The sequence below is a fragment of the Streptomyces sp. bgisy159 genome (assembly GCF_057707805.1).
This window is the reverse complement of the sequence record NZ_JBYIQX010000027.1, coordinates 57,672-104,768: the sequence shown is the minus strand read 5'-3', so window position 1 is coordinate 104,768 and position 47,097 is coordinate 57,672. Positions and strand designations below refer to the sequence as shown.

Here is a 47,097-nt window from a genome sequence, read left to right as displayed (position 1 = left end):
TGATCGTTGACTGGTTGTCAGTGCAACGCCCGTCCCCACACCGGGAGTTCGGGCACGCGTGCGATGACGGGCCACCCCTCGCCCCCCTTCGGTGGGCCGCGGCCCTCTTCCCCCCAACCCCCTGACCAAGGCGTGACGATGACAGCAGCAGCGGAACTGCCCAGTGGGATGACGTTGAAGGTGTACCGGCTCGGGCCGGACGGGACCCGTACAACGATGCGGGAGAAATCCGCGGTCATCCCGGCGAAGGTGCCCGATCTCACGGGAGCGTGGCCCAACTGCCGGTGCCCCCACCACCGGGGGAGGCCCGCTCGATGAGCACCCGCGCCGCGGTGTTGTACGTGTGCGTCGACCAGGTCCGACCGGCTTCGAAGGTGCCCGAAGAGCGGGCTGTTGAGGAGGGCCGCGCGTTCGCGGAAGGGCGTGGTCTGCGCCTGGTGGATACGGTCACCGACCCGTACGGGGAGCCGGACCCTCAGCGCCGCGAGGGCTGGCGACGTGTGTGCGAGATGGCCGCGCGCGGCGAGATCACCGACGTCATCACCCGTTGGCCTGCTGCCCTCGCCCCCGAGTCCCACCCTGAATTCCGGCTTCGCGAGGCGGAGACCCTGGCCGAGCACGGTGTCACCATCAGCTACTCGTGGGAGCCGCTGGCGGCGCTGCAGGCGGCCCCATGATGCTCGACGGCTTGGACAAGGAGCTGGCTGAGGCCACCCGGCCGACGCGTCGGCGGCGAACCCGGATCGGCTGGCGGCAAGTGACCGTACAACTCCTCTTCGCCGTCTCGGTCACCGCCTTCGTGCTCGCCGTGCTCGCCTATGGCGGCGCCGACTGGTGATCTCCGGCGGCCGGACGGTGCTTCCCCTTCCTGCCCGGCCGCCGGTCTGACTCCGTCCCGCCCCGTGGCCCCACTCCCACGCCAGGCCACGTGGGCGGGACGGCGCAAGGTTCTGTCCCGCTTCCCTCGTCGAGGAGGCTCCACAATGCCGCACGCCGCCCTGCCCGAACCCGGAGCACTGTTCGAACTGGCCGCCGACCGTATATGCCGTGTGGCGGCCGAGGAGTGGCCCAGCGAGTCGGTGACGCTCGGCGCTCACGTGCCGTCTGTCACCGGCTACGTCCGCCGGGTGCACCTCGGCGGCCGTGAGGTGTTCGCGAAGGACTCCGTCCTTGGCCTCTCCCTGGTCTCCGTGCTGCGCGGCGTCGCCGGGGACGGAGACCAGGTCAGGGCCGCGCAGGCTGCCTACGCAACGTCGCCCACATCGCTGCTGGCGCGGGAGGCCGCGCAGCTCCGCGCCCTGGACGCCGCCGGAATCCGGGTGGGTCGCTGCGTCGGCTACCGGCAAGGAGTGCTGTTCACCGAGGCCGTGACCGGGCCGAATCTGCTCGACCTGATCGCCAAGGACCCCGCCCGAACCGCTGCCTTAATGAGCGGTGCCGTGCGCTCTCTCGCTTCGCTTCAGTCCCCGGCGGTGGCGGCTGTGGCCGATGAGGCGGCAATCGCAGAGCGCGGCATCGACACCACGTTCCGCCGGAAGTTCAACGGCATCTCCGGCCGCGCCTACGTGGCACGGCTCGGCGTCGACCTGCTGGAGGAGCGCATCCGCCGGGGTGCGGTGGCCGTGCTAGCAGTAGTGGTGTCCCGTCTGCTGAAACTCCGCCTCACCCCTGCCCCGGGCCCTCGCATGGTCGTGTACGGGGACCTGAAGCCCGAACACGTCCTGTTCCCGGACGGCCCCGACGAGCAGCCGGTGTTCATCGACCCGGGACTGTCGCGCGGGGGCTCTCACCAGGACGCCGCGAAACTCTCCTCCCGCGCGCTCCTTGCCGTGATCGCTGCGCCGCCGGTCGACGGTGCCACCCTGCTGGTGGAGGGCATCGACGCCTTCATCCGCGAGCAGGCCCGGGGCATCGGTCGCACCGAGCGCGGGACGTGGCTGCGCCGGGTGATGGTCACATGGCTGATGGACAGCGTGAACATCCTGTCGACGTACCTCGCCGCTCCGTCCGCGCTGCCGTTGCCGGAGCACGCCCAGGCAGTCGTCGACTCCGCCCCGGCGCTGTGCCAGGTCCTGGACTCCATCAGCACCACACTGACCGCCGGGACCGAGCCCGAGTCGGCCTGGCGCCTGGCCCTGGCCTGCGTGACCCGGGCGGCCACCCGATGAGCGGGGGCTACACGGTCGGCGTCATCGGCGCCGGCGCCATCGGCCAGACGGTCGCGGCCCTCCTGGCTGTCGAGCCGTGGTGTTCCCGGCTGCTGGTCACCTCCCGCACAGCCGAGGCCGCGCACGGCCTGGTGACCGATCTGGAAGACGCCCGGCAGCTCACAGCAGGCGCCCGCGCGTTCACGGCGGCGCACGCCGATATGGGCGACGCGGACGCGCTGGTGATCTGCCCTCGCGCGACGTTCACCAACACCCGCACAGCGGACGTGCGCATGGCCGGACTCGCCGCGAACGCCCCCGTCATCGCAGAGTGGGCCCACACCCTGACCGGCTACCCGGGCACGGTGGTGATGGTCACCAATCCGGTCGACGTGCTGGCCCGCTACTTCGCCGAGCTGTCCCGCGCGCGCCGGGTATTCGGGATCGGCTCCGCCACGGATACCGCCCGCTACCGGCTCGCACTCGCCCAGCACCACGCCGTGCCGGTCGACACCGTGGACGGTTACGTGATCGGCGAACACGGCGACGGCGCCGTGATCTGTGCATCGTCGACCACCATCAACGGACGCTCCGCCACAGTGCCGCTCGACATCGTGACGGCCGAACTCCGCGACCGGCCACGCCGGATCAACACCGGGATCGGACGCGTGCGCAACGGCCCGAGCGCCGCCGTGGTGTCTGCCCTGCGCAAACTCCTGGCCGTCGAGGACGGCACGGATGTGCTGTCCGTCAACCGCGATGGTGTCTGGCTCGGAATCCGGTTGCAGATCACCGCCGGTCAGCCCACCGTCACCCCCCTGAGCCTGAACGAACGGGAAACCGCCCAGTTCACTGCCGCCCGCACCAAGTTGGGCGCCGCCTACCGCACCATCAACCGCGAAGGAGCACCCTCGTGCCGCTGACCGCAACCCACATCGCCACCGACACCGCCACCGTGACGGTCGCCTCCCAGATGGAGGAGATCACCGACTGGTCCCGCCGCTACTTCGGCCCCTGGTGGAATGCCACCCCCGCAAAGCCCCCCACGGGCGCCGGCATCGCCGAAGGCAGCGGCGCCCTGGTCCTCGCCGACACCGGCCCCAACCGGGTGGACGAGGTCGAAACCCTCATCCACGACTACGGGTTCGCAGAGACCGACTACGCCAGCGCCCGCACCCTCGTATCCCGACACGACGGCGTCACGCACGCCGTGCAGCCCGACGAACGCCTCGCCTACCAGGCCGACCGGCACCGCCTCACCATCGTCGGCGAACAGCCCAAACCCGTCGCCGTCGCTGCCGCTCGCCTCGCCCGCGAACTCGTACGCGCCCAGCTCCTCGCCGACGGCTGGACCGTCCTCCACGCCTCCGCCGCCGTCAAGGACGGCCGCGCGGTGCTCACCCTCGGCGACAAGGGCGCCGGGAAGACCACCACGGCTCTTCTTCTGGCCCGCCAGGGGTGGGGGCTGCTCGCCAACGACCGTGTGTTCGCCCGCCCCGAGGCGGACGGAACTGTCAAGGTGCTGCCGTGGCCGTCGGCCGCCGCCATCGGCCTCGGCCTGCTCGATGCGACCGGCCTGTACGACCAGGTACGCGAAAGGGTGCTCGCCGGCGAACAGCTCCACCCCACCCAGCACCCGAGCGTGACCGAAGCCCTGAGCGACGGGCGCCGAGAGCCCGTGTGGCGCGCGGACGGCAAGGAACTCAAGCCCCAGTTCTTCCCCGACCAGCTCGCCACCTGGCTCGGCCTCACCCTGGCCACCGAAGCCACCGCGGCCGGGCTGCTCTTCCCCACGGTGAACCCTGAGGCGTCTCCGGCTGTGCTCGGAGACGACCGCGCCCTCACCGAAAGCGACGTGTTCAGCACGACGACCGAGGACCGCTACCCGGACATCTTCGGCCTCATCCCAGCCACCGCATCGGACAACGCCACAGCTCTCGTTGAGCAGCTTGGTCGGCTGCCTCACCGGTCACTCATGCTCACTCACGACGCCGCTGCGAACAGCGCTCTCCTGGCCAAGACCGCCGACGACATCGCGGTCGTCTAGCCCGACCGGCCATCCGGTACATCGGCCGCCCGCCCACCTCCTGCACTGGGCGGGCGGCCCCACACGCCTCTCGTCGGCGCTTCCCTCCATCCGCCATGAGATTCGTCGACGAAACCGAGCCCCTACCCGACCAACTTCATATAAGTCCTCGATCTCCGTGTACGCCGACGCGGTGATCTGCGTGTTCTTTCAGGGTCTGCCACTGTGTCATCCGTTGGCTGTCCAGATCCGTGGCCGCGTGACCCCTACGTCAGGGATCAGCTGCGTCGGGGACGTGCCGCTGTCGTGCCAAGTTGGTGGGCGAGGCTCGGTGCAAGGTTGGCAGAGGCAGCAGGCTGCCCCGGTCGCCCGATCGCGGCCATGCCGGCTTGGGCGGCACGCGCTTGCTCGCTGGGTGCCGGCCTCGTGCCGAGGCGTTGGATGCGCCAGGTCAGGGTTCTGGCAGGTGAGCGAGCGTCGTCCAGTGAGCGCTGACGGGCGGCGTGCTGGAGGAGCTGTTGGGGGTCGTGGCCTGCTGTCTCGGCTTGGGTGAGAGCGGCGGCCAGTGCTGGCCAGGCGGGGTCTGCGAGGACTTGCTCGGCGTGGTCGGGCAGGACGGCTCGTAGGTGCCGGGCGTGGCGCAGGTGGCCTGCGCTGGGCCAGGGCGGACAGTGGTTGAGCCGCTGCCTGCTCGTAGGCCGCTTGGAGGTGGACCAAGGTCTGCTGGGCAGCGGTGACCTGCTGGTCATGGTGGCGGGCCTGGTGCCAGCGGGTGGCGGCGATCACGACCAGGACGGCGATGTCGAGGAACATCGCCAGCCCGCTCCCGTCACCGGCGGCCGGTGTCGTGCGTAGCGCGCGTACGGCGCCGCGCAGGGCGCGGGCCTGGTCCTGCTGGTCCCGAATGCGGGAGCGGGAGGCACGTTCGAACGCGAAGGCAGCCTGCTGGAGCTGCCGGAACAGGTGGTCGGGGACGAGGAGCGGCAGGACGTCGAGGGCCTCGGCGAAGGCCGCGACGTGTGCCTGGGCGACGGTGTCGTCGCTCTGGTCGAGGTGGTGGGGGATGCGTTCTGCCGCCGCGGTGGCCTGGTGCCAGGGGTTCGTCCTGCGTCGGCTGCCCGGCTCGGTTGCGGGTGGGGGTTCGATGCCGGTGAGGCGCTCGCGGATTTTGGGGAAGGACAGGTCGGGGGCGAGATGGGAGCCGGAGAACCAGACCGGCTCGCCGGCGGCGTTGGTGTCCGACCTTGTAGCCGCGTATGTCCCCGGAGGGGAAGTGCTGGACGTCGACGCGGACCCCGTCGACACCGTCGAGGAGGCGGAGGAACTCTTCCGGGCTGGCGGTGATGGACACCAGCTGGCGGACGGTGGTGCGCAGTTGTTCACGGGAGGTTGTCTTGCGTCCTTGGCGGCGGGCCTTCTCCTGCTCGGCGCGGGTGGGCCGCTTGGCGGCGGTGCGGTCCCCGCGCACGACTTTGTACAGGCCATATTCCTTCTCGATGGTTGCGAGTTCGCGGTCGGCGGTGAGGTAGTCGTTCCAGTGGCGTGCGGTGCGCAGGTCCGCGCGGACCTTGGTGGCGGCGATGTGGATGTGGTCGGGGGCGTGGCGCACGGCGACCCAGCGGCAGCCGTCCGGATCGCCGTCGGGTGCGATGCCGGTGGCAGCCACGACGCGGCGAGCGATGTCGGCCCACTCCTCGTCGCTCAGGTGCCGGTCGCTCTCGGCGGCCCGGATCGAGCAGTGCCACGTGTGCTTGTCGGGTGCGCGGCCGAGCCGCCGGGCCTGCTTGACGTGCAGGTCGAGGTCGGCCACCAGGAGCCTCTTCGTGGTGTCGAAGTCGTCGGCGCGGCCGGGGTCGGGGGCGAAGCCGTCCCAGGAGGCCACCAGGTGCGGGTCGGTGTGGTCCTTGGCCTTCTTGGTGTCGAAGAGGTAGCGGATCAGGCCGGCGGTGTCCTTGCCGCCGCTGATCTTCGCGATCATCGGGCCGCCTTGTGGCTGACGGCCTGGTTCGCAGCTGCCGCGATGTGGCGCACTGCAGCGCCGACGGCGTCCAGAGTGCGGTCGGTCTGGGCGAGGAGGGCGCTGTCGACAGGTTGTGGATGGCCGCCGGAGTTGAGCTTCTTGGCGATCTGGTTGACGTTGCGGCCGATGGTGGCGACCTGCTCGCGCAGGGCGGTCAGCTCGTCGATGTAGTCGTCCAGCTGGGTGCGTTGGCCGGGCACAGTGAGGTCACCTTCAATGTGGGCCAGGGTGACGGCGGCGACGTAGTGAGCGCCGCTCAGGTTCAGCGACGTGGCCTTGGCACGGATTGCGTCCCTCTCCTCAACGCTGTAACGGGCATCGACGCGCTTCTTGCGCCGGCCGCCTGGATCGGGTTTGCGGCGTTGGGCGACTCGATACAGAGCGGCTGCTTCGGCGGCGCGCGGCAGGGGCACGGCAACGGCGACGGGCTCGGCGTCAGAGTGTTTCTTCTCCTCCTCCTCGGACACCCCCTGGTGCCCGAGTGCCTCCGCCACCCCTGGGGCGGAGGCTTCCCCGTGGGACCGGCCTGTGGACGGTCCAGCGGGATACCTTGCTGACGCGGTGGTGGTTGCTGTGGTCGTGGTCATCTCCTTTTGCGTGGTGGACAGTTCGTGCTGTGGCGTGGGCATGGCGACCTACTCGGTGGGATGTGGATCGGGGAGGGCGGTGATGTCGGGTCGACTCGTCGCCGAAGGGAGACTCGTCCCCGCGCTGACGTGCGCGGGGACGAGAGATGCGGGACGCGGTTGGCAGTGGCCGGTGGTCAGGAGGCGATTGCCGCTGGCGCGGTCGCGCTCGGTTTGGCTGCTGCGGCTTCGTCGAGTTCGGCCTGGAGCGCGTCCTTGACGCGTTCCGCCTGGTCCTTGCCGATCGTGCGGCCGGTGCTCCGAACCGCGTCCTCGATGTGGCGGCGTGAGGCTTTGCCTCCGCGTCCACGCGGCGCACGGCGGGCGAGGGCGAGCAGCTCGGTATCGACGGTGTCCGACTCCTCTGTGTCGGACGCAGGGGAAGCGGCGGAGGCATCCGCCACATGGGAAGCGTCTTCCGCCACCTCTGGCGGGGCGCCCGCCACCTTGAGGTGTATGGGCAGCTGAACGTCCGAGGTGGCGCCGCTGGTTACCGGGTCGGTGTCTTCCCGATCGGCAGCCAGCGCGAGGTCACTCTGGATGATCTGGTAGAAGTGCACCGCGCCGGCCAGCGCGAGCGGCGGGAGCGCGGAGAGCACGGCTACGGTCCAGTCGTTGAGCTGCAGACCGCCGCCCAGGGCCTGCTGGTTGAGACGTACGGCGTGGAGCGCGTTGGCCCAGATGCTCAGCGCGGTCGCCAGGCTGACGAGGAGCCACACGTACAGGCGGGCAGCCTTCGACGCGGTGCGTACCAGGAGCAGGGTGCCGATGCCGATGGCGATGAACCCGTCGATGACGAGAGGGAAGCCGATGGCGAAGAGCGGGCGGATATGGGCGGCCACGGCCATCTGGCACAAGGCGTCATAGGACAGGACGAAGCCGATCGTGCCGAGCAGGGCGATGCCGAAGCGGATGGCGCCGGTCTTGGGTACGGCGGACTCGGGTGTGGTGGGTTCGTGCGGGGGCAGGGGAGACCTCCGGTGGGTGGGGGCACCTGCGGGCAGGCCGGCAGGGGGGCAGGGTGCTGTGGCTGCGAGGTGCTGGGACTCGTACCACTCGTCGCGTGCCTGGTCAGCACAGGTACGAGTGGCGTGGTGATGTCGAGACGACTCGTTGCGGGCTGTTCACTCGTCCCCGCGCTGACCTGCGCGGGGACGAGTGATGCGAGTGGTGTCGAGTCAGGCTGCGGTGCCAGGCAGCGGCCCGTCGGCTGACGAGGCGGGCGCGTCCGCCGCCTTCGGTTCGGGGCAGTAGCGCGCCCAGGTGTCGAGGAATTGGTTACGCGCGAAGCCCTTGGCCTGGGTGCCGTCGGGGAAGCGGCGGTTGGCCGAGCCGATGCCGTAGGGCTTCAGGAGCAGCTGCAGTCCGCGCGGGGTCAGCCCGTTGGCGCCGTATTCCGCCCACGGTGCTTCCCTGTCCGCGTTCAGGGACTCCAGCAGGTGCTTCGTGCTGAGCACGGCGGGATCGCCCACAGTGGCGAAGGCGCGGCGGATGCCGACGAGGAGGCGGGTGCGCAGCCCGCCCTCCTCGTCCTGGCCGGCCTCGTAGTCGGTCATGGTGCGGCAGGCGGTGCGTGCGAGCGCGGGCCAGTCGCCCCCGGCGAGGTCGGCGATGATGACCAGCGGTTCCCAGGTGTCCGCCGCGCGGTCCTCGACCGGCATGGGCGGCTCCATCTCCATGGCCCGTGCGTACAGCGGCTGGAGCCAGGCGTGGAGGCGGTCGCGGATCGCGTTCAGGGCGGGGGTGTCCCGGCCTGTGCGGAAGGAGGCCACCTTCTCGCCCGCCGCGCGGCGGCGCATGCGGATGACCACCGCCCGGTCCTGGATCGTGTCGGGCAGGTCGCCGATCCCGGCGAGTGCGGCCATGGCGAAGGTGGGGAACTCCTGCACCTGGTGATCGGGCCCGGATACCCGCAGGGTGGGCCGGCCGCGCTGGTGACCGGCATTGATCAGCCCGCGTACCTCCTCGTTCTTCTCCGCGGCCCTGGGGCTGCTGAAGAGCGTGTCGGCCTCGTCGACCAGGAGGGTGGGCGGGTCGTCCCCGTCGATCGACCGGAAGATCGCCGCCGCGCTGGCGTTGACCGTGATCAGGCGGTTGTGCACCGTCTCCGTCACGATGTCCAGCAGGCGGGACTTACCGCACCGCTTCTCCGGAGCGACGATCGCCAGGCGAGGTGCGTGCTGCCACGCGCGCTGCAGATGCGTCGCAGCGATCCACAGCGCCACGGCCGTGACGGCCTCCTCGCTCGGCATCGCCACGTACCGCCGGAGCTGCGCCCGCAGGGCAGCCAGGATCTGCGCGCCCTCGGGCAGTGGCCCTGCTGAGGCCGCGCCGTCGCGGTCCTGGTCTGCGGGAGGTGTGGCGGGAATGGCCGACTGGCCGGGAATGGCGACGCCGGGCGGCACGTCGGGCGTCGAGGTGGGGGCGGTGGGGGACGTAGGTTCGTCCACAGGCGTTCCTCTCTGGTGCGGCTGGACGGGCAAGGTCCGGCCGCACCGGTTCGATCGTTCTGGCAAGGGCGATGAGGCAGGGACTCCCGCGGCTCCCGGCGGTGGCTCGCCGGGAGCCGCTTCGCTGTCCCGAGACGGGTTTCAGACCGCGAGGTCGTACGTGGCCTGGGCGTTCAGCCAGGCGTCCACCTCGTGCCAGCGGTAGCGCAGGTGACGGCCGACCTTGTGCACGTTGGGGCCGATGCCCCGGTACTTCCACTGGTAGAGCGTCTTCACCGGCACCCCGAGGTACGCGGCGACCTCTGCGGGGGTGGCCAGCGGGCCGCGCCTGGTCGCATCGGCGGTGGCGGCGGGGGTGCGGGTGTGGCGGGCGGAAGGGTTCGGCACAGGGCTCCTTTTCGGTATCGGTCAATCGGGCCTGGACAACAAAGCCACAGCGTCGGCGAAGAAGTCCAGTGTTTACTTTGAAACTCCGTACAGCTTCTCGGCATGGCCCGATGGCAAAACAGTAAGGGCGGATCCCCGGTTGCCGAAATCGCTGTCAACCGGACCCCTGATTTCCGCCCCCCTGCCCTGACGGGGGAAACATAGCTGCTCAGGGCATACGCTGGCCCGACGGACCCAGCGTGAGGGGACACCTTCACCCCAGCCCCGCTTACTCAAGAAAAATGGAATATAGGTAGTCGCAATCACTTTTCTCAGGTAGTTGAGCAAACTATTGCCACGGCGGCCGATTGCAGGCTAAAGCTATCTGTCATGCCAAACCGACCTGTCGAAATAGGCCCCGCCGGCCTCCACACCGCCCGCGCCATCGAGCACCTACGCCTCGTGCGCGGCCTGACCCAGCACCAGCTCGCCGCCCGCTGCACCGCACTGGGCCGCCCGATGACCAACACCGCCCTCAGCCGCACCGAGCGCGCCCGCCGCCGCTGCGACATCGACGACCTCGTCGCCATCGCCACGGCGCTCGGTGTTGCTCCCACGACCCTGCTCCTGCCGCTCCCGTCGGCGTCCCGTGATGACCGGAGGGGGTGCTAGTTGGCGCGGGTCTGGATTGAGGACCGCATAGGGCACGCGGCGTACGTAGAGGCCGTGGCGGGAGCCAAGCGGGCCGGGCGTACGCCACCGGGGCGCTACCGCGTGCGCTGGTACGACCCCGACGGCAAGCCGAAGATGAAGACCTTCGCCCGCAAGGTCGACGCCGAGGCGGAGCGGACAAGGATGGAGTCGCGTCTCAACGACGGCTCCTATCGCGATCCCGCAGCCGCGCGGGTGAAGTTCGCAGAGGTGGCGGAGTCCTGGCTGGCGGCGCAGCTCCACCTCAAGCGCTCAACCCGGGCTCGCTACCGCGGTGTTCTCGACGTCCACGTGATCCCTAAGTGGGGCACCGCCCCGCTGGACCGCATCCACTTCGAGGACATCGCCGAGTGGCTCGCGGATCTGCAGTCCGGCGAGGCGACCGGCGGCAGGAAGCTCAGCCCCCGGTCGGTCCGCAAGGCGTACGTCGTCCTCAGCCGCGTTCTCGGCTACGTGGTCAAGGCCCGTCGTCTGGCGGCCAACCCGGCTGTCGGCGCGCCTCTGCCGAAGGCGATGCCCGCTGATCACGTGTACCTCGACGACATGCAGGTCGACGCGCTGGCTAACGCGTCAGGCGCCTACCGGGTGTTCATCCTGCTGCTGGCCTACACCGGACTGCGCTGGGGCGAGGCATCTGCGCTCAAGGTGGGCCGCGTCGACCTGGACGCCTGTCGGGCCCACATCGTGGAGGCGTACGCCGAGGACAACGGCAAGCTCTACCTCGACACCCCCAAGAACCACGAGCGCCGGTCCGTACCGATCCCGCGGTTCCTGGCCGACGAGCTGAAGCCCCGCGTCAAGGGGAGGGGAGATGACGACTTGCTCTTCACCGCCCCGCAGGGCGGGCCGCTGCGGGCCCGCAACTTCCGTCAGCGGTTCTTCGCGCCGGCGGTCGTGAAGGCCGGACTGGGGCACATCAAGGTCACCCCGCACAAGCTGAGGCACACGGCAGCCTCGCTCGCCATCGCAAGCGGGGCGGATGTCAACGTCGTACAGACGATGCTGGGCCACAAGTCCGCGACGCTGACCCTGGACACCTACGGGCACCTCTTCCCCGACCGCCTGGACGAGGTCTCGAAGAAGATGCACAAGCGCCGCTCCAAGCAACTGGCCAAGGCGAAGGCCAAGCTGGAGAAAGCGGAGAAGAAAGCCCGCATGGCTGCCGAGGCCGTGGCCGTCCTGGAGGATCCCGCGGCGTGATGTGTGCCAAATCCGTGCTGTCTTTGACAGCAGGGGTCGCTTCAGGCGCGGCGGAACGCCCCCTGCTGTCAGGCTGCTAGGGCAGGTCGCGGCGGACCAACGCCTGAGCGAACGGTTCTCCGGTGGCCCGGGCGTAGGCCATCCGCTCGCGCACCTCACTGAGAGTGCAGGGGCGGTAGCCGGGGCCGCCGCAGCAGCTCTTGTGGAAGCGCACACCGGCGTGCAGCAGCACGGAGAGGGTGCGCCAGGCGGCGGTGTCCCGCCTCTTGGGTGCCGCGAAGGCGGAGCCGACGTGGATCAGTGGTTCGGTGCAGCGTGGACAGACCCGGTCGTGGTCGTGGTAGCCGGGGTAGGGCTGCTTGTACGAGGCCCGGCAGGGCAGGCAAACGTACGAGGTCTTGGCATGGGCCATGCGGGAAGGGTAGAGCCACTACAGGGTCGGGCTCGACAGATTTCCGGCAGCCTGCGCAGGCCCTTCAGTAAGAGGTGGGGCGACGATGGCCGACCGTACTCGCTTCTACTCGCCTCTTCGGAGTGCTGCGTCGACGGCGTCAGCAGCATCCCTCGCGGCCAGCTCGCTGATCTCTCTGGGGACCTCGCGGTCGTCGTACACGAAGAGTCTTGCGTCGACGATGTGGGTCTTCGGTTGCCAGCCGAGACGACGGCCCGCCTCGCGTGCAGCACGACGGACGTCCTTGAGTTCGCCCATCTCCTCAAGATCGCCGCTGCTCAGAATCAGCTGCCCGTGGTAGCCCCGGTAGCGAGGCTTCAGTGAAGCCCGCATCAGGCTCTCCAAGCGGTCGACCAGCTTGTCGTGCCGGCGCCGGGCCAACTCGTCCTTCGCGGGCATCTCGCACAGCTCCCCACCTCTGCCCGCAGCCGCATGTGTGCCATATGTGTGCTGCGAGGAAGAAGGCCCTCCCGTCCGACGGACGGAAGGGCCTCTGACCAGGTGTTTCTTTGTGCCCCCGGCAGGATTCGAACCTGCGACACCCGCTTTAGGAGAGCGGTGCTCTATCCCCTGAGCTACGAAGGCGGGGCTTGGTCGGAAACGGGTTCTGGCAAGCCCTGAGCGTCCTGGTGCCGACGGCTGCCGCGTGAGCCGGACGGAGCCGGGCGTCATGCGGCAGCGCCTGCTTGGGCGCTCGATCGACAGGGTACCGGATCGGGGCTGGGCGGAGGGCGGTGTGGGGGTCGGTGCGGGGTCGCGGGAGGGGAAGCAGGCCGGTGGAGTGGCGGTGCAGGGGCGCCCGTTGGCGGGCGGCGGTGGTGTCCTGCGGTCGACGGCCTGGAGTCGTACGGCGATGTTCATGCGGGTGCAGGTCCCCTCGGGGGCCCGGGCCTTCGGCCGGGGACGGGAACCGGACAACGGGAGGAGAGGGGGCACGTCGGGGGTCGTGCCGTCGCTAGGCTTCGGAACGAGGTCCACCGGGCTCGTCGCGGACGGTGAAGGGATCGCATGGCCGGCACACCACTGGCGTTCTGGCGGAAGGCGGGCGTGGTCGGGGCCCTCATGTTGTCGGCCTTCGGCTTCAACACCACCGAGAATCTGCCGATCGGCCTGCTCAGACTGATGGCCGAGGACCTCGACGTCTCCTCGCAGTCCGTGGGATACCTCGTCACCTGGTACGGCCTGACCGTCGCGCTCGCCTCCCTGCCCCTGGCGCACGTGACCCGGCGTACGCCGCGCCGGTTCGTGCTCAGTGGCGTGCTGGCCGTGCTCTTCCTGTCCAGTGTGCTGCCCGCGCTGGTGTCCTCCTACGGGCTGCTCGTCGTCGCCCGGGTCGCCACCGCGCTCGCGCAGGCGTTGTTCTGGGCGGTCATGGGGCCGGTCGCCGTCGGCCTGTTCTCCCCCGGGGTGCGTGGCCGGGTCATCGGGGCGCTGTCGGTCGGTGGCGCGCTGGCCACCGTCGCCGGGGTGCCGGCGGGCAACTGGCTCGGTCGGCGTACCGACTGGCAGGTGCCGTTCGGGATGCTCAGCGTGATGGTGCTGGTGGCCCTGGTGGCGGTTGCCGTGCTCCTTCCGACCACCCGCCCCGAGGAGGGGCACGCCGCCTACGGGGCCGAACCGGACGCCCGCCGCTTCGCCGGCGTCCTCGCCGTCACCGCCCTGTCGGTCACCGGGGTCTTCGCGGGCTTCACCTACCTCGTCGACTTTCTCCAGGACGCCGGGCGGTTCTCCGGAGACGCGGTCAGCGGGCTGCTGGGCGCGTTCGGGCTGGGTGGCTTCGTGGGCGTCACGGTGGTCGGCCCGTTGCTCGACCGCTTTCCGCGGGCCACGCTGGCCGTGCCGGTCGCCGTGCAGGCGGCCGCCCTGCTCGCGCTGTACGCCGACGCCCACGACAAGGTGACGGTGAGCGTCGCCCTCGCCGTGCTCGGCACGGCGGTCGCGCCGGTCTTCATGGCCGCCCAGAGCCGCGTCCTGCGTGTGGCTCCCGGCCGTACGGAGATCGCCCTGGCAGCCAACTCGGCGGCCTTCAACCTGGGGGTGGCCGCGGGTGCTCTGTGCGGTGCGCTCGTGCTGCACGTGCTCGCGGTGCGTGAGACCTTCCTCGTCGGGGGCCTGCTGAGCGTCGCCGCCTTGATGATCCTGGGTGCCGAGACCCTGCTGCCCGACCCCGCCCCGGCTCCGGTAGGGGAGGGCGGTGCGGCCCGGCCCGGTGAGCCGCTGGATGCCGTGCCTTGACCGTGGAGTTCGGACGCGGGCTGTGGCTGGTGTGAGGGGCGGCCGTGTGGTCCGCCGTCCGGTCGTGCAGTCCGCCGCCCGGGCCGCTGCCCGATGGGCCCGGTGAGGCCCGGCGGGGCCCGGCGGGGCCTCGTCAGCCGCGGGTGACCCGTACCCGGTAGCCGCCGTCCAGGCTTCCCTCCGCCACCGAGATGCGCAGGTCGTGGCGGGTGTCCTGGAAGGTCTCGCCGGGGGTGAGGGGGGCGTCGGAGAGTTCGGCGTGGACGTTCGGCATGCGGGTGCAGCCGCCGCTGTCACGCCGGGCGTCGTGGACGGTGACCGGGCCCATGCCGGTGTCGACGGACGCGTTCACCTTGTAGATCAGGATGCCGGGCCGGCACACCGCCTCGTCGTTGCCCTCGGCGGTGCGCAGTTCCACCGCGTAACCGGAGCGCGGGCTCACCGGGACGAACACCAGCTTGGGGCCGCCCGGCCGGGCCAGCGGGGTCAGGGTGTACTCCGTGGTGCCGCGCTCGGCCGCGCAGCCGACCTGGTCGGCGTCCAGCCAGCCCAGCTTCCACTTGTGCCAGCCGAGCAGGTCGTTGTTGGCCCCCCAGTCCTCGCTCATGATGTCCCAGTGGCCGACCGCACCGCCGCCGTCCTGGGTGTAGAGGTCGGGAAGGCCGAAGACATGGCCGTTCTCGTGCGGCAGCACGCGGTAGCCGGTGCGGTCGTAGGAGCCGGAGCCGTCGTCCTGGCGGGAGTAGACGAAGGAGGCGTTGGCGATCGGTACCCCGTCGGCGGTCGGCGCCTCCGTGTTGCCGGCGAACGTCACCGACAGCACCGTGTCCAGGGCGGAGGGGCCCGCGTTGGGGGTGACCAGGACGTTCAGCAGGTCGTAGCGGCGGAAGTCGACCTCATGGTCGGCCGCGGCGACGATGTCCTCGACCAGCTTCCGGTAGCCGGGCTCGAACGGCGCGCCGCGCTCTATGCCGTACGCCCGGAACGGCTTGGGCATGCGCAGCCAGTGCGGGACCGGGGTCTCGGGGACGTAGTCGAGGCGGCCGTACGACGCCGTGCGGAACCACTCCCGGGTCTGCGGGAAGAACTCCTGGAAGCGGCTCATCGCGAGGCCCGCACCCGGCGCGTCCGAGAAGTCGATCATCAGGTTCAGGGCGTGCACCCGGCCGGTGGAGCGGGAGTAGCCGCCAGGGGTGGGGAAGCCCTCGGACATCTGCACGGCCGTACCGCCGCCGATCATGCAGGGGGCTAGGGAGGAGAGGCGGGCCGGGGAGACCGGGCCCGGACCGGCGACCGTGGGATTGGGCGTGGGGAGGCGTCCGGAGCTCGCCGCGCTGCCGACCGCGAGAGTCAGCGCGCTCACCACGGTGAGCGCGGCCGCGCGGCGGGGGCGTATCCGTCGGCTGCCGGGCAGCGGTGGCGGCGACTGCGGCTGCATACGGGGCCTTTCGGTCCGGGCAGCCCAGGTCACCGGCTGCACCCTTGCGATCACCCTGTGCCGGGGGGCGCGCGGGCGCGCGTTGAGTCGGCCGATCGGGGGATACCGGCGAGTATGTGCATAGTGACGCAGGTCACATCAGAAAAATCCCCGCGGCGGAAATTACCGGGGACCCCTTCCCCGTTTAGCTCAGTGTCCGACTGAAACGGGGAAGCGTTCCCCGGATCGGGCGGACGCGCACGACGCGTAGGACACGCAGCAGCACAAGCAGTAAGCAGTACGAGCAGCACAAGCAGTACGAGCAGCACAAGCAGTACGAGCAGTACAGGCAACGCAAGCAGTACGAGACACGAAAAGGCGCGGCTGGCGGCCATTCCGCCCGCCGCCCACCACCCTTCATCAGGAGACCGACGTGCAGACCGTGACGAACCCGGCGCCCGAGGCGCGTAGGGCCACCCGGCCGCGTGCCGACGCCCTGCGCAACCGGGAGCGGATCGTCACCGCCGCCCGGGAGCTCTTCGTCGAGCACGGACCCGACGTCCCGCTCGACGACATCGCCCGCCGGGCCGGTGTCGGCAACGCCACGGTCTACCGCAACTTCCCCGCCCGCGACGCGCTGGTGCGCGAGGTCGTCTGCTCGGTCATGGACCGCACCACGCGGGCCGCCAAGGAGGCGCTCGCGGAGACCGGGGACGCCTTCGACGCGCTGGAGCGCTTCGTGCACACCGCCGCGGAGGAGCGGGTCAGCGCCCTGTGTCCGATGATCTCCAGCACCTTCGACCAGGCCCATCCCGACCTGGAGGCCGCCCGGGAACGCGCCGAGCTGCTGATCCAGGGAGTGATGGACCGCGCCAAGGCGGCCGGACAGCTACGCCCCGATGTCGGTGTCGGTGACGTGATGCTCGCGGTCGCCCAGCTCAGCCGGCCCCCGGCCGGTGCGCAGTGCCTGAGCGTCGACCGGTTCGTCCACCGCCATCTGCAGCTGTTCCTGGACGGGTTGCGGGCCCCGGCCCGCTCCGACCTGCCCGGTGCGGCCATGACCATGGAGGATCTGCGCCGGACCTGACCGATGACTGCCGGACCTGACCGATGACTTCCGGCCCCGAGCGATGACTTCCGGCCCCGGTCGATGAGTTTCGCGCCGCTCGGCCGTCTGTCCCCCGGAGCGCCCGTGGGCGTCCCGGTGACGGACACCAGTCCTGATCTTCCCGTCGTCCTGAGCCTCCGCGACCTCCGTCCTTCTCGTCCTCGACCTCCGTCCTTCTGTTCTTCTCTTCCGTTCCTCTCGTCCGTTCCTCTCCGTCCTCCTGTCCCGATCAATCTTTCCGTCACAGAGCTCCGAAGTGGGTACCCCCATGTCTGCAACAGCCGAAAAGGCTTCCGGCGTGCCTGACCTGGCGCCGGATGCGAACCGATGGAAGGCGCTCGCCTTCATCGCGCTCGCCCAGCTGATGGTCGTCCTCGACGCGACCATCGTGAACATCGCGATGCCGTCCGCCCAGCACGACCTGGGCATATCCGAGGGCAACAAGCAGTGGGTGGTCACCGCCTACGCCCTTGCCTTCGGTGGCCTGCTCCTGTTCGGCGGCCGCATCGCCGACCTGTGGGGCCGCAAGCGCGCCTTCGTCACCGGTCTGGTCGGCTTCGCCGCCGCCTCCGCGCTCGGCGGTGCCGCCACCGAGCAGGCCATGATGTTCGGTGCCCGCGCCCTGCAGGGCGTCTTCGGCGCGCTGCTCGCGCCCGCCGCTCTCTCGCTGCTCGCCGTGATGTTCACCGACGGCAAGGAGCGCGCCAAGGCGTTCGGCATCTACGGTGCCATCGCCGGTGCCGGCGGTGCCGTCGGCCTGATCCTCGGCGGCTTCCTCACCGAGTACCTGAACTGGCGCTGGACGTTCTTCGTGAACATCCCGTTCGCCGTGGTCGCCGCGCTCGGCGCGTACTTCGTCATCCGTGAGCCGGAGGGTGGCCGCAACCGCAACCCGCTGGACATCCCGGGCGTCCTGCTCTCCACGCTCGGCCTGGTCGCGCTGGTCTACGGCTTCACCCGCGCCGAGTCCGAGGGCTGGGGCGATTCCCTGACCGTCGGCATGTTCGTCGCCTCCGCCGTCCTGCTGCTCGCCTTCGTCGTCGTCGAGTCCAAGGTGCGGGCGCCGCTGCTGCCGCTGCGCGTGGTCACCGAACGCAACCGGGGCGGGATCTACCTCTCCCTGGGCCTGGCCATCATCGGCATGTTCGGCCTGTTCCTCTTCCTCACCTACTACCTGCAGATCGTGAAGGGCTACTCGCCGGTCAAGACCGGCTTCGCCTTCCTGCCGATGATCGCGGGCATGATCACGGGCTCCACCCAGATCGGCACCCGGCTGATGACCCGGGTCCCGCCGCGCCTGCTGATGGGACCCGGCTTCCTGGTCGCCGCCGTCGGCATGCTGATCCTGACCCAGCTGCAGGTCGACTCCTCGTACGCGACCCTGCTGCTGCCGGCGCAGCTGCTGCTCGGGCTCGGTATGGGTACGGCGTTCATGCCGGCCATGTCCATGGCCACGCAGGGCGTGGAACCGCGTGACGCGGGTGTCGCCTCGGCGATGGTCAACACCTCGCAGCAGGTGGGCGGCGCCATCGGTACCGCTCTGCTCAACACGATCGCGGCCTCCGCGACCACCTCGTACATCACGGGCCACATCGCGTCCGCCGGTACCCCGGCCCAGCAGAAGCTGGTGCAGCTGGACGGCATGGTGCACGGCTACACCAACGCCATCTGGGTCGCCGTCGGCATCCTGGTCCTGGCCGCCGCGATCGCCCTGACCTTCGTCAACGCCGGCCGGCCCGGAACCGGTGTGGTCGCCGGCGCCGGTGAGGGCGTCGAGGACGAGCTGGCGGTCCCGGTGGTCGCGCACTGAGTGGCCGCGCGCTGAGTGGCCGCGCAATGAGTGGCCGCGCGCTGAGTGATCGAGTACTGAGTGGTCGAGTACTGAGTGGCGGCGCACTGAATGGTCGTACACCCGGTGGTCGTACAGCCAGTGGTCGCGCAGCCGTCGGTTGCACACTGAGGCGCCGCCGACCGTCGTTCCCCTCGGGGCGCTGACGGTCGCGGCCCCGGTACCCCTTCGGATGGACCCGCGTACGTCAGAGGGAAGGGGACGCCCTCGACGTACGCACCCGGGACCTGCCCGGGCTCCGCGGAGGTTCTTCAGCGGAGCCAGGGCAGGTCCGCGCCCGCATCCTCGGGCTGCAGGCCCTCGGCGACGATCTGCATGATGTCGCCGAGGGCCTTCTGCTGGTCCGGGGAGAGCCGGTCGAACAGCGCCTGCCGTACGGCGGCCACATGGCCCGGCGCGGTACGGCGCAGCACCTCCAGTCCTGCGTCCGTCAGCACCGCGAACTGACCCCGCTTGTCGTCGGGGCAGTTCTCGCGACGCACCCAGCCGTTCTTCTCCAGCCGGGCGACGGCGTGCGAGAGCCGGGACCGGGTGATCTTGGACTTCCTGGCCAGCTCGGTCATCCGCAGTCGGCGGTGCGGGGCTTCGGCCAGGCCCACCAGCAGGCCGTAGTAGATGTGCGGCATGCCCGCGTCGCGCTGCAGCTGCCGGTCGAGATGGTCTTCCAGGAGCGTCGTGGCGTGGAGGTAGGCGCGCCAGACCTGCTGCTCCTCGGCGGTGAGCCACAGCGGTCCGTCGCCCTCGGGGGTGGCCGACGTTCCTGACATGCCGGACGCGGTGGACGCGGTGGACGCGGCGGACGCGGCGGGTGCGGCGGGTTCGCCGGTGACGCTGGGCGCGCCGGACATATCGGATGCGCCGGATGTGCCGGACGTGCCGGACGCGCCGGGAGTGTCCGGTGCGTCGGCTGCGTCGGGTCTGTCGGATGCGCCCGGAGCGGATGTGGATGGCCTGTTCATGTATCCACTGTAAGCACAGTCTCCTTGAACTTTAAACAAACCGGGCGTAGGGTATGACTCCGTTAGTGCTTAAGTTTTAAAGCACGCAGCACGTCGTGTGTGAGGGAGTCACCGCCATGCCCGCCGCCGCCCCCGACCGCATGCCCGCCCTGTACCTCAGCCACGGCGCCCCGCCCCTCGCCGACGACCCCGTCTGGCCCGGCGAACTCGCCGCCTGGGCGGCCGGCCTGCCCCGCCCCCGCGCGATCCTGATGGTCTCCGCCCACTGGGAGGAAGCCCCACTCGCCCTCGGCGCCGTCGAGACCGTCCCGCTCGTGCACGACTTCTGGGGCTTCCCCGAGCACTACTACCGGGTGACCTACCCGGCCCCGGGTGCCCCCGCTCTCGCCGAATCCGTACGCAGGCTGCTGCGCACCCCCGGAACGCCCGTGCAGGACATCCCCGACCGCGGCCTCGACCACGGGGCGTACGTGCCCCTCGTCGAGATGTTCCCGGCCGCAGACATCCCCGTCCTTCAGGTGTCCATGCCGACGCTCGACCCGGTGCGGCTGATGGACATCGGCCGCCGCCTCGCTCCCCTGCGTGACGAGGGCGTGCTGATCGTCGGCTCCGGCTTCTTCACCCACAACCTGGCCGCGCTCCGGCAGGGCGGTGTGCCCGCATGGTCGGCGGAGTTCGACGACTGGGGCCGCCTGGCCCTGGAGAACCGGGACTGGGACGCCCTGCTGGACTTCCTCCACGCCTCCCCGGCCGGCCGCTACGCCCACCCGCGCACCGAGCACTTCGCCCCGCTGTTCGTGACCATGGGCGCGGCCGAGGCGGCCGGCGACCTCGCGGAACAGAAGTCGGTGATCGACGGGTTCTGGATGGGGCTGGCCAAGCGGTCGGTGCAGTTCGGGTGAGCGCTGTGACGGGGGGCGCCGGGTGCTGTGGCGGGGTCGCCACGTGCCGAGGCGGGGTCGCCGAGTGTTCCGAGCGGGTTTGCCGACGGCTCCGGTCGGGTTTGCCGACGGCTCCGGACGCGTGCGCTGAGACCCCGGTTGGGTTTGCCGACGGCTCCGGACGCGTGCGCTGAGACCCGGTCGGGTTCGCTGAGGGCTCCGGTCGGATGTGCTGGGGGTTCGGCGCGGTCTTTGATTGCTCGGACGCGGTCCGCCGGGCTCCCCGGTCCTAGAGTTCCTTCGCGTACCAGGCGACGTCCCAGTAGCGACCGAACTTGCGGCCCACCTCGTCGTACGTCCCCACGTGCCGGAAGCCGAACCGCTCGTGGAGGCGTACGGACGCCTCGTTCGGCTGGGTGATGCCGGCGTAGGCGCGGTGCAGGTCCTCGCCCGCCAGGGTCGCGAAGAGTGCCTTGTAGAGCAGGGTGCCGATACCGCGGCCGCCGAGCGTGCCTCCGGTGGGGGAAGTCGGGGCGAGGTAGATCGTCGTCTCGACGGACGTCGCGTAGGCCGGCTTCGCCCGGAACGGGCTGGAGGTGGCGTACCCCAGGATCTCCTGTGAATCGCCCGCGGGGTCCGCGGTCGCGGCAACCATCAGGCGGTACGGCCCGTCTTCAGGGTGGGAGAGCAGCCAGGGGCGGCGCTCCTCCGGAGTGAATTCAGCGGTGTCGAACGTGATGGGCGTCTCACGTACGTAGTGGTTGTAGAGGGCTGTCAGGGCCTCCAGATCCCCCTCGGTCCCCGGCCTGACCAGCACCTCTGTATGTCCCGACGGCATCTGGCCTCCTCGTGTGGCCGGACAGGGTACTGCAAGATCAGAAAAATTGAGGGACGGCTTGGGAATTCTGTCCTGATTCCAGTCGTTGTTTCCATCGGATGCCGGGCACCCGAGGAGAGTCGGAGAGCACCGGAAGGGGCTCGCTGAAAGTTTTCCCCTCGCCCGTGACCGGCTTCCAAGGACCACCGCCGACCTTCCCCACTCTCGGCCCCGTTCGAGCGGGGGGACCTCGAATCGCAAGGGAGCACGCATGGCAACCCGTGCCGTCGCCCGTCGTCAGTCCGCCACCGGCGAGACGGCCGACGCGGCAAGCAGTGTTCGCGCCACTGGCGGCGAGATCGCCGACCGCGATCTGGTCGGCATGTACCTCGACGAGATCGCGCGCACACCGCTGCTGGACGCCGCCAGGGAGGTAGAGCTGTCGCAGATCATCGAGGCGGGCGTGTTCGCGCGGCAGGTCCTCGACGGGTACGAGGAGTCCCAGGCCGACGCCTCGAAGGAGGAACTGCAGGCCCTGGTCGCCGAGGGGGAGCGCGCCAAGGACGTATTCATCCGCTCCAACCTCCGCCTGGTCGTCGCCGTGGCGCGCCGCTACCCGCGCAGTGGCCTGCCCCTGCTCGACCTGATCCAGGAGGGCAACGCCGGCCTGGTGCGCGCGGTGGAGAAGTTCGACTACCGCAAGGGCTTCAAGTTCTCCACGTACGCCACCTGGTGGATCCGCCAGGCCATCACCCGCTCCATCGCCGACCAGTCCCGCACCATCCGCCTCCCCGTCCACCTGGTGGAGGAACTGGGCAGGATCCGGCGTGTGCAGCGCGAGTTCAACCGGGAGCACGGCCGCGACCCGGAGCCCGCGGAGATCGCCGCCGAGCTCGGCTCCAATCCGGAGCGCGTGGTCGACGTCCTGGACTGGGCCCGCGACCCGGTCTCGCTGAACATGTCGGTCGACGACGAGGGCGAGACCCAGTTCGGCGACCTGCTGGAGGACACCAGCGCGGTCTCGCCCGAGCAGTCCGTTCTCACGCTGCTCCGCAGCGAGGAACTCGACGGCCTGATCGACCGCCTGGACCCGCGCACCGCCTCGATCATCAAGATGCGGTACGGCATCGAGGACGGCCGAGAGCGCACGCTCACGGAGGTCGGCAAGGAGCACGGGCTCACCCGTGAGCGCATCCGCCAGATCGAGAAGCACGCGCTGCTGGAACTGAAGAAGCTGGCGCGCGACACCGGCTTCGAGGCGGCGGCCTGATGTGACGCTGCGGCGCGGCGCGACGCGACGCGGTCGCAAGGTGCCACGCCGTTCGCGGCGTGGTGTGACAGCGGATTACGGACTGCGGACCGCGGTGACGTCGCGGCGTGACGTGACGTCACCGCGTGACGGGCTGCCAGGGCTGACGTGACGGTGATCTCGTCGGCCGGCGTACCTGGCCGGTCGGCGGGCGCCTCCGTAGCGCGGCCGGCCCGTGGCTGGCGTACGCCGGGTGGCGAAAGCCCGCGCAAACATGGCGATGTAACGTCGCTTAACCCTCCGGACCGGGGGAACAAGACTCCCAGGCGCGGCAGTTCGACCTCTGTTCGTCGCGCTCCGGACCGATGGGCCGATGGGCCGACGCCGCCCGTGACGACGCGAACGAAGTGACCAGACCACCAGCCAAGTCCCGACGCAATCCCCCCCCGGCGCCGGGACTTTCCCAGAGCCGGGCCTCGGCGCCTGTCCCCCCGGGCGCCGAGGCCCGGCTCCTTTTTTGCGTCGCCTTGAGCGTCGTCGTCTCGTGGCGCGTCTCAGGCCTTGCCGCCTTGCCTTGGGCGTTGCCGGGGCGGGCTTCTTCGGCCTCGCCGCGGCCTGAGACCCGCGGCCTGAGACCCGCGGCCTGAGACCCGCGGTCTGAGACCCGCGGTCTGAGACCCGCGGTCTGAGACCCGCGGCCTGCGACCTCGTCCAGCGGCACCTGCAGGCCCTGGCTTCCAAGCGCCCAGGCCTGACCCCGGCCGGTCGAGTTGGAGGGGCGGGCCACCCCGTACCTGAACTCCGGGGTGGCCCACCCGGATGGCAGATTGTGCCACAAGGGCATAGCCTGCCGATGTGACAAGCTCCACCCCATCCTCAGGCAACCAGACAGGTTCGGCGTTCCTCGCGGGGGAACCGGGGCTTGAGCCGGGAGCGCGGAGGGGCGCGGAGGCGGGGGCGGTGGCTGGGGGAGTGGGTGTCGGCTCGTCCGATCTGGCCGGGCAGGTTTCCGGGTCGGAGCGGCTCTCCCTGACCGAGCGGCGCAAGGCGGAGACCCGCATGGAGATCGCGCGCACGGCGGCTCGGCTGTTCGTCAGCCGGGGCCTGAAGGCGACCCGCGCGGAGGACATCGCACAGGCCGCGGGTGTCGCCCCACGCACCTTCTACCGCTACTTCGCGACCAAGGAGGAGGCGGTAGCGCCGCTCTACGCGGCCGGAGCCCGGCGCTGGGCCGAAGCGGTCCGCGACGCACCCGACGGCCTGCCCCTTCCCCAGGCTCTGGAGCACGCCGTTCACCACACCCTGACTCCTGGCGTCGGCGTCTCGACCGCCTCCTGGGAGTGGCTGCGCCCGCTGGTCCGACTCGCGCTGACGGATCCCGCCCTGCGGAAGGTCTGGGCGGAGGTGTGCCGGGGGTCGGAGGAGGCGCTGGAGGGGGTGCTGGTGGCGCGGTGGGTCGCGGCGAGCGTGGTGGAGGTCTGCGTGGAGGAGAGTCCGGCCGGGGGGTGCGGTGGTGGCCCGCGGGGTGCGGGTGAGGCCGACAACGTTGCCGCGCCAGGGGGTGGTTCGGGCGCGGGGGGTGGTCCCGGTGCGGGGGGCGGCTCGGGTGAGGGGGGTGGCTCCGGTGAGCTTCGTGGTGCTGGGGAGGTTGGTGGCGCCGGTGGACGCGACGGTGCAGGGGACGGTGGTTCGGCGGAAGTCGGTGCGTCTGATCCGTCGGATCCGATGGGTGCGTCGGGTGCCTCCGGTGCGTCGGGTGCGTCGGGTGCGTCGGGTGCAGTCGGTGCCCGGGTGCCTCCAGTGCCGGTGCCGGGGCCGGCGACCCCTGGGTTCGCGCGGTTCGCCGCCGCCGTGGCAAGTGCCGCCGTACGTGTGGCAGTGGAGACCTGGGCCGCGGGCGACGCCCCGCCATCGGGCCCGCACGGCCCGGCGGACCTGGCCGTACGCAACCTGGCAGCCCTGCGCGAATTCCCCTGGGGGGCGGGTCCTGAGCCCGCACTGCCGTCCCGGCCCGGGTGACTGTACGGCGGTGGCAGTTGGCGGGGGCGCCAAGCGGCAGGCGCCATGCGCCAAGTGCCAAGCGGCAGGCGGCAGGCGCCAGGCGCCAGGTGGCAGGCAGGGTCAGTGGGCGGTGCACTCGGCCGCCCTCGCGAGCGGACCGTGTCCCAGACCGGCGGGGCCGCCGGTCTCACCCGACCGACCTCACCCGACCCCGGTCCAGACCCGACCCCGGCCCGGTCCGGCTGCCGCCCCGCCGGTCTTGTTCGGCTCGGTTCGCCCGCCCGCCGTCCGGTTCACCCACCTGTCGCTCGGGTCAGACGGCCGCCCAGTTCCCGTACGGCCGTCACGAGTTCCGTCGGCGCCCGTACGGTGAAGTCGTGGCCCAGCGCGGCCAGTCGGATCGCCAGCCAGGCCGCCGGATCGCTGGTCGCGCCGCGCAGGCGGCAGCGAGCCCCGGCCAGCTGCTCGGGGCGCCCGAGCCACGCCGGCAGCCGGGCCGCGACGGCGTCGACGTCCGCCTCGAACTCGACGTCGAACTGGTACTCGTACCCCTCCTGCCCCCGGATCGAGCGCCGAAGGTACTCCACCGCGCCCCCCTCGGGCAGTTGTCGCGGAGTGAACCGCGCGCCCGTGGCGAAGGGCTCTCGTACCCGGTCCACGCGGAACGTCCGCCAGTCCTCGCGCCCGAGGTCGTACGCCACGAGGTACCAGCGCCGCCCGGTGGACACCAGTCGGTAGGGCTCGGTCAGGCGGCGGGACTCCGCCCCGTCCTTCGCCCGATAGGCGAACCGCAGCCGCTCGTGCCCGGCCACCGTGGACGCCATCACGGTCAGCGTCTCGGGCGCGACGCTCGCGCCGTCACCGCTGGTCAGAGCGGTCGTCGCGGCCTGCAAGGTGGTCACCCGGTGACGCAGCCGCGCCGGCAGTACCTGCTCCAGTTTCGCCAGTGCCCGCACCGCCGCCTCGTCGACGCCCTCGATCGCGTGCCCGGCGCCCGCCCGCAGGCCCACCGCGATCGCCACCGCCTCCTCGTCGTCCAGTACGAGCGGCGGCATCGCCTTCCCGGCGACCAGCCGGTACCCGCCGTCCGACCCGTGGGTCGCCTGCACGGGATAGCCCAGCTCGCGCAGCCGGTCGACGTCCCGCCGCACCGTACGGCGGGACACCCCGAGCCGGTCGGCGAGCTCGCCACCGGGCCACTCGCGCGGGGTCTGGAGGAGGGAGAGCAGTTGCAGAAGCCGAGCCGGAGTATCCGTCGTCATGGGTCGAGCATGCCGCGGATATAGGACACGATCTGACCTACTGCGTGCCTAGCTTGGTGCCATGACCTCGAACGAGCCAACCCTCAAGGGGCGCGGGGAACTGCGCGACACGTCACCCACGACCGGCCCGGACGCTCGGGACACGGCCCTCCCGGTCGGATCCGCCGCACCGTCCGTGCCTACCGGGACGTCTGTTCCTGTTGCGCTGCCCGGCTCCGGCGCGGTGTCAGGCTCCGCCGGCCCGTCGGGCTCCGCCGGCCCGTCCGGCTCCGCCGCACGGGCCGCGAACAGGCGCTGGATAGCGCTGGCCATCGTGATGACCGCGGCCTTCATGGACCTCGTCGACGTCACGATCGTCAACATCGCCATCCCGTCGATCCGCCAGAACTCGGGCGCCAGCTGGAGCCAGATCCAGTGGATCACCGCCGGCTACGCGCTCGCCTTCGCCGCCGGCCTGATCACCGGTGGGCGGCTCGGTGACATCCACGGCCGCAAGCGGTTGTTCCTCCTCGGCATCGGCGGCTTCACCCTCGCCTCCGCGCTGTGCGGCTTCGCCGCCAACCCCGAGATGCTGGTCGCCTCCCGCTTCCTGCAGGGCGCGATGGCCTCGCTGATGGTGCCCCAGGTGCTGTCGATCGTGCACGCCACGTTCCCGGCTCACGAACGCGGCAAGGTCTTCGGTCTGTTCGGCGCGATCGTCGGCCTGGGCGCGGTCTCCGGGCCGCTGCTGGGCGCCCTGCTCACCGAGTGGAACCTCTTCGGACTGGAATGGCGGCCGATCTTCCTGATCAACCTGCCGGTCGGCATCGCCGGACTGTTCCTCGGCCGCCGCTACATCACCGAGTCCAAGGCGCCCCGGGCCCTCAAGCTCGACCTCGTCGGCGTCGCCCTGGTCACGCTCGGCCTGCTGATGCTCCTCTACCCGCTCACCCGCGGCCATGAGCTGGGCTGGCCGCTGTGGGGGTACGTCATGATGGCCGGCGCCCTCGGCGTCCTCGCCGCGCTGATCACCTACGAGCGCCGCAAGGCCGCCCGGGACGGTTCCCCCCTGATCGAGCTGTCCCTCTTCAAGGTCAAGAGCTTCGCCGCCGGTATCGCCGTACAGACGGTGTTCGGTATCGCCCTCGGCATCTTCTTCCTGGTCTGGACGCTGTACATGCAGACCGGGCTGGGCTGGAGCCCCCTGCGGGCCGGCCTGACCGGCGTACCGTTCTCGCTCGCCGTCTCTACGGCGGCCGGCCTGTCCGTCCAGAAGCTCGTTCCGCGCTTCGGCCGCGGGGTGCTGCAGGCGGGGGCCCTGATCATGGTCGTCGGCGTGCTGCTCTACCTGTGGGAGTCCGACCGTTACGGCCTGTCCATCGCCTCCTGGCAGATGGCCCTCCCGCTGGTCGTGATGGGCGCCGGCATGGGGCTGATCGTCGCCCCGCTCACCGACGCGGTGCTCTCCGAAGTGCCGCGGGAACACGCCGGCTCCGCGTCCGGCCTCATCAGCACCGTGCAGCAGATGGGCAATGCGCTCGGCCTCGGCCTGGTGTCCGTTGTCTTCTTCGGGCAGATCGCGGACCGGCTCACTCCGGCCCAGGTGGGCCCCGCCTTCGTGCACGCCTTTGAGCACGCGCTGGTGTGGGTGGCCGTCGTGATGGGCGCCATCTTCCTGATCATGTTCGCCCTGCCGAAGCGGCCCGCGCAGCACCTGGAGGGCGGTGGCGACGGTACGGACGGCCTGGAACGCATGGGCGGCCTGGAACACACGGACGGTGCGGAGCGCATGGATGGCGTACGCACCTCGGGCTCCACCGCCCACCCCGCCGCCCACCCCGCCGCCCGTCCCGACTCCCCGGGGGCGGCCCCCTCCGGGGGACGGGAGACGGAGCTCGTGCCGTGAGTCGGTACCTGAGCTGACACCTGAGGTGACGCTTCCGCCGAAGGGCCCGACACCGGAATGCCGGTGCCGGGCCCTTCGGCTGTCCCGCCGGCCCGCCGACCGCCCCGACGCCACTGCGCCTCCGCCTCTGCTCCACCGCGCCTCTGCCCCGGGTCGGCTTCGGGTCGACCGGGGGGCGTCCGCGCGTCGACCGCGGGCGTTCGTGCGTCGACCGTGAGCCGGACGTGAGCCGGACGCGGGTCGACCGTGGGCTGGACGTGGGTCGACCGCGAGCCGGAAGGGAGCCGAATGCAGGGCGCCCCGGGTGGGTCTCGGTCCGATCTGAGATGGGTCTCGCCCCCGTGCCCGGCCCGGCCCGCATTCCCTCGACCTGTCCGAACGGCACCCAGCGGCAGGCCGGAAGTCCGATCGCGCCCACATGAAGCCCGAACCTGTTTACTTTCCGGAAAACCGGGCGTAGCCTCCGAGCGAAACCACAAGTTCGGGCATCAAGTGGAGGCGAACGGACATGTACGCACCGGAGCGGCAGCAGGAGATCCTGCGGCTCGCCCGCGACGGCGGTCGCGTGGACGTCGTGTCGCTGGCCGAGGAGTTCCAGGTCACCGCGGAGACCATCCGCCGCGACCTGAAGGCCCTCGACCGCGCCGGTCTGGTGCGCAGGGTCCACGGTGGAGCCATACCGGCCGGACGCCTTGACTTCGAGCCGGACCTCGCCGAACGCGAGGGCACCTCCACCGATGAGAAGGACCGCATCGCCAAGGCCGCCCTCGGTGAACTTCCCGCCGACGGCACCATGATCCTCGACGCCGGCACCACGGTCGCCCGCCTGGCCGCCGCCCTCCCGCTGGACGCCGAGCTCACCGTCGTCACGCACTCCCTGCCCATCGCCGCCCGACTCGCGGACCACCCGGGCCTGCAGCTCCACCTCATCGGGGGGCGCGTGCGGCACCGCACGCGCGCCGCCGTGGACGCCTGGGCGCTGCGCGCATACGGCGAGATCCGCGCCGACGTGCTGTTCCTCGCCGCCAACGGCTTCTCCGCCGAGCACGGCCTGACCACCCCCGACCTCGCCGAGGCCGCGGTCAAACGCGCGGCCGTCGCCGCCGCCCGGCGCGTCATCCTCCTCGCCGACTCCACCAAGCACGGCCAGGAGCACTTCGCCCGCTTCGGCGACCTGAGCGACGTGGACCTGCTGATCACCGACAGCGGGCTGAGCAACGACGACGCGGCCGCCATCGAGCGCGGCGGCACGGAAGTAGTACGCGCATGATCCTCACCGTCACACCCAACCCGTCCCTCGACCGCACCTACGAGGTCCCCGCCCTGGAACGCGGCGAGGTCATCCGTGCCACAGGCGAGCGCATGGACCCCGGCGGCAAGGGCGTGAACGTCTCTCGTGCCGTCGCGGCCGCCGGGCGGCGCACGGTCGCGGTCCTTCCCCTGGGGGGTGCGCCGGGGGCGCTCGTTGCGGATCTGCTCGACGCTCAGGGCATCGAGGTCGCGCCGGTCCCGGTCGCCGGCGCCACCCGCTCGAACATCGCGCTCGCGGAGTCCGACGGAGTGCTCACGAAAATCAACGCGCCCGGGCCGGAGCTGTCGGCGCAGGAGCAGGAACTCCTTCTGGAGACGGTGCGCGCGCAGTCGCACGACGCCGACTGGATCGCCTGCTGCGGGAGCCTGCCTCGCGGTCTCGCGCCTTCTTGGTACGCCGATGTGGTCACGCGGGCGCACGCCGGGGGCGCGCGGATCGCGCTCGACACCTCGGGGCGCGCGCTGCAGGAGGCGCTGCGTGCGCGGCCCGATGTGGTGAAGCCGAACGCCGAGGAGCTCGCCGAGGCCGTCGGGCGCCCGCTCATGACGGTGGGCGACGCGGTGAAGGCGGCCGAGGAGTTGCGCGGCATGGGCGCGCGCGCCGTGCTGGCCAGCCTGGGCGCCGACGGGCAGTTGCTCGTGGAGGACACGGGCATCTGGTTCGCCACCGCGCGCGTCGACACCGTACGCAGCAACGTGGGAGCCGGTGACTCCTCCCTCGCCGGCTTCCTCATCGCCGGCGGCAGCGGACCGCGGGCGCTCGCCTCGGCCGTCGCGCACGGCGCCGCCGCCGTCCAACTGCCCGGCAGCGTGATGCCCACGCCGGCCGACCTCGATCCAGCAGCGGTCACGGTCACCGACCAGGTGCCCTTGGACCGCGAACTCGGGGAGCCGGTGTCATGACCACTCGCCCCACCCCTCCGCGACCGGCACCTCCCCGACCGGCCCGGCAGCGGCGAGACCTTGCGTTACTCGCCGCGTCCGACGGGCGGTGCGGCTCCCCCGGCCGTTCCGCCGCCCCGCGGAGGCGGGGTTTCCCCGGCCGCGCCTCCGCCCACTTCACCCCCACCCCCACCCCCGTCCCCACCCCCGCCCACCCCACGATCCGGGCGATACGCGTGCGAAGGAGCCCGCGATGAGTGACATGATCACCGCGGACCTGGTCGACCTCGACCTGTCCGCCGACACCAAGGAAGCGGCGGCGCGGTCGCTCGCCGAACGCATGGTTGCCCAGGGCCGGGTGACCGACCTGGAGGGCTTCCTCGCCGACGTGGCCGCCCGCGAAGCCCAGATGCCCACCGGACTCGACGGCGGCATCGGCATCCCGCACTGCCGCAGTGCCCACGTCACCGAGCCCACCCTCGCGTTCGGCCGCAGCGCCTCCGGCATCGACTTCGGCGCTGCCGACGGGCCCGCCGACCTCGTCTTCCTCATCGCCGCGCCCGTCGGCGCCGACGACGCCCACCTCACCATCCTCTCCTCTCTCGCCCGGCAGCTGATGAACGCCGACTTCACCTCCGCGCTCCGGTCGGCGGCGGACGCGGGAGAGGCGGCGGCGCTGATCCGGGGTGAGGAGGCGCAGGCTGAGGAGACGCCGCGCGAGGTGTCGGGTGCGTCCGCTGAGTCCGCTGAGCTCTCTGTGCCTGGCGGGACTGGCGGGACTGGCGGGACTGACGGGACTGGGACCGGTGCGGCAAGCGTCTCGCGACGGGGTGCGGCTGAGAGCGGCTTCGACGACTCCGCCGTGACGCCGGCGGCGGCCTCCGCCGGCGTCACGGCGGTCAGCGGGGCGGACGCGCCGGACGCGCCCGCGGATGAGCGCCCCTTCCGTATCGTCGCCGTCACCTCCTGCCCCACCGGCATCGCCCACACCTACATGGCCGCCGAGTCCCTGGAGAACGCCGGGCGTGAGGCGGGCGTGGAACTCGTCGTGGAGACGCAGGGCTCGGCCGGCTTCACCCGGCTCGACCCGGCCGTCATCAAGGCGGCCGACGGCGTGATCTTCGCCCATGACGTCCCGGTGCGCGACAAGGACCGTTTCGCCGGCAAGCCCACCGTCGATGTCGGTGTGAAGGCGGGCATCAGCCGTCCCGCCGATCTCATCGCCGAGGTCCGCGAGAGGGCGGCTCGCGGCGAGGTCACCGCGGGGGCGCCCGCGGCAGCGGGCACGCCGGTGGAACGCGCCGGCGACTCCGGCGACGGCTACGGCACCAAGCTCCGCAAGTGGCTGATGTCCGGCGTGAGCTACATGGTTCCGTTCGTCGCCGCCGGCGGTCTGCTCATCGCCCTCGGATTCGCGATCGGCGGCTGGGAGATCGACAAGGCGCCCTCGGTGATGGACCACTTCACGTGGACCCAGATCGACAGCTGGGCCGCGCTGCTGTTCCAGATCGGCGGCGTCTCCTTCAGATTCCTGGTCCCCGTCCTGGCCGGCTACATCGCCTACGGTATGGCCGACCGGCCCGGCCTGGTCCCCGGCTTCGTCGGCGGCTCGATCGCCCTCACCATCAACGCCGGCTTCCTCGGCGGCCTTGCGGCCGGTCTGATCGCCGGTGGTGTGGTGATGGCGATCCAGAAGGTGCACATCCCGGCGCCCCTGCGCGGCATCATGCCGGTGGTCGTGATCCCGTTGATCTCCTCGGCGATCGTCGGATTCCTGATGTTCGTCGTCATCGGCAAGCCCATCGCCGAGGCCCAGCAGGGCATGACCGACTGGCTGAACGGCCTCACCGGCACCAACGCCGTCCTCCTCGGTGCCCTGCTCGGCCTGATGATGTGCTTCGACCTCGGCGGCCCCGTCAACAAGGTCGCGTACACCTTCGCCACCGCCGGCATCGCCGTCGCCGACCCCAGCGACTCCGCGATGAAGATCATGGCCGCCGTCATGGCCGCCGGCATGGTCCCGCCGCTGGCGATGGCCCTGGCCACCACGGTCCGCAGCAAGCTCTTCACCGAGACCGAGCGCGAGAACGGGAAGGCCGCCTGGGTGCTCGGCGCCTCCTTCATCTCCGAGGGCGCCATCCCGTTCGCCGCCGCCGACCCGCTGCGCGTGATCCCCTCCTCGATGGTGGGCGGCGCGATCACCGGCGCGTTGGCCATGGCGTTCGACACCACCCTGCGCGCCCCGCACGGCGGCGTCTTCGTGGTCCCGCTGATCGGCAACCCGATGCTCTACCTGGTCGCCATCGCAGCGGGCGTGGGCGTCACGACGGCCCTGGTCGTCCTCCTCAAGGGCCTGCGCAAGCCGGCGACCGGCACCGCGTCGGCCGACCCGACGGCCTCCACCGAGGCCGGTTCGACGCAGACCGAGCAGCAGCCGGTGGCGGCGTAGCAGAGCGCCGACCCCGAGCGCGGCACCGACGGCCGGCCGCACGCCCCGCACCAGGGAGCGTGCGGCCGGCCGCTACTGTCCGAGATGTGTCTGATCGATGAGGTGTGCGAGATACATCACGGTCCGAAGTGATCCATGCCCACAGTTCCGACTCGTGGTGTCTACTGGGCCCATGCCTGAGCGTGTCTCGCACCTTCGACTGGCGGGCGTGACGGCCCTCGCCGCGGTCGCCGCCGTCTGGCTGACCGGCCTGGTCCGCGCCCAGCGCCCCCGTCCTGTCCGCCCCGGCTCATGGCGTTCAGGGGGCGCTAGTCTCTCGGACCGCACCGTCTCGGTGTCCCTGCCCTCCGTCCCAAGACAACTCGGGCACGGCCCCCACCGCGAGTCCGTCGAACTCACCCCGGCGGAACGGGCCGCCTTCGTCGGCCTAGTGCGCCGGTTGCACAACTGACGCGCTCGGAAGCCGCGCGCACCCCCGGCGTGCACATCACACCAAGCGCTGGGCTTCGCATGCCACGCGGTGGGCTTTCGTAAGCGAGGGGGCGTGCGGTGTAGGGCGTGCGCCCGGCGCTCAGGTCGCACGCCCCCGCGCGACTCACGACACCTGAGCCGCCCGCCGCTCCATCGCCTCGCGGGCCGCCGCCTCCGACGGATAGACCTCGCACATGTGGCGCCCGTCGGGCGTCGCCGTGTGCTCGACCTCCCACAAGGAGATCTCCTGGCCGTCGTGCAGGAGGAAGGCGTGTTCGTAGAGCGCGAAACACAACCCGATGCGCCCCGCGCGGCAAGGCCGTCCGAACGCCTGGGTGATCTGGTGAGCGGAGGCGTTCCTCAGCAGCGCCGCCGTCTCCGCCCCGGGGCGGTCAGGGTTCTCGGCCCGGCGCAGCAGCCGTCGCGCGTGGTCCGCCGAGTCGTCCGGCACGTACACGTGGCGGGGAGCGGGCACCGGCGACAGCGTCACCACCACCGGCAGGTCGAACTCGGGGGTGTCGGGCGGGAACGGCAACCGGGAGGTGGCGGTGCGCACCTCCTCCTCGTCGACGTACACCTCGTGCTGGGGCTCCCCGTCCGGGGCGGTGTTGTGGACGAGCTCCCACAGGGTGAGCGCCGAGCCGTCCGCGAGCAACCACGTGTGCCGGTACGTCTCCCGGTGCAGCCCCGCGCTGTGGTGCGCGGAGTGCAGTGAACTGGCGTGCGCCAGCGCGTGATCGAGGCGCCGTATCGTGTCGTCGGGCAGTTCGAAGGAGTTCAGGGCGCGGCCGAGGAGTCGCGCGAGGTGCTCCTCAGGAGACTCCGGCGACTCGGCTGGTTCGTACGCTGCTGTCTCGTACGGAACGCTCAAGGTCTCTCCCGGCGTTGCTGCATGTCACCTTGTGGGTGCATACCGTAGCCCCTCGGTCGGACATCATGTCCGGGAACCGAGAAAACGTACGCCGGAAAAACGAGGCGGCCGCGCGAGAGGTTCCGCGCGGCCCGACGTTCCGTCAGGAACCGTATCGTCAGACGGCACTCCCCGCGGTCCACTCGTTCCACGACATGTTCCAGCCGTTGAGCCCGTTGTCCGGCGCCACCGTCTTGTCCGGAGAGTTCTTGACGATCACCACATCGCCGATGAGCGAGTTGTCGTAGAACCACTTGGCGGGGGTGTCGCCGCGTGCACCCTGCGTGTCCCGGAGACCGACGCAGCCGTGGCTGCTGCCGAAGCTGCCGAAAGGCGGGTTGGCCGGGTTGTACCAGTAGTTGCCGTGCAGGAAGGTGCCCGATGTCGTCAGCCGCATGGCGTGCGGCACGTCGGGGATGTTGTACGCGTTGGCCATGCCCACGGTCCGGCTGTCCATGCGCGTCTCGATCAGCTTCTCGGAGATCACCATCTGCCCGTTGTAGGTGGTGTGCTCCGCGTCCCCGGACGAGATCGGCACCGACCGGAGCGTCTGGCCGTCCCGCACCACCGTCATGGTCTGGGTGTTGACGTCCACCGTGGAGACCTGCGAGCGCCCGACGGTGAAGCTGACCGTCTTCTTCTGCACCCCGAAGACTCCGTTCGCGCCCTCCACGCCGTCCAGGTCGATCTTCATCGTCACCTTGGAGCCGGCCTTCCAGTACTCCTCGGGCCGGAAGTCGAGCCGCTGCGAGCCGAACCAGTGCCCGACCACCTTCTGCCCGCTGCTGGACGTCACCGTGATGTGCGACTGCACGGCCTTCCTGTCGCTGATCGCCTTGTCGAAGGTGAAGGACACCGGCATCCCGACCCCGACGGTGGTGCCCCCGTCCGGCCGGTACGTCCCAATGAAGCTGTTCGCCGTGGTCACGGTCGTGAAGACCGACTTGGCGGTCACACTCTTCCCGTCGGCCCCCTTCGCGGTCGCCGATATCTCGTACTTCGTGCCCCGCTCCAACTGCTCCTTCGGCTTCCAGCTCACGCCGTCCGCGGACATCGCGCCCGGCACGTCGTGGCCCGTCCCGGCCGCCTTCATCCGCACACCGACCAGCCGCCCGTTCGCCACCTTCACCCCGGTCGTGTTGATCGAGGCGCCTGTCGCCCCGTTCTCGGCCGAAAAGGCGATCCTCGCGGCAGCTGCCTTCACGGCGCTGTCCCCGCTCTTGCTGTCGTTGTCGGCCTGGGCGTCACCGCCGCATCCGGTCAGCGCCAAGGCGCCGACCACCAGGACGGCACAGGCCCCCAGTACGCGCCGCGCTGCTATGTCCGACGTTGTCACGGGCTGCTCCAGCTTCATGTCATGTGCGAGGTCCGCTCCCCTACGTGAAGTCAGAGGGCCTCGACCGCCGCCCAGGTTCCTCCCGGTCCATTCGGGTGCCACCACGTGACAGAACCGCGACAAATCCCAGTCACAGAGCGGAACTTGTGTTCCGGCACCTCCCACTCGTCCTCACACAACGGACCGGCGCCACGGCATCACGACGGGCCCGGCACCCTCGCGCGCCGGCGTCGGCCTCACCCGCCCCGTGACGCGCGAACCGGCGTGAGCCCCACGGTCAACGCTTGCCGTACAACTCCCCGTAGGACGGCCACATCCCACCCGGTCCTGCCACCGACTCCGCCGCACGCACCCCCCGCACGATCGCGCGGGTGACCACGTCCGCTCCCGCCGCCAGGATGTCGTTGAGCGCCAGCGGGTGCTCACTGCCGAGCGGGTGTGTGCCCGTCGCCAGCGCGAAGACGGTGTCCCCGTCGTGGAGCAGGTGCACCGGCCGCACGGCGCGCGCGATCCCGTCGTGCGCCGTGCCCGCGAGCTTCTGCGCCTGCGCCTTCGACAGTTCCGCGTCGGTGGCCACGACCGCGAGCGTGGTGTTCAGCGGCGGTGCCCCGTTCTGCGCGGCGCAGAGCGCGAGGCGCCGGCGCGCGGCCTCGTGAACGCGCCCCTCCGGATAGACGGCCCGCCCCTGCCACAACTCCCCGTACAACGCGCCCGTCTCAGGGTCGAGGACGGCGCCCGCCGCGTTGGCCACAACCAGCGCGGCCACCGTGACCCCGGAGTCGAGCACCGTGCTGGCGGTGCCGATCCCGCCCTTGAGCGCCCCGGCGACGGCGCCCGTCCCCGCACCCACGCACCCCTCGGGCACGCGCGCGCCCGGCTCGCTCGCCGCAGCCGCCTCCACTGCGGTCCGGCCCATGTCCGCGCCGGGACGCGCCCGGAAGTCTCCGCCACGCCCCAGGTCGAAGACGCAGGCGGCCGGCACCACGGGCACGACGTGCGCGGGGTCCGGGCCCACCCGCACGCCCCGTCCTCGTTCCTCCAGCCAGGCCATCACCCCGGAAGCCGCGTCGAGCCCGTAGGCGCTGCCGCCGGTCAGCACGACCGCCTCGGCCTTCTGCACCAGGTTGCGCGGGTCCAGCGCGTCGGTTTCCTTCGTGCCGGGTCCGCCACCTCGCACATCCACCGCGGCGACCGCGCCACCTTCCGGTGCGAGAACCACGGTCGTGCCGGTGAGCCAACCGTCGCCGGTGCGGGTCGCGTGCCCCACCCGCACGCCGGTGACATCTGTCAGAGCGTCCACTGTCATGGGCCCAGTCTCGCTCGCTCGGCGCGCGCCCAGCAGGAGTGCGCCGGGCGTTCACACCACCGGGCTGGAGGTGCGCGAGGTGTCCGCCCGCAGTGCCTCCGCGCGCGTCGCCATGCGCGCCGTGAGCACCGTCCCGGTCACCACGGCCAGGGCCGACACCACGCCGGCCGCGAGCACCGCCCAGTCGCCGAGGAACGTGCAGCAGATCACCAGCAGCGCGGTGACCGGCAGGACCGCCTGCTGAGCGAGACCGACTTTGAAGTGGCGCGAATGCAGTGCCCAGACAGTGAGCAGGAACAGGGCGGTCGGCAACGTCACCGCGGCCGACGCGGAGAGCGTGGAGATGTGCGCCTGGCCGACCGCCTGCTCGACGGCCACCTCGAGACCGGCCCCGATGGCGGCCGCCGAGGCGAAGATCAGGTAATGGCCGTAGCCCCACAGGAACGACTCCTTGTTGGAGCGCAGATGTCCGTGGATGGGCACCACGAAGTAGATCCACCAGGCGGCGAACACGATGAGCAGCCCGCCCAGCGCGATGGGCAGCAGTGCGCCCAGTGCGTCGTGTTCGTCCACCGCCGACTTGACGGCGACCGTGGCCGCGGCGATGGTCTCGCCGAGGACGATGATCGTGAACAGCCCGTAGCGCTCGGCGATGTGGTGGGGATGCCAGGACGTCTGGGCGTCCTTCTCCGCGTACACGGGCACCGCCAGCTCCGCCGCCGCCATCACCAGGAACACCCAGGGGCGCGCCGGTTCCGGCAGGACCACCAGTCCGAACCAGCCGACCTGGCAGATCAGGACGCCGAAGGCGTACCGCAGCGCCATGGTTCTCTCAGCGCCCTCTGCCGAGCTCGCCGCGCGCAGCCACTGTGTGATCAGCGCGACCCGCATGATCGCGTAGCCGATCAGGACGAGCGTGAAGTCGTGCTCGTCGAAGGCTCGCGAGACCCCCGCCGCCAGCACCAGCACACCGGCGATCTGCACCAGGGTGACGACCCGGTAGAGCACGTCGTCGTTGTCGTACGCCGAGGCGAACCAGGAGAAGTTCATCCAGGCCCACCAGATGGCGAAGAACACCATCGCGTAGTTCAGGATGCCCTCGCCCGCGTGTCCCTCTGCGACGGCGTGCACGAGCGCCACACCCGCCTGGGCGATGGCCACGACGAAGCACAGGTCGAAGAAGAGTTCCAGCGGCGTGGCCGTCCGGTGTGCCTCGTCGCGGCCGCGCGCGGTGAGCCGTCGCAGCGGCCGCGCGCGGGCCGGCGTGGAGGAGAGCGGATGCGGGACGGGCGAACCGGTCGTCATGCGTTCCAGCACACCAGATAACCGCCCAAAAATCTTGTGAACGCTTTCACAAGGCGAGAAGGTCCAAAGTCCCGCCGGAACGACCAGGTCAGCCCGCCGGTAGTCGGAACGGACCGGTCGCCACTGGGACCTTCGGGCAGCAATCGGGGACCAACGCGGTGCCCTGCCGCGTCCCCGCCGCAGTGGAATGGACCTGTACTGGTCAAGCGATGCGGAAGGTGCGGGCCATGGCTGCCACTCCTGCGGAAACCACGACCGTCACTCCTGGGGAGCAGACGGCGGACGAGACGTCGGTACCAGGGGAGGCCTGGGCCGGCTTCCGCGGCGGCCTGTGGCGCGACGCAATCGACGTCCGCGACTTCGTCCAGCGCAACTACACTCCCTACGAGGGTGACGGTGCCTTCCTCGCAGGCCCCACCGAGCGCACCACCGCGGTCTGGAACAGGCTTCTGTCGATGTTCCCCGTCGAGAACGAGCGCGGCGTCTACGACGTCGACACCAGGACCCCGTCGCGCATCGACGCCTTCGCCCCCGGCTACATCGACCGGGACCTCGACCTGATCGTCGGCCTGCAGACCGACGCCCCCCTCAAGCGGGCCATCATGCCCAACGGCGGCTGGCGCATGGTCGAGGGCGCCCTCAGGGCCTACGGCTACGAGCCCGACCCCGCGGTCAAGGAGATCTACACCAAGCTCCGCAAGACCCACAACGACGGAGTCTTCGACGCCTACACCCCCGAGATCCGCGCCTGCCGTTCCTCCGGCATCATCACCGGCCTGCCCGACGCGTACGGCCGCGGCCGCATCATCGGCGACTACCGCCGCGTCGCCCTCTACGGCGTGGACCGGCTCGTCGCCGCCAAGCGAGCGGACAAACTCGCACTCGAAGTCCTGTGGCCGAGTGTCGAGGTGATCCAGGAACGCGAGGAAACCGCTGAGCAGATCCGGGCACTCCTCGAACTCAAGGCCATGGCCCTCTCCTACGGGCACGACATCTCCGGCCCTGCCCGCACCGGCCGCGAGGCCGTCCAGTGGCTCTACTTCGCCTACCTCGCCGCGGTCAAGGAGCAGAACGGCGCCGCCATGTCGATCGGCCGCATCGACGCCTTCCTCGACATCTTCCTCCAGCGGGACATCGAGCGCGGCCTGCTCACCGAGGCCGCGGCCCAGGAACTCATCGACGACTTCGTCATCAAGCTGCGCATCGTGCGCTTCCTGCGCACCCCCGAGTACAACGAGCTCTACTCCGGCGACCCCACCTGGGTCACCTGGTCCATGGGAGGCATCGGCGACGACGGGCGCCCGCTGGTCACCCGCACCACCTTCCGGGCCCTGAACACGCTCTACAACCTCGGACCCGCCCCCGAGCCCAACCTCACCGTCTTCTGGTCGCCGCGCCTGCCCGAGGGGTTCAAGGCCTTCGCCTCGAAGGTCGCCATCGACACCAGCGCCCTGCAGTTCGAGTCCGACGAGCTCATGCGGCCGAAGTACGGGGACGACACCGCCATCGCCTGCTGCGTCTCCGCCATGGCCATGGGCAAGCAGATGCAGTTCTTCGGCGCCCGCGTCAACGTCGCCAAGGCCCTGCTGTACGCCATCAACGGCGGCCGCGACGAGAAGTCCGGCCAGACCGTCGTCGAGGGCTTCGAGCCGATCACCGACGAGTACCTCGACTACGACACCGTCCGCGACCGCTACGACGCCATGCTCGGCTGGCTCGCCAAGACCTACGTCCACGCGCTCAACGTCATCCACTACATGCACGACAAGTACGCCTACGAGCGCCTGGAGATGGCCCTGCACGACCGGGTGGTCCTGCGCACCATGGCGTGCGGCATAGCAGGCCTCTCGGTCGCCGCCGACTCGCTGTCCGCCATCAAGCACGCACGCGTGAAGGTCGTCCGCGACGAGACGGGCCTCGCCGTCGACTACGTCGTCGAGGGCGACTACCCGGCGTACGGCAACAACGACGACCGGGCCGACGACCTCGCCCGCTGGATCGTGCACGACTTCATGGAGAAGGTGCGGAAGCACCCGACGTACCGTGACGCGGTGCACACCCAGTCCGTCCTGACGATCACCTCGAACGTCGTCTACGGCAAGAAGACCGGCAACACCCCCGACGGCCGCCGAGCGGGCACTCCCTTCGCGCCCGGCGCCAACCCCATGAACGGACGCGACCAGCACGGGTACGTCGCCTCGGCGCTGTCCGTCGCCAAGCTGCCGTACGACGATGCCGAGGACGGCATCTCGCTGACCAACACGATCACCCCGGACGCCCTGGGGCGGACCCCCGAGGAACGAGTCGCCAACCTCTCCGGCGTCCTGGACGGCTACATGGCCAGCGACGGCTTCCACATGAACGTCAACGTCCTGGACAAGGCGACTCTCGAGGACGCGATGGAGCACCCCGAGCAGTACCCCCAGCTGACGATCCGGGTCTCCGGCTACGCGGTCAACTTCATCCGCCTCACGCGCGAGCAGCAACTGGACGTCATCAACCGCACCTTCCACGGTGCGCTGTAAGGGAGCTGGGCGATGACCACGCTTCTTCCGTCCGCGTCGGCGACCCCGGCGCGGACGGGACCCCCCGCCGCCGGAGCGGCCACCCCGGCCGCGGCGGTGACCCGCCGCCCGGCCGTGGGGTCGGTCCACTCGTGGGACCTGTCGACCGGCGTCGACGGGCCGGGCACCCGCTTCGTCACCTTCCTGTCCGGCTGCCCGCTGACCTGTCTGTACTGCCACAACCCCGACACCTGGCGGATGCGCGACGGCAAGCGCACCACCGCCGACGAGGTTGTCGGCGAGGCCCGCAAGTACACACGGTTCATCGCCGCGGCCGGCGGCGGCGCCACCGTCAGCGGTGGGGAGCCGCTCCTGCAGCCGGTCTTCACCGGCGAGCTGCTCAACCGCTTCAAGCACGAACTCGGTCTGCACACAGCCCTGGACACCTCGGGCTTCCTCGGTGTCCGCGCCACCGACGCCCTGCTGCGGGACACCGACCTCGTCCTGCTCGACATCAAGTCCTGGGACCGCGACACCTACCGCAGGGTGACCGGCCGGCCCCTGCAGCCCACCCTCGACTTCGCCCACCGGCTGGCCGACCTCGGCAAGGAGGTCCACGTCCGCTTCGTTCTCGTGCCCGGCCTCACCGACGCCCCTGACAACATCGAGGGAGTCGCCGCCTTCGCCGCCTCGCTCGGCAACGTCACACGCGTCGACGTCCTGCCCTTCCACAAGCTCGGCGAAGCCAAGTGGCAGGCCCTCGGCCGGCCCTTCACACTGCATGACACACCCAGCCCCACCATGGAGCAGACCGCTCTGGCGCGCGCCGTCTTCGCCGCTCACGGCCTCTACGCGGTCTGAGACGTCCTCTCGCGCGGGTGCGCCGGGCGCGGCACCCGGGCCGATGCGGCAGGCCCCGCCCGCTTCGGCGCCAGGACCGTACCCTGGAGGCATGAGCACCTCCACCGGCCCCGAACCGCGCGCCCCGAAGCCCGCGCTGGTCTTCGACGATCCGCTGGACCAGCAGTCCACGGACGACCAGGACCGAGGCTGGGGCGAGCGGCCGACCACCGGCGACGCGGCGGCGGACCTGAAACGCTTCCTCGACGAAAAGCCGCCCCACCACCTCTGAGCACGACGGGCCTCGCGGACCAGGGACCGCAGCGCCCCGGCGATTCCCGTTACGACCTGGTGGATTCCGGGCCACGCTGCGATACCAGCGTGTCGCGGATCTCCTTCAGCACCTCCAGCTCGGTCACCTCGATGACCTCGACGGTGCCCTCCCGTGCCTTCTGGCGGGCCTCCTGACGCGCCAGGTACCTCGACATCGGCAGCACCATCAGGAAGTAGACGACCGCCGCGGTGATCACGAAGGTGAGCGTCGCACCCAGGACGGACCCCCAGAGGATCATCACCCCGCTCGTGACGGTGCCGTCCGCCGCCTTCGCGCAGGGCCCCTTGAGACAAGAGCTGTAGCTGTCGAGGTTCTGTGTGCCGATCGCCCCGACCACCGGGTTGATGACGCCCTTCACCACCGAGTTCACGATGTTCGTGAAGGCGGCGCCGATGACCACCGCCACCGCCAGGTCGACGACGTTGCCGCGCATCAGGAAGGTCTTGAAGCCCTGCAGAACGCTGGGGCCCTTCTTCTTGCTCACCTCGGTGACTCTCCTCGTATTCACAGGTTGTGGAACAAACAGCTCCGCAACCTACGTCAGAGTCAGGCCGAGGTGTCCAATTCGGTAGCTCGATGGGGGGACTTGACAGCACATCCCTCACAAGTCGGACCAGTGGACTCAGCACAGTGTCACCGCCAGCCGTGCTGTCGCGCCGGCGCCCGCGAGACGCGCCGCGATGGTCCGCGGCACCGACAGAACGACCAGCGCACCGCCGTCGACGGAGACGCCCGCGTCCTCGGTCGGCTCCGGCACGTTCGTCACCAGCGCGCCCCGTGCGACCACGCGCGCGTCCGCGCCCGAGGCGGTCTGCCCGGCGGCGATCACGTCGACCCGGTCGCCGGGGCGCAACAGGCGCACCGCGCCGGCGTCGGCGATGCGCACCGGCGCGGAGACTGTCTCGGCAGCCCGGTGCCGCCGGTCCCGCTCGCCGCTTACCGGACGGGCGTGCGCTCGCGGGCCGTCGCCCGGGTGGCCGGGTGGCCGGTCGGCCCCGTCTCCGGGGCCCGCGGCGACCAGCGCGGCGGCGGTGACGGCGAGGCCCAGCGCCAGGGCCCGCCTGCGAGACCGGAGGAGCCGTTGTAGCTGATACCTCCCCCCGCGCACCCGAACGGGAGCGAACGGCGGCACCTCACACGTGGGGGGCGCGTCCGCACCCGGCGGATGCGAGGTGCCGGGCACGGGGGAGGCGGGGGAGTCGGACCAAGGCACGAAGGGTGGGGGAGGCATGGACATGAGTCACCACCTGCGGCGAGAGACGGGCTTGCACGGCCCACCATGAGCCCTCGGGCCGCCGCCCGTCGGAGCCTGTGGACTACCGACGGGTTGTGGACAACTCCCTCACTCGAAGGAGATTCCACACCCCGAAGTAGTCCGGAACCACCTCCGGAGTCCGCTCGGGAAGCCCCGCTCCCACTCTTACGGCAGCTCGAAACCCGGGTCCATCCCGCCCAGCGCGCTCACGCAGAGGCAGTCCCGTTCCCCGGTCGCGGGCAGCGCCGCCACCGCGTCGAACAGCACGCCCCGCATCCGGTCCACATTGGCGGCGAAGACCCGCAACACCTCGTCGTGCGAGACGCCCTCACCGGTCTCGGCGCCCGCGTCCAGGTCCGTGACCAGGGTCAGCGACGTGTAACAGAGTTCGAGTTCCCGGGCGAGCGCCGCCTCGGGGTGGCCGGTCATACCCACCACGGACCAGCCCTGCGCCTGGTGCCACAGTGACTCGGCCCGGGTCGAGAATCGTGGGCCTTCCACCACGACCAGCGTTCCGCCGTCCACCGCCTCCCAGTCATGCCCGCGCGCCGCCTTCAGCGCCGCCGCCCGACCGGTGGGGCAGTACGGGTCCGCCAGGGAGACGTGCACCACGTTCGGCACGCTCCCGTCGGGCAGCGGCAACCCGTCGAAGTACGAGTTCGAGCGGGCCTTCGTACGGTCCACCAGTTGGTCGGGGACGAGGAGTGTGCCGGGCCCGTACTCGGGGCGCAGACCGCCGACCGCGCACGGGCCGAGGACCTGGCGCACACCGACCGAACGCAGCGCCCAGAGGTTGGCCCGGTAGTTGATCCGGTGAGGCGGCAGGTGGTGCCCGCGCCCGTGCCGGGGCAGGAAGGCGACCCGCCGCCCGGCGACCTCACCGAGGAAGAGGGAGTCGCTGGGCGCTCCGTACGGAGTGTCCACCTGAACCTCGGTCACGTCGTCGAGGAACGAGTAGAACCCGGAGCCGCCGATTACACCGATCTCTGCGTTCGCCATGACCAGCACACTAGCCTGCGCTCCCAGGCCATGGGCTCATCCGTGCGAACGGACGGCGGCTGCTCCCTCACGACGTGTCGAAGGCCCTGCCGTCCCGGGGGACGGCAGGGCCTTCGACAGCAGACCTCAGGCGGCGGAGGAGCTGGAGGTCGACGTCTTCGACTCCGAGGAGGAGGACGACGAGGAAGAAGAGTCCGAGGTGGACGTCGACGACTTGGACGACGCCGGCGAGCTGCTCGACGAGGAGCCGCGGCTGTCGTTGCGGTAGAAACCGGAGCCCTTGAAGACAATGCCGACCGCGGAGAACACCTTCTTCAGGCGGCCACCGCAGCTGGGGCACTCGGTCAGGGCGTCGTCGGTGAACTTCTGCACCGCCTCAAGGCCCTCGCCGCACTCGGTGCACTGGTACTGGTAGGTCGGCACTGTCTTCCTCCTGGCACTCTCACTCAATGAGTGCTAACGACGGTCCATACTGACGCATTCCTCGGGATCAGTCCACTGTCACGGGCGCGCGGTGACCGACGCCACGTGCGACGGTACGGCCGCGGGGGCGCGCCACGAGGCGCGAGCGCAGCGCCAGCAGGGTCGCCAGGGCGAGCACCGTGCCCCCCATCGGCACGAGGAATCCGGCGCCGCCCCAGAAGCGGTCCTCCAGCTGTCCGGCGACGGTGACGGCTCCGGCCTGCCCCAGCGCCACCGCGCCCGTCAGCCAGGTGAAGGCCTCGGTGCGCGCGCCGGCCAGGACGAGACCCTCGACGAGCGTGTAGCCGGTGATCAGCGCCGGCGCGATGCACATGCCGACGAGAAGCCCCAGGCCGGTCAGGAGCAGCACCGAGTGCGCGGCCCAGAGGCCGGACGCGGCCAGTGCGAGCGCCGCGTACCCGACGACGAGACGGCGCTGCGGGGCGGCCCTCCAGGCGATCGCGCCGCAGGCGATGCCGGAGAGCATGTTGCCCGCGGCGAAGACGCCGTACAGGACACCGTTCAGGCCGGGCTCGCCGATCGACTCGGTGAAAGCCGCCAGCGAGACCTGCATGCCGCCGAAGACGGAGCCGATGCCCAGGAACACGACGATGAGGACGCGCACGCCGGGGACGCGCAGGGCCGAGGCGTGCTCCACGCGCGCGTGCCGGCTCGCGGCGACCGGCGGCTGGGTGCCCTTCTGGGCTGCGAAGAGCAGGCCGCCGAGCAGGGTCAGCGAGGCTTCCGTCACCAGGCCCGCCGCCGGGTTCACGGTGGTGCACAGCGCGGTGGCCAGCAGGGGGCCGACAACGAAGGTCAGCTCGTCCGTGACGGACTCGAAGGCCGCCGCGGTGGACATCAGGGGCGAGTCCTTCAGCGTCACGCCCCAGCGTGCGCGCACCATGGGCCCGACCTGCGGGACGGAGGCGCCGGTGGGGACGGCCGCCACGAAGAGCACCCAAAGAGGCGCGTGAGCCAGCGCGAGCGCCGTCAGGGTGAGGCCGGCCAGCGCGTGCACCAGCACACCGGGGACCAGCACGGCGCGCTGGCCGTAGCGGTCGGCCAGGCGCCCGCTGTACGGCGCGAACAGCGCCATGGAGACGCCGGTGACGGCCGCGGCGGCGCCCGCCGCCCCGTACGAGCCGGTGGTGTGCTGCACGAGCAGCACGATGGAGAGGGTGAGCATCGCGAACGGCTGGCGCGCCGCGAAACCCGGCAGCAGGAACGTCCATGCGCCGCGGGTGCGCAGCAGTTGCCCGTATCCCGGGCGGGAGGATGCCGACGAGCCCTTCGACGGCTCGGTGGTGACCGTGGATGCCACGGCCCGTGCCTTTCTGCCGCCTGGTAGCGCGCCTGTGCGGGGGCGCCGAGAGCTGTCCTCTTGCGCGCACTGCGGTAGATACCGGCGTCCCTTGTGGGGAGCTTTCCGGCCGCCATACGGTCGCGCCAGCTCTGCGTCAGGCAGAGTTGGTTCGATCAAGGTGCGCCTTCATGGTACAGGGATCACTGTTGGTCATGCCTGTGAAAACGAGCACCACGACGACGTCTGCCTGTGATTGTCCAGGGCGTGAACGGTGCGAAACGCGCACTTAACGTGCGGCCTCGCCTCCTGTGCCGAGCCAGCCGGCCAGCTTGCCCCCGCGTGCGACGGCGCGCAGCCGCCGCTCGGTGGCGTCCCGCACCGGGTCGGTGGTGACGACGAGCAGTTCGTCGTTGCGGCGCAGCACCGTACTGGGCAGCGGGACGAACGATGTCCCGTCCCGTACGACCAGGGTGACCGCGGCGCCGGTCGGCAGCCGGAGCTCGTTGACCTCGACGCCGTGCATCTTCGAGTCCTCGGGGATCGCGACGGACAGCAGATGTCCGCGCAGGCGCTCCAGGGGCGCCGACTCGATGCCGAGATCGGTGGCCTCGGAGTCGTCGCCCAGGCGCAGGGTCCGTGCGAGCCAGGGCAGTGTGGGGCCCTGGACGAGCGTGTAGACCACGACCAGGATGAAGACGATGTTGAAGAGGCGGCGGCTGCCCTCGACCCCGTTCACCATGGGGATCGTCGCCAGGATGATCGGTACGGCGCCGCGCAGGCCGGCCCAGGACATCAGTGCCTGCTCCCGCCAGGCCACCCGGAAGGGCACCAGGCACAGCAGCACGCTCAAGGGGCGCGCCACCATCGTCAGTACCAGGCCGATGACGAGGGCCGACCACACGTCCCCGAACAGTTCGTGCGGAGTGACCAGGAGGCCCAGCAGGACGAACATGCCGATCTGGGCGATCCAGCCGAGCCCGTCGGCGAACCCGCGCGTGGCGGGCCAGTGCGGCAGCTTCGCGTTCCCCATGACCATCGAGGCGAGGTAGACGGCGAGGAAGCCGCTGCCGTGTGCCAGCGCGCCCGCCGCGTACGCCGTGATCGCGATGGCCATGACGGCGATGGGATACAGACCGGAGGCGGGCAGTGCGACGTGCCGCAGCCCCCAGGAGCCCGCCCAGCCGATGGCGAGCCCGACGGCCGCGCCGATGACCAGTTCCAGGGCTATCTCGCCCAGCAGCGCGTACCAGTGCTCGACGGGGCCGGCCGCGGAGAAGGCGACGACCAGGATGACCACCGGGGCGTCGTTGAAGCCGGACTCCGCCTCCAGCGTGCCCGTCACGCGCGCGGGAAGGGGAATCTTGCGGAGTACGGAGAAGACCGCGGCCGCGTCCGTCGACGACACCACCGCGCCCACGATGAGCGCCTGCCGCCACTCCAGCCCGACCAGGTGATGCGCCGCCGTCGCCGTGATGCCGACGCTCACCGCGACCCCCGCCAACGCCAGGGTGGAGGCGGCCGGCAGGACGGGTCTGATCTCTTTCCACTTCGTGCCGAGACCGCCCTCGGCCAGGATCACGACGAGCGCCGCGTAGCCGATGACCTGAGTGAGTTCGGCGTTGTCGAAGTGGATGTCACCGATGCCGTCCTGGCCCATGAGCACGCCGATGCCCAGGTACACGAGCAGGCTGGGGAGTCCGCTGCGCGAGGAGATCCGGACCGCTGCCACGGCGACGAGCAGGACGAGCGAGCAGACGAGGAGGAGCTGGT

At 70.9% G+C, this 47,097-nt stretch carries 40 protein-coding genes, 1 tRNA gene and 2 pseudogenes (1 of these 43 cut by a window edge); 21 read left to right on the top strand and 22 right to left on the bottom strand.

Annotated elements, in window-relative coordinates; all coding sequences use genetic code 11:
* Positions 1-314 precede the first annotated feature (314 nt).
* The 5 genes from AC3ET3_RS24240 (at position 315) to AC3ET3_RS24220 (ending at position 4,194) form a co-directional block, all read left to right on the top strand.
* Complete coding sequence (locus AC3ET3_RS24240) at positions 315-677, top strand: hypothetical protein (RefSeq protein WP_030053565.1); 363 nt, start codon at positions 315-317, stop codon at positions 675-677.
* 11 nt (positions 678-688) lie between these two features.
* A complete protein-coding gene (locus tag AC3ET3_RS24235; RefSeq protein ID WP_435612871.1) occupies positions 689-838 on the top strand; it encodes a hypothetical protein in 150 nt (49 codons plus the stop codon).
* Positions 839-983: 145 nt separating this feature from the next.
* On the top strand, positions 984-2,168 hold the full coding sequence (locus AC3ET3_RS24230) for a phosphotransferase (RefSeq protein ID WP_435612870.1): 1,185 nt from the start codon (positions 984-986) through the stop codon (positions 2,166-2,168).
* Positions 2,165-3,070, top strand: coding sequence for a lactate/malate family dehydrogenase (locus AC3ET3_RS24225; protein ID WP_435612869.1), 906 nt, complete (start codon positions 2,165-2,167; stop codon positions 3,068-3,070). The genes AC3ET3_RS24230 and AC3ET3_RS24225 overlap by 4 nt, the downstream gene beginning before the upstream one ends.
* The gene (locus AC3ET3_RS24220) at positions 3,061-4,194 is read left to right on the top strand and encodes a hypothetical protein (protein ID WP_435612868.1); all 1,134 of its coding nucleotides are present in this window, start codon (positions 3,061-3,063) and stop codon (positions 4,192-4,194) included. The genes AC3ET3_RS24225 and AC3ET3_RS24220 overlap by 10 nt, the downstream gene beginning before the upstream one ends.
* 257 nt (positions 4,195-4,451) lie before the next feature.
* Here AC3ET3_RS24220 and AC3ET3_RS24215 read toward each other — a convergent pair.
* From AC3ET3_RS24215 to AC3ET3_RS24195, 5 genes and pseudogenes are all read right to left on the bottom strand, one after another.
* A pseudogene (locus AC3ET3_RS24215) lies at positions 4,452-6,151 on the bottom strand (relaxase/mobilization nuclease domain-containing protein).
* Complete coding sequence (locus tag AC3ET3_RS24210) at positions 6,148-6,660, bottom strand: plasmid mobilization protein (RefSeq protein WP_435612867.1); 513 nt, start codon at positions 6,658-6,660, stop codon at positions 6,148-6,150. Before AC3ET3_RS24210 ends, AC3ET3_RS24215 begins: the two are co-directional and overlap by 4 nt.
* A 296-nt stretch (positions 6,661-6,956) precedes the next feature.
* Entirely contained in the window at positions 6,957-7,667 is a 711-nt protein-coding gene (locus tag AC3ET3_RS24205) for a DUF2637 domain-containing protein (RefSeq protein WP_435612866.1), read from the bottom strand.
* Between the two features lie 330 nt (positions 7,668-7,997).
* Positions 7,998-9,269, bottom strand: a complete 1,272-nt coding sequence (locus AC3ET3_RS24200) for a DUF3631 domain-containing protein (RefSeq protein ID WP_435612865.1) — start codon at positions 9,267-9,269, stop codon at positions 7,998-8,000.
* 141 nt (positions 9,270-9,410) lie between these two features.
* A complete protein-coding gene (locus AC3ET3_RS24195) occupies positions 9,411-9,656 on the bottom strand; it encodes a helix-turn-helix transcriptional regulator (protein ID WP_435612864.1) in 246 nt (81 codons plus the stop codon).
* A gap of 369 nt (positions 9,657-10,025) precedes the next feature.
* Here AC3ET3_RS24195 and AC3ET3_RS24190 point away from each other — a divergent pair, with 369 nt between their 5' ends.
* Both AC3ET3_RS24190 and AC3ET3_RS24185 read left to right on the top strand, forming a co-directional pair.
* Positions 10,026-10,307: a helix-turn-helix domain-containing protein gene (locus AC3ET3_RS24190; RefSeq protein WP_030052133.1), complete on the top strand. Its 282-nt coding sequence runs from the start codon at positions 10,026-10,028 to the stop codon at positions 10,305-10,307.
* Positions 10,308-10,361: 54 nt separating this feature from the next.
* Positions 10,362-11,546, top strand: coding sequence for a tyrosine-type recombinase/integrase (locus AC3ET3_RS24185; RefSeq protein ID WP_435612863.1), 1,185 nt, complete (start codon positions 10,362-10,364; stop codon positions 11,544-11,546).
* Between the two features lie 76 nt (positions 11,547-11,622).
* On the opposite strand, the gene AC3ET3_RS24180 is transcribed toward AC3ET3_RS24185, so the two are convergent.
* The 3 genes from AC3ET3_RS24180 to AC3ET3_RS24170 form a co-directional block, all read right to left on the bottom strand.
* The gene (locus AC3ET3_RS24180; protein WP_435612862.1) at positions 11,623-11,958 is read right to left on the bottom strand and encodes a deoxyxylulose-5-phosphate synthase; all 336 of its coding nucleotides are present in this window, start codon (positions 11,956-11,958) and stop codon (positions 11,623-11,625) included.
* 105 nt (positions 11,959-12,063) lie between these two features.
* Entirely contained in the window at positions 12,064-12,396 is a 333-nt protein-coding gene (locus tag AC3ET3_RS24175; protein WP_435612861.1) for a hypothetical protein, read from the bottom strand.
* Between the two features lie 113 nt (positions 12,397-12,509).
* Positions 12,510-12,582: transfer RNA gene (locus tag AC3ET3_RS24170), tRNA-Arg, on the bottom strand.
* A 423-nt stretch (positions 12,583-13,005) separates the two neighbouring features.
* Here AC3ET3_RS24170 and AC3ET3_RS24165 point away from each other — a divergent pair.
* The gene (locus AC3ET3_RS24165) at positions 13,006-14,232 is read left to right on the top strand and encodes an MFS transporter (protein ID WP_435612860.1); all 1,227 of its coding nucleotides are present in this window, start codon (positions 13,006-13,008) and stop codon (positions 14,230-14,232) included.
* 133 nt (positions 14,233-14,365) lie between these two features.
* On the opposite strand, the gene AC3ET3_RS24160 is transcribed toward AC3ET3_RS24165, so the two are convergent.
* Entirely contained in the window at positions 14,366-15,670 is a 1,305-nt protein-coding gene (locus AC3ET3_RS24160) for a M6 family metalloprotease domain-containing protein (RefSeq protein WP_432156328.1), read from the bottom strand.
* A 412-nt stretch (positions 15,671-16,082) separates the two neighbouring features.
* On the opposite strand from AC3ET3_RS24160, the gene AC3ET3_RS24155 reads away from it, so the two are divergent.
* Positions 16,083-16,736: a TetR/AcrR family transcriptional regulator gene (locus AC3ET3_RS24155; protein WP_432138494.1), complete on the top strand. Its 654-nt coding sequence runs from the start codon at positions 16,083-16,085 to the stop codon at positions 16,734-16,736.
* Positions 16,737-17,025: 289 nt separating this feature from the next.
* The gene (locus AC3ET3_RS24150) at positions 17,026-18,567 is read left to right on the top strand and encodes an MFS transporter (protein WP_432138493.1); all 1,542 of its coding nucleotides are present in this window, start codon (positions 17,026-17,028) and stop codon (positions 18,565-18,567) included.
* Between the two features lie 290 nt (positions 18,568-18,857).
* Here the strand turns inward: AC3ET3_RS24150 and AC3ET3_RS24145 are convergent, their stop codons facing one another.
* Positions 18,858-19,373, bottom strand: a complete 516-nt coding sequence (locus AC3ET3_RS24145) for a MarR family winged helix-turn-helix transcriptional regulator (protein ID WP_432138492.1) — start codon at positions 19,371-19,373, stop codon at positions 18,858-18,860.
* Between AC3ET3_RS24145 and AC3ET3_RS24140 the strand changes: the two genes are divergently transcribed.
* Positions 19,372-19,578, top strand: coding sequence for a hypothetical protein (locus AC3ET3_RS24140; protein WP_435612859.1), 207 nt, complete (start codon positions 19,372-19,374; stop codon positions 19,576-19,578). The genes AC3ET3_RS24145 and AC3ET3_RS24140 overlap by 2 nt on opposite strands.
* 103 nt (positions 19,579-19,681) lie before the next feature.
* Positions 19,682-20,467, top strand: a complete 786-nt coding sequence (locus AC3ET3_RS24135; RefSeq protein WP_432138490.1) for a dioxygenase family protein — start codon at positions 19,682-19,684, stop codon at positions 20,465-20,467.
* A 268-nt stretch (positions 20,468-20,735) separates the two neighbouring features.
* Here the strand turns inward: AC3ET3_RS24135 and AC3ET3_RS24130 are convergent, their stop codons facing one another.
* Positions 20,736-21,284 carry a GNAT family N-acetyltransferase gene (locus AC3ET3_RS24130; protein ID WP_435612858.1) on the bottom strand — a complete coding sequence of 183 codons (549 nt, stop codon included), beginning with the start codon at positions 21,282-21,284 and terminating at the stop codon, positions 20,736-20,738.
* A 250-nt stretch (positions 21,285-21,534) separates the two neighbouring features.
* Between AC3ET3_RS24130 and AC3ET3_RS24125 the strand changes: the two genes are divergently transcribed.
* Together AC3ET3_RS24125 and AC3ET3_RS24120 are read left to right on the top strand one after the other, a co-directional pair.
* Positions 21,535-22,533, top strand: coding sequence for a sigma-70 family RNA polymerase sigma factor (locus AC3ET3_RS24125; protein ID WP_432156327.1), 999 nt, complete (start codon positions 21,535-21,537; stop codon positions 22,531-22,533).
* Positions 22,534-23,571: 1,038 nt separating this feature from the next.
* A pseudogene (locus tag AC3ET3_RS24120) lies at positions 23,572-23,965 on the top strand (TetR/AcrR family transcriptional regulator); the annotation flags it as partial.
* A gap of 841 nt (positions 23,966-24,806) precedes the next feature.
* On the opposite strand, the gene AC3ET3_RS24115 reads toward AC3ET3_RS24120, so the two are convergent.
* Positions 24,807-25,775, bottom strand: a complete 969-nt coding sequence (locus AC3ET3_RS24115; RefSeq protein WP_435612857.1) for a helix-turn-helix transcriptional regulator — start codon at positions 25,773-25,775, stop codon at positions 24,807-24,809.
* A gap of 316 nt (positions 25,776-26,091) precedes the next feature.
* On the opposite strand from AC3ET3_RS24115, the gene AC3ET3_RS24110 reads away from it, so the two are divergent.
* The 4 genes from AC3ET3_RS24110 to AC3ET3_RS24095 all read left to right on the top strand — a co-directional run bounded on the left by AC3ET3_RS24110 (position 26,092) and on the right by AC3ET3_RS24095 (position 32,302).
* The gene (locus AC3ET3_RS24110; RefSeq protein ID WP_432156396.1) at positions 26,092-27,660 is read left to right on the top strand and encodes an MFS transporter; all 1,569 of its coding nucleotides are present in this window, start codon (positions 26,092-26,094) and stop codon (positions 27,658-27,660) included.
* A gap of 508 nt (positions 27,661-28,168) precedes the next feature.
* Positions 28,169-28,930 carry a DeoR/GlpR family DNA-binding transcription regulator gene (locus AC3ET3_RS24105; RefSeq protein ID WP_432138486.1) on the top strand — a complete coding sequence of 254 codons (762 nt, stop codon included), beginning with the start codon at positions 28,169-28,171 and terminating at the stop codon, positions 28,928-28,930.
* Positions 28,927-29,874 carry a 1-phosphofructokinase gene (gene pfkB / locus AC3ET3_RS24100; protein ID WP_432138485.1) on the top strand — a complete coding sequence of 316 codons (948 nt, stop codon included), beginning with the start codon at positions 28,927-28,929 and terminating at the stop codon, positions 29,872-29,874. Before AC3ET3_RS24105 ends, pfkB begins: the two co-directional genes overlap by 4 nt.
* A gap of 232 nt (positions 29,875-30,106) precedes the next feature.
* The gene (locus AC3ET3_RS24095) at positions 30,107-32,302 is read left to right on the top strand and encodes a PTS fructose transporter subunit IIABC (protein ID WP_435612856.1); all 2,196 of its coding nucleotides are present in this window, start codon (positions 30,107-30,109) and stop codon (positions 32,300-32,302) included.
* A 595-nt stretch (positions 32,303-32,897) separates the two neighbouring features.
* Here the strand turns inward: AC3ET3_RS24095 and AC3ET3_RS24090 are convergent.
* From AC3ET3_RS24090 to AC3ET3_RS24075, 4 genes are all read right to left on the bottom strand, one after another.
* The gene (locus AC3ET3_RS24090; RefSeq protein ID WP_432156325.1) at positions 32,898-33,644 is read right to left on the bottom strand and encodes a DUF6227 family protein; all 747 of its coding nucleotides are present in this window, start codon (positions 33,642-33,644) and stop codon (positions 32,898-32,900) included.
* 157 nt (positions 33,645-33,801) lie between these two features.
* The gene (locus AC3ET3_RS24085) at positions 33,802-35,019 is read right to left on the bottom strand and encodes a L,D-transpeptidase (RefSeq protein WP_432156324.1); all 1,218 of its coding nucleotides are present in this window, start codon (positions 35,017-35,019) and stop codon (positions 33,802-33,804) included.
* A 277-nt stretch (positions 35,020-35,296) separates the two neighbouring features.
* A complete protein-coding gene (locus AC3ET3_RS24080; RefSeq protein ID WP_432156323.1) occupies positions 35,297-36,325 on the bottom strand; it encodes a P1 family peptidase in 1,029 nt (342 codons plus the stop codon).
* Positions 36,326-36,376: 51 nt separating this feature from the next.
* Positions 36,377-37,630, bottom strand: a complete 1,254-nt coding sequence (locus AC3ET3_RS24075) for a low temperature requirement protein A (RefSeq protein WP_432156322.1) — start codon at positions 37,628-37,630, stop codon at positions 36,377-36,379.
* A 227-nt stretch (positions 37,631-37,857) separates the two neighbouring features.
* Here AC3ET3_RS24075 and pflB point away from each other — a divergent pair, with 227 nt between their 5' ends.
* The 3 genes from pflB to AC3ET3_RS24060 all read left to right on the top strand — a co-directional run bounded on the left by pflB (position 37,858) and on the right by AC3ET3_RS24060 (position 41,266).
* Positions 37,858-40,155, top strand: a complete 2,298-nt coding sequence (gene pflB / locus AC3ET3_RS24070) for a formate C-acetyltransferase (RefSeq protein WP_432138479.1) — start codon at positions 37,858-37,860, stop codon at positions 40,153-40,155.
* Between the two features lie 12 nt (positions 40,156-40,167).
* Complete coding sequence (pflA, locus tag AC3ET3_RS24065; RefSeq protein WP_432138478.1) at positions 40,168-40,995, top strand: pyruvate formate-lyase-activating protein; 828 nt, start codon at positions 40,168-40,170, stop codon at positions 40,993-40,995.
* A 91-nt stretch (positions 40,996-41,086) separates the two neighbouring features.
* Entirely contained in the window at positions 41,087-41,266 is a 180-nt protein-coding gene (locus AC3ET3_RS24060; RefSeq protein ID WP_432138477.1) for a hypothetical protein, read from the top strand.
* A gap of 49 nt (positions 41,267-41,315) precedes the next feature.
* On the opposite strand, the gene mscL is transcribed toward AC3ET3_RS24060, so the two are convergent.
* The 6 genes from mscL to AC3ET3_RS24030 form a co-directional block, all read right to left on the bottom strand.
* On the bottom strand, positions 41,316-41,792 hold the full coding sequence (gene mscL / locus AC3ET3_RS24055) for a large conductance mechanosensitive channel protein MscL (RefSeq protein WP_432138476.1): 477 nt from the start codon (positions 41,790-41,792) through the stop codon (positions 41,316-41,318).
* Between the two features lie 138 nt (positions 41,793-41,930).
* Complete coding sequence (locus AC3ET3_RS24050; protein WP_435612855.1) at positions 41,931-42,545, bottom strand: hypothetical protein; 615 nt, start codon at positions 42,543-42,545, stop codon at positions 41,931-41,933.
* 183 nt (positions 42,546-42,728) lie between these two features.
* Positions 42,729-43,562, bottom strand: a complete 834-nt coding sequence (locus tag AC3ET3_RS24045) for an S-methyl-5'-thioadenosine phosphorylase (protein ID WP_432138474.1) — start codon at positions 43,560-43,562, stop codon at positions 42,729-42,731.
* A gap of 126 nt (positions 43,563-43,688) precedes the next feature.
* Positions 43,689-43,985 (bottom strand): FmdB family zinc ribbon protein, encoded by a 297-nt coding sequence (locus AC3ET3_RS24040; RefSeq protein WP_432138473.1) that lies wholly within the window; start codon positions 43,983-43,985, stop codon positions 43,689-43,691.
* A 67-nt stretch (positions 43,986-44,052) separates the two neighbouring features.
* A complete protein-coding gene (locus AC3ET3_RS24035) occupies positions 44,053-45,345 on the bottom strand; it encodes an MFS transporter (protein WP_435612854.1) in 1,293 nt (430 codons plus the stop codon).
* Positions 45,346-45,613: 268 nt separating this feature from the next.
* Positions 45,614-47,097: the 3' portion of a potassium/proton antiporter gene (locus tag AC3ET3_RS24030; RefSeq protein WP_432138471.1), read on the bottom strand. 43 nt of this gene lie beyond the right edge of the window; 1,484 of the gene's 1,527 nt are visible here — the last part of the coding sequence; its start codon lies off the right edge, out of view; the stop codon is at positions 45,614-45,616.

Coding starts and splice junctions, on each gene's coding strand:
- AC3ET3_RS24180 (WP_435612862.1), bottom strand. CDS start 11,958: ATGGCCCATGCCAAGACCTCGTACGTTTGCCTGCCCTGCCGGGCCTCG.
- AC3ET3_RS24160 (WP_432156328.1), bottom strand. CDS start 15,670: ATGCAGCCGCAGTCGCCGCCACCGCTGCCCGGCAGCCGACGGATACGC.
- AC3ET3_RS24125 (WP_432156327.1), top strand. CDS start 21,535: ATGGCAACCCGTGCCGTCGCCCGTCGTCAGTCCGCCACCGGCGAGACG.
- AC3ET3_RS24150 (WP_432138493.1), top strand. CDS start 17,026: ATGTCTGCAACAGCCGAAAAGGCTTCCGGCGTGCCTGACCTGGCGCCG.
- AC3ET3_RS24110 (WP_432156396.1), top strand. CDS start 26,092: ATGACCGCGGCCTTCATGGACCTCGTCGACGTCACGATCGTCAACATC.
- AC3ET3_RS24140 (WP_435612859.1), top strand. CDS start 19,372: ATGCCGGACGCGGTGGACGCGGTGGACGCGGCGGACGCGGCGGGTGCG.
- AC3ET3_RS24080 (WP_432156323.1), bottom strand. CDS start 36,325: ATGACAGTGGACGCTCTGACAGATGTCACCGGCGTGCGGGTGGGGCAC.
- AC3ET3_RS24060 (WP_432138477.1), top strand. CDS start 41,087: ATGAGCACCTCCACCGGCCCCGAACCGCGCGCCCCGAAGCCCGCGCTG.
- pfkB (WP_432138485.1), top strand. CDS start 28,927: ATGATCCTCACCGTCACACCCAACCCGTCCCTCGACCGCACCTACGAG.
- AC3ET3_RS24075 (WP_432156322.1), bottom strand. CDS start 37,630: ATGACGACCGGTTCGCCCGTCCCGCATCCGCTCTCCTCCACGCCGGCC.
- AC3ET3_RS24115 (WP_435612857.1), bottom strand. CDS start 25,775: ATGACGACGGATACTCCGGCTCGGCTTCTGCAACTGCTCTCCCTCCTC.
- AC3ET3_RS24105 (WP_432138486.1), top strand. CDS start 28,169: ATGTACGCACCGGAGCGGCAGCAGGAGATCCTGCGGCTCGCCCGCGAC.
- AC3ET3_RS24225 (WP_435612869.1), top strand. CDS start 2,165: ATGAGCGGGGGCTACACGGTCGGCGTCATCGGCGCCGGCGCCATCGGC.
- AC3ET3_RS24230 (WP_435612870.1), top strand. CDS start 984: ATGCCGCACGCCGCCCTGCCCGAACCCGGAGCACTGTTCGAACTGGCC.
- AC3ET3_RS24145 (WP_432138492.1), bottom strand. CDS start 19,373: ATGTCAGGAACGTCGGCCACCCCCGAGGGCGACGGACCGCTGTGGCTC.
- pflB (WP_432138479.1), top strand. CDS start 37,858: ATGGCTGCCACTCCTGCGGAAACCACGACCGTCACTCCTGGGGAGCAG.
- AC3ET3_RS24205 (WP_435612866.1), bottom strand. CDS start 7,667: ATGGCCGTGGCCGCCCATATCCGCCCGCTCTTCGCCATCGGCTTCCCT.
- pflA (WP_432138478.1), top strand. CDS start 40,168: ATGACCACGCTTCTTCCGTCCGCGTCGGCGACCCCGGCGCGGACGGGA.
- AC3ET3_RS24130 (WP_435612858.1), bottom strand. CDS start 21,284: ATGCCGTCGGGACATACAGAGGTGCTGGTCAGGCCGGGGACCGAGGGG.
- AC3ET3_RS24165 (WP_435612860.1), top strand. CDS start 13,006: ATGGCCGGCACACCACTGGCGTTCTGGCGGAAGGCGGGCGTGGTCGGG.
- AC3ET3_RS24240 (WP_030053565.1), top strand. CDS start 315: ATGAGCACCCGCGCCGCGGTGTTGTACGTGTGCGTCGACCAGGTCCGA.
- AC3ET3_RS24175 (WP_435612861.1), bottom strand. CDS start 12,396: ATGCCCGCGAAGGACGAGTTGGCCCGGCGCCGGCACGACAAGCTGGTC.
- AC3ET3_RS24045 (WP_432138474.1), bottom strand. CDS start 43,562: ATGGCGAACGCAGAGATCGGTGTAATCGGCGGCTCCGGGTTCTACTCG.
- AC3ET3_RS24095 (WP_435612856.1), top strand. CDS start 30,107: ATGAGTGACATGATCACCGCGGACCTGGTCGACCTCGACCTGTCCGCC.
- AC3ET3_RS24135 (WP_432138490.1), top strand. CDS start 19,682: ATGCCCGCCGCCGCCCCCGACCGCATGCCCGCCCTGTACCTCAGCCAC.
- AC3ET3_RS24190 (WP_030052133.1), top strand. CDS start 10,026: ATGCCAAACCGACCTGTCGAAATAGGCCCCGCCGGCCTCCACACCGCC.
- AC3ET3_RS24050 (WP_435612855.1), bottom strand. CDS start 42,545: ATGTCCATGCCTCCCCCACCCTTCGTGCCTTGGTCCGACTCCCCCGCC.